At 70.9% G+C, this 54052-nt stretch carries 61 protein-coding genes and 1 riboswitch (2 of these 62 cut by a window edge); of the genes, 31 read left to right on the top strand and 30 right to left on the bottom strand.

All coding sequences use genetic code 11. From position 1 onward, the window contains the following. Positions 1-455, top strand: partial view of a catalase gene (locus ACFYV5_RS09260; protein WP_389166184.1) — the 3' portion only. It extends 997 nt beyond the left edge of the window; 455 of the gene's 1452 nt are visible here — the last part of the coding sequence; the start codon falls outside the window, past its left edge; its stop codon occupies positions 453-455. A 56-nt stretch (positions 456-511) separates the two neighbouring features. Here ACFYV5_RS09260 and ACFYV5_RS09255 read toward each other — a convergent pair whose 3' ends face one another. Both ACFYV5_RS09255 and hisN read right to left on the bottom strand, forming a co-directional pair. Beyond that, positions 512-913, bottom strand: a complete 402-nt coding sequence (locus ACFYV5_RS09255) for a CBS domain-containing protein (protein WP_355108252.1) — start codon at positions 911-913, stop codon at positions 512-514. Between the two features lie 195 nt (positions 914-1108). Next, positions 1109-1909 (bottom strand): histidinol-phosphatase, encoded by an 801-nt coding sequence (gene hisN, locus ACFYV5_RS09250; protein ID WP_355108250.1) that lies wholly within the window; start codon positions 1907-1909, stop codon positions 1109-1111. Positions 1910-2015: 106 nt separating this feature from the next. Between hisN and ACFYV5_RS09245 the strand changes: the two genes are divergently transcribed. Continuing rightward, complete coding sequence (locus ACFYV5_RS09245; RefSeq protein ID WP_389166179.1) at positions 2016-2681, top strand: TetR/AcrR family transcriptional regulator; 666 nt, start codon at positions 2016-2018, stop codon at positions 2679-2681. Here the strand turns inward: ACFYV5_RS09245 and ACFYV5_RS09240 are convergent. The 4 genes from ACFYV5_RS09240 to ACFYV5_RS09225 all read right to left on the bottom strand — a co-directional run bounded on the left by ACFYV5_RS09240 (position 2573) and on the right by ACFYV5_RS09225 (position 6049). Continuing rightward, the gene (locus ACFYV5_RS09240) at positions 2573-2896 is read right to left on the bottom strand and encodes a multidrug efflux SMR transporter (protein WP_355108246.1); all 324 of its coding nucleotides are present in this window, start codon (positions 2894-2896) and stop codon (positions 2573-2575) included. The genes ACFYV5_RS09245 and ACFYV5_RS09240 overlap by 109 nt on opposite strands. 92 nt (positions 2897-2988) lie before the next feature. Beyond that, a complete protein-coding gene (gene rsgA / locus ACFYV5_RS09235) occupies positions 2989-4002 on the bottom strand; it encodes a ribosome small subunit-dependent GTPase A (protein WP_355108244.1) in 1014 nt (337 codons plus the stop codon). Between the two features lie 3 nt (positions 4003-4005). Next, a complete protein-coding gene (gene aroA / locus ACFYV5_RS09230; protein ID WP_389166175.1) occupies positions 4006-5334 on the bottom strand; it encodes a 3-phosphoshikimate 1-carboxyvinyltransferase in 1329 nt (442 codons plus the stop codon). 28 nt (positions 5335-5362) lie between these two features. Beyond that, positions 5363-6049, bottom strand: coding sequence for a M50 family metallopeptidase (locus tag ACFYV5_RS09225; protein ID WP_355108240.1), 687 nt, complete (start codon positions 6047-6049; stop codon positions 5363-5365). A 51-nt stretch (positions 6050-6100) separates the two neighbouring features. Between ACFYV5_RS09225 and ACFYV5_RS09220 the strand changes: the two genes are divergently transcribed. The 8 genes from ACFYV5_RS09220 (at position 6101) to def (ending at position 13416) form a co-directional block, all read left to right on the top strand. Further along, entirely contained in the window at positions 6101-6916 is an 816-nt protein-coding gene (locus ACFYV5_RS09220; RefSeq protein WP_389166172.1) for an SOS response-associated peptidase, read from the top strand. 39 nt (positions 6917-6955) lie between these two features. After that, entirely contained in the window at positions 6956-7624 is a 669-nt protein-coding gene (locus ACFYV5_RS09215; RefSeq protein WP_389166170.1) for an alpha/beta family hydrolase, read from the top strand. 225 nt (positions 7625-7849) lie between these two features. Then, positions 7850-8506: a sigma-70 family RNA polymerase sigma factor gene (locus ACFYV5_RS09210; protein ID WP_030207302.1), complete on the top strand. Its 657-nt coding sequence runs from the start codon at positions 7850-7852 to the stop codon at positions 8504-8506. Continuing rightward, complete coding sequence (gene rsrA / locus ACFYV5_RS09205) at positions 8503-8811, top strand: mycothiol system anti-sigma-R factor (protein ID WP_355108235.1); 309 nt, start codon at positions 8503-8505, stop codon at positions 8809-8811. The genes ACFYV5_RS09210 and rsrA overlap by 4 nt, the downstream gene beginning before the upstream one ends. A 126-nt stretch (positions 8812-8937) precedes the next feature. Beyond that, positions 8938-10422 carry an HD domain-containing phosphohydrolase gene (locus ACFYV5_RS09200; RefSeq protein WP_389166167.1) on the top strand — a complete coding sequence of 495 codons (1485 nt, stop codon included), beginning with the start codon at positions 8938-8940 and terminating at the stop codon, positions 10420-10422. Next, complete coding sequence (locus ACFYV5_RS09195; RefSeq protein ID WP_389166164.1) at positions 10419-11666, top strand: HD-GYP domain-containing protein; 1248 nt, start codon at positions 10419-10421, stop codon at positions 11664-11666. The genes ACFYV5_RS09200 and ACFYV5_RS09195 overlap by 4 nt, the downstream gene beginning before the upstream one ends. Positions 11667-11745: 79 nt before the next feature. After that, positions 11746-12726 carry a hypothetical protein gene (locus tag ACFYV5_RS09190; RefSeq protein ID WP_215065589.1) on the top strand — a complete coding sequence of 327 codons (981 nt, stop codon included), beginning with the start codon at positions 11746-11748 and terminating at the stop codon, positions 12724-12726. 60 nt (positions 12727-12786) lie between these two features. Then, positions 12787-13416: a peptide deformylase gene (gene def, locus ACFYV5_RS09185; protein ID WP_355108232.1), complete on the top strand. Its 630-nt coding sequence runs from the start codon at positions 12787-12789 to the stop codon at positions 13414-13416. Here the strand turns inward: def and ACFYV5_RS09180 are convergent. The 7 genes from ACFYV5_RS09180 to ACFYV5_RS09150 form a co-directional block, all read right to left on the bottom strand. Continuing rightward, a complete protein-coding gene (locus tag ACFYV5_RS09180) occupies positions 13364-13771 on the bottom strand; it encodes a DUF2809 domain-containing protein (protein WP_389166160.1) in 408 nt (135 codons plus the stop codon). The genes def and ACFYV5_RS09180 overlap by 53 nt on opposite strands. Continuing rightward, positions 13772-14782 (bottom strand): ribonucleotide-diphosphate reductase subunit beta, encoded by a 1011-nt coding sequence (locus tag ACFYV5_RS09175; protein WP_355108228.1) that lies wholly within the window; start codon positions 14780-14782, stop codon positions 13772-13774. Beyond that, positions 14782-17151, bottom strand: coding sequence for a ribonucleoside-diphosphate reductase subunit alpha (locus ACFYV5_RS09170; protein WP_389166156.1), 2370 nt, complete (start codon positions 17149-17151; stop codon positions 14782-14784). The genes ACFYV5_RS09175 and ACFYV5_RS09170 overlap by 1 nt, the downstream gene beginning before the upstream one ends. A gap of 147 nt (positions 17152-17298) precedes the next feature. Beyond that, a riboswitch (cobalamin riboswitch) is annotated at positions 17299-17377 on the bottom strand. 78 nt (positions 17378-17455) lie between these two features. Continuing rightward, positions 17456-17959, bottom strand: coding sequence for a GNAT family N-acetyltransferase (locus tag ACFYV5_RS09165; protein WP_389166153.1), 504 nt, complete (start codon positions 17957-17959; stop codon positions 17456-17458). A gap of 85 nt (positions 17960-18044) precedes the next feature. Then, a complete protein-coding gene (gene mctP / locus ACFYV5_RS09160) occupies positions 18045-19670 on the bottom strand; it encodes a monocarboxylate uptake permease MctP (protein WP_389166150.1) in 1626 nt (541 codons plus the stop codon). Beyond that, positions 19667-19921 (bottom strand): DUF3311 domain-containing protein, encoded by a 255-nt coding sequence (locus tag ACFYV5_RS09155; protein ID WP_389166146.1) that lies wholly within the window; start codon positions 19919-19921, stop codon positions 19667-19669. The genes mctP and ACFYV5_RS09155 overlap by 4 nt, the downstream gene beginning before the upstream one ends. A gap of 113 nt (positions 19922-20034) precedes the next feature. After that, the gene (locus tag ACFYV5_RS09150; RefSeq protein WP_355108376.1) at positions 20035-20799 is read right to left on the bottom strand and encodes a GntR family transcriptional regulator; all 765 of its coding nucleotides are present in this window, start codon (positions 20797-20799) and stop codon (positions 20035-20037) included. 283 nt (positions 20800-21082) lie between these two features. Here ACFYV5_RS09150 and ACFYV5_RS09145 point away from each other — a divergent pair, with 283 nt between their 5' ends. From ACFYV5_RS09145 to ACFYV5_RS09130, 4 genes are all read left to right on the top strand, one after another. Continuing rightward, positions 21083-22360, top strand: a complete 1278-nt coding sequence (locus ACFYV5_RS09145) for an extracellular solute-binding protein (RefSeq protein WP_389166143.1) — start codon at positions 21083-21085, stop codon at positions 22358-22360. 88 nt (positions 22361-22448) lie between these two features. Then, on the top strand, positions 22449-23441 hold the full coding sequence (locus ACFYV5_RS09140) for a sugar ABC transporter permease (protein WP_355108216.1): 993 nt from the start codon (positions 22449-22451) through the stop codon (positions 23439-23441). Then, positions 23438-24325, top strand: a complete 888-nt coding sequence (locus tag ACFYV5_RS09135; protein WP_389166140.1) for a carbohydrate ABC transporter permease — start codon at positions 23438-23440, stop codon at positions 24323-24325. The genes ACFYV5_RS09140 and ACFYV5_RS09135 overlap by 4 nt, the downstream gene beginning before the upstream one ends. Before the next feature lie 9 nt (positions 24326-24334). Next, positions 24335-25852 (top strand): glycoside hydrolase family 3 protein, encoded by a 1518-nt coding sequence (locus ACFYV5_RS09130; protein ID WP_389166137.1) that lies wholly within the window; start codon positions 24335-24337, stop codon positions 25850-25852. Positions 25853-25935: 83 nt separating this feature from the next. Here the strand turns inward: ACFYV5_RS09130 and nagB are convergent, their stop codons facing one another. After that, complete coding sequence (gene nagB, locus ACFYV5_RS09125) at positions 25936-26721, bottom strand: glucosamine-6-phosphate deaminase (RefSeq protein WP_355108212.1); 786 nt, start codon at positions 26719-26721, stop codon at positions 25936-25938. A gap of 168 nt (positions 26722-26889) precedes the next feature. Next, positions 26890-27642 carry an SDR family oxidoreductase gene (locus ACFYV5_RS09120; RefSeq protein WP_389166134.1) on the bottom strand — a complete coding sequence of 251 codons (753 nt, stop codon included), beginning with the start codon at positions 27640-27642 and terminating at the stop codon, positions 26890-26892. Between the two features lie 83 nt (positions 27643-27725). Here ACFYV5_RS09120 and ACFYV5_RS09115 point away from each other — a divergent pair, with 83 nt between their 5' ends. Next, positions 27726-28343, top strand: a complete 618-nt coding sequence (locus tag ACFYV5_RS09115; protein WP_389166131.1) for a TetR/AcrR family transcriptional regulator — start codon at positions 27726-27728, stop codon at positions 28341-28343. A gap of 382 nt (positions 28344-28725) precedes the next feature. Beyond that, positions 28726-30192 (top strand): sensor histidine kinase, encoded by a 1467-nt coding sequence (locus tag ACFYV5_RS09110; RefSeq protein WP_389166385.1) that lies wholly within the window; start codon positions 28726-28728, stop codon positions 30190-30192. Between the two features lie 205 nt (positions 30193-30397). Here the strand turns inward: ACFYV5_RS09110 and ACFYV5_RS09105 are convergent, their stop codons facing one another. After that, positions 30398-30655 carry a WhiB family transcriptional regulator gene (locus ACFYV5_RS09105; RefSeq protein ID WP_003953983.1) on the bottom strand — a complete coding sequence of 86 codons (258 nt, stop codon included), beginning with the start codon at positions 30653-30655 and terminating at the stop codon, positions 30398-30400. Positions 30656-30973: 318 nt separating this feature from the next. Beyond that, positions 30974-31942 carry a diacylglycerol kinase family protein gene (locus tag ACFYV5_RS09100; protein ID WP_355108206.1) on the bottom strand — a complete coding sequence of 323 codons (969 nt, stop codon included), beginning with the start codon at positions 31940-31942 and terminating at the stop codon, positions 30974-30976. A 90-nt stretch (positions 31943-32032) separates the two neighbouring features. On the opposite strand from ACFYV5_RS09100, the gene ACFYV5_RS09095 reads away from it, so the two are divergent. Beyond that, complete coding sequence (locus ACFYV5_RS09095; protein WP_355108204.1) at positions 32033-32446, top strand: hypothetical protein; 414 nt, start codon at positions 32033-32035, stop codon at positions 32444-32446. A gap of 20 nt (positions 32447-32466) precedes the next feature. Here ACFYV5_RS09095 and ACFYV5_RS09090 read toward each other — a convergent pair whose 3' ends face one another. The 3 genes from ACFYV5_RS09090 to ACFYV5_RS09080 all read right to left on the bottom strand — a co-directional run bounded on the left by ACFYV5_RS09090 (position 32467) and on the right by ACFYV5_RS09080 (position 34301). Next, on the bottom strand, positions 32467-33372 hold the full coding sequence (locus ACFYV5_RS09090; protein ID WP_355108202.1) for an RNA polymerase sigma factor SigF: 906 nt from the start codon (positions 33370-33372) through the stop codon (positions 32467-32469). Then, a complete protein-coding gene (locus ACFYV5_RS09085; protein ID WP_352186995.1) occupies positions 33369-33782 on the bottom strand; it encodes an anti-sigma regulatory factor in 414 nt (137 codons plus the stop codon). The genes ACFYV5_RS09090 and ACFYV5_RS09085 overlap by 4 nt, the downstream gene beginning before the upstream one ends. 258 nt (positions 33783-34040) lie before the next feature. Next, positions 34041-34301: a UBP-type zinc finger domain-containing protein gene (locus tag ACFYV5_RS09080; RefSeq protein ID WP_355108200.1), complete on the bottom strand. Its 261-nt coding sequence runs from the start codon at positions 34299-34301 to the stop codon at positions 34041-34043. A gap of 47 nt (positions 34302-34348) precedes the next feature. On the opposite strand from ACFYV5_RS09080, the gene ACFYV5_RS09075 reads away from it, so the two are divergent. Then, positions 34349-35944 (top strand): Na+/H+ antiporter, encoded by a 1596-nt coding sequence (locus ACFYV5_RS09075; RefSeq protein WP_389166125.1) that lies wholly within the window; start codon positions 34349-34351, stop codon positions 35942-35944. 52 nt (positions 35945-35996) lie between these two features. Here the strand turns inward: ACFYV5_RS09075 and ACFYV5_RS09070 are convergent, their stop codons facing one another. Continuing rightward, entirely contained in the window at positions 35997-36896 is a 900-nt protein-coding gene (locus ACFYV5_RS09070) for a 1-aminocyclopropane-1-carboxylate deaminase/D-cysteine desulfhydrase (protein WP_389166122.1), read from the bottom strand. A 23-nt stretch (positions 36897-36919) separates the two neighbouring features. Then, positions 36920-37510: an N-acetylmuramoyl-L-alanine amidase gene (locus ACFYV5_RS09065; RefSeq protein ID WP_389166119.1), complete on the bottom strand. Its 591-nt coding sequence runs from the start codon at positions 37508-37510 to the stop codon at positions 36920-36922. Positions 37511-37774: 264 nt separating this feature from the next. On the opposite strand from ACFYV5_RS09065, the gene ACFYV5_RS09060 reads away from it, so the two are divergent. After that, complete coding sequence (locus tag ACFYV5_RS09060; protein ID WP_389166116.1) at positions 37775-39190, top strand: family 2B encapsulin nanocompartment shell protein; 1416 nt, start codon at positions 37775-37777, stop codon at positions 39188-39190. 113 nt (positions 39191-39303) lie between these two features. Continuing rightward, positions 39304-40353 carry a family 2 encapsulin nanocompartment cargo protein polyprenyl transferase gene (locus tag ACFYV5_RS09055; protein WP_389166113.1) on the top strand — a complete coding sequence of 350 codons (1050 nt, stop codon included), beginning with the start codon at positions 39304-39306 and terminating at the stop codon, positions 40351-40353. A 34-nt stretch (positions 40354-40387) separates the two neighbouring features. On the opposite strand, the gene ACFYV5_RS09050 is transcribed toward ACFYV5_RS09055, so the two are convergent. Continuing rightward, on the bottom strand, positions 40388-40963 hold the full coding sequence (locus ACFYV5_RS09050; RefSeq protein ID WP_389166110.1) for a TetR/AcrR family transcriptional regulator: 576 nt from the start codon (positions 40961-40963) through the stop codon (positions 40388-40390). A gap of 125 nt (positions 40964-41088) precedes the next feature. On the opposite strand from ACFYV5_RS09050, the gene ACFYV5_RS09045 reads away from it, so the two are divergent. Genes ACFYV5_RS09045 through ACFYV5_RS09035 form a run of 3 tightly spaced genes read left to right on the top strand, consistent with a single transcriptional unit; the run spans position 41089 to position 42495 of the window. Further along, a complete protein-coding gene (locus ACFYV5_RS09045; RefSeq protein WP_355108186.1) occupies positions 41089-41676 on the top strand; it encodes a dihydrofolate reductase family protein in 588 nt (195 codons plus the stop codon). Positions 41677-41703: 27 nt separating this feature from the next. Continuing rightward, positions 41704-42033, top strand: coding sequence for a hypothetical protein (locus ACFYV5_RS09040; RefSeq protein ID WP_389166107.1), 330 nt, complete (start codon positions 41704-41706; stop codon positions 42031-42033). Between the two features lie 42 nt (positions 42034-42075). After that, complete coding sequence (locus tag ACFYV5_RS09035; protein ID WP_355108182.1) at positions 42076-42495, top strand: DUF6304 family protein; 420 nt, start codon at positions 42076-42078, stop codon at positions 42493-42495. A gap of 45 nt (positions 42496-42540) precedes the next feature. Here the strand turns inward: ACFYV5_RS09035 and ACFYV5_RS09030 are convergent, their stop codons facing one another. Then, positions 42541-43017 (bottom strand): group II truncated hemoglobin, encoded by a 477-nt coding sequence (locus ACFYV5_RS09030; RefSeq protein WP_389166103.1) that lies wholly within the window; start codon positions 43015-43017, stop codon positions 42541-42543. Between the two features lie 129 nt (positions 43018-43146). Beyond that, positions 43147-43791, bottom strand: coding sequence for a snapalysin (snpA, locus tag ACFYV5_RS09025; protein ID WP_389166100.1), 645 nt, complete (start codon positions 43789-43791; stop codon positions 43147-43149). 186 nt (positions 43792-43977) lie between these two features. Here snpA and ACFYV5_RS09020 point away from each other — a divergent pair, with 186 nt between their 5' ends. From ACFYV5_RS09020 to ACFYV5_RS09010, 3 genes are read left to right on the top strand one after another with little or no spacing between them, the layout of a single operon-like run. Next, entirely contained in the window at positions 43978-44934 is a 957-nt protein-coding gene (locus tag ACFYV5_RS09020; protein WP_389166097.1) for a LysR family transcriptional regulator, read from the top strand. Continuing rightward, positions 44931-45431, top strand: coding sequence for a hypothetical protein (locus ACFYV5_RS09015; protein ID WP_389166094.1), 501 nt, complete (start codon positions 44931-44933; stop codon positions 45429-45431). Before ACFYV5_RS09020 ends, ACFYV5_RS09015 begins: the two co-directional genes overlap by 4 nt. Then, entirely contained in the window at positions 45428-46126 is a 699-nt protein-coding gene (locus ACFYV5_RS09010; RefSeq protein WP_389166091.1) for a GNAT family N-acetyltransferase, read from the top strand. Before ACFYV5_RS09015 ends, ACFYV5_RS09010 begins: the two co-directional genes overlap by 4 nt. Positions 46127-46229: 103 nt before the next feature. Here the strand turns inward: ACFYV5_RS09010 and sodN are convergent, their stop codons facing one another. Next, entirely contained in the window at positions 46230-46625 is a 396-nt protein-coding gene (gene sodN, locus ACFYV5_RS09005) for a superoxide dismutase, Ni (RefSeq protein WP_215065625.1), read from the bottom strand. A gap of 150 nt (positions 46626-46775) precedes the next feature. Between sodN and sodX the strand changes: the two genes are divergently transcribed. Then, positions 46776-47210, top strand: a complete 435-nt coding sequence (sodX, locus tag ACFYV5_RS09000; RefSeq protein ID WP_389166088.1) for a nickel-type superoxide dismutase maturation protease — start codon at positions 46776-46778, stop codon at positions 47208-47210. Here the strand turns inward: sodX and ACFYV5_RS08995 are convergent. Further along, positions 47114-47743: a CGNR zinc finger domain-containing protein gene (locus tag ACFYV5_RS08995; protein WP_389166085.1), complete on the bottom strand. Its 630-nt coding sequence runs from the start codon at positions 47741-47743 to the stop codon at positions 47114-47116. The two genes, sodX and ACFYV5_RS08995, sit on opposite strands and share 97 nt — an antisense overlap. Positions 47744-47836: 93 nt before the next feature. Between ACFYV5_RS08995 and ACFYV5_RS08990 the strand changes: the two genes are divergently transcribed. Further along, complete coding sequence (locus ACFYV5_RS08990; protein ID WP_389166082.1) at positions 47837-48601, top strand: class I SAM-dependent methyltransferase; 765 nt, start codon at positions 47837-47839, stop codon at positions 48599-48601. Between the two features lie 62 nt (positions 48602-48663). Here ACFYV5_RS08990 and ACFYV5_RS08985 read toward each other — a convergent pair whose 3' ends face one another. The 3 genes from ACFYV5_RS08985 to ACFYV5_RS08975 are packed head-to-tail and all read right to left on the bottom strand — an operon-like array spanning position 48664 to position 51370. After that, positions 48664-49425, bottom strand: a complete 762-nt coding sequence (locus tag ACFYV5_RS08985) for an amino acid ABC transporter ATP-binding protein (RefSeq protein ID WP_355108164.1) — start codon at positions 49423-49425, stop codon at positions 48664-48666. Next, positions 49422-50366, bottom strand: coding sequence for an amino acid ABC transporter permease (locus ACFYV5_RS08980; protein WP_355108162.1), 945 nt, complete (start codon positions 50364-50366; stop codon positions 49422-49424). The genes ACFYV5_RS08985 and ACFYV5_RS08980 overlap by 4 nt, the downstream gene beginning before the upstream one ends. 29 nt (positions 50367-50395) lie before the next feature. Beyond that, positions 50396-51370: an ABC transporter substrate-binding protein gene (locus ACFYV5_RS08975; protein WP_389166078.1), complete on the bottom strand. Its 975-nt coding sequence runs from the start codon at positions 51368-51370 to the stop codon at positions 50396-50398. A gap of 534 nt (positions 51371-51904) precedes the next feature. On the opposite strand from ACFYV5_RS08975, the gene ACFYV5_RS08970 reads away from it, so the two are divergent. From ACFYV5_RS08970 to ACFYV5_RS08960, 3 genes are all read left to right on the top strand, one after another. Next, positions 51905-53113, top strand: coding sequence for an NADP-dependent malic enzyme (locus ACFYV5_RS08970; RefSeq protein ID WP_355108158.1), 1209 nt, complete (start codon positions 51905-51907; stop codon positions 53111-53113). A gap of 192 nt (positions 53114-53305) precedes the next feature. After that, positions 53306-53866 (top strand): phosphoesterase, encoded by a 561-nt coding sequence (locus tag ACFYV5_RS08965; RefSeq protein ID WP_355108156.1) that lies wholly within the window; start codon positions 53306-53308, stop codon positions 53864-53866. After that, positions 53863-54052: the 5' end (the start) of an alkaline phosphatase D family protein gene (locus ACFYV5_RS08960; RefSeq protein WP_389166074.1), read on the top strand. 1367 nt of this gene lie beyond the right edge of the window; 190 of the gene's 1557 nt are visible here — the first part of the coding sequence; its start codon is at positions 53863-53865; its stop codon lies beyond the right edge, outside the window. The genes ACFYV5_RS08965 and ACFYV5_RS08960 overlap by 4 nt, the downstream gene beginning before the upstream one ends.

Raw genomic sequence — 54052 nt, 5'->3', positions numbered from 1 at the left:
GCCTCTTCGCGTACGGCGACGCTCACCGCTACCGCGTCGGCATCAACGCCGACCACCTGCCCGTGAACCGCCCGCACGCCACCGAGGCGCGCACGCACTCCCGTGACGGCTTCCTGTACGACGGCCGCCACAAGGGCGCGAAGAACTACGAGCCCAACAGCTTCGGCGGCCCGCACCAGACCGACCGCCCGCTGTGGCAGCCGATCCCGGTGACGGGTGTGACCGGCGACCACGCCGCTGCGATCCACGCGGAGGACGACGACTTCGTCCAGGCGGGCAACCTCTACCGTCTGATGTCCGAGGACGAGAAGGGGCGTCTCGTCGAGAACCTGGCGGGCTTCATCGCCAAGGTCTCGCGCGAGGACATCGTCGAGCGGGCGATCGCCAACTTCCGTCAGGCGGACGGTGACTTCGGCAAGCGGCTCGAGGCCGCGGTCCAGGCCCTGCGCGGCTGAGGACGCTTGTCGTCGAGAGAGGGCCGGACTCCCGTGGGGAGTCCGGCCCTTTCGCGTCACCCGGCCAGCGAGTGCGTGCGCCGGTGCTCCGGGGTCCAGCAGCGAATGATGTCGCGCACCGAGACGATGCCCACCGGCCCCGTCCCGTCGAGCACGACCAGATGACGGAACCCGCCGTGCGTCATGGCCGCCGCGGCCTCCTCCAGGGTCCACGTCGGCGCCGCGAAGACGACGTTGTTGGTGGTGTGGCCCCCGACGGTCTCCACGTCGGGGTTCTGGTCCGCGCCGATCGAGTTGAGGATGTCGCGCTCGGTGAGGATGCCGAGCCCGCTGGTGTCGTTGTCCAGGACTATGGCCGCGCCGACGCGGCGGGCCGACATCAGCCGGGCCGCCTGGCGGAGGGTGTGCGTGGGTCCGAGGGTCAGGGCCAGCGTGCTCATGGCGTCACGGACGAGCATGGATGGAGCCACCTCCTTGGCGAACAGGTTCCGCCTTCAACGAGAACCGATTCACAAGTTCACAAGTGGGGGGACTCTCAGAGTTGCACCGGAGGCGTCGGTCAACAAGGGGGCGCGCGAAGCATCCCCAGGGGGCGCGTCAGCTCTTCCGGTTCAGAACTCCCGGCTCAGAACAGCCGGTTCAGAACTCCTGGTTCAGCTCTTCTGGTTCAGATAGCTGAGCAGTTCGCCGTGGAGCAGGCCGTTCGACGCCGCCGCGTTGCCGCTGTGCGGACCGTGCCGGCCGTCGAGACCGGTGAACGTGCCGCCCGCCTCCTGGACGACGATCGCCGTGGCCGCCATGTCCCAGAGGGACAGCTCCGGTTCGGCGCAGACGTCCACCGCACCCTCGGCCACCATCATGTACGGCCAGAAGTCGCCGTACGCCCGCGTCCGCCAGCACGCGCGCGTGAGGTCGAGGAAGCCGTCGAGGCGGCCCTGCTCCTCCCAGCCGCTCAGCGAGGAGTACGCGAAGGAGGCGTCGGCGAGCTCCGAGACCTTCGAGACGTGGATCCGGGTCGCCGAGGTCAGGCTGCGGCCCGTGTACGCGCCCGCGCCCTTCGCGGCCCACCAGCGCCGGCCGAGCGCCGGCGCCGAGACCACGCCCACCACCGGCTGGAAACCGGTGTCCCCGGCCTCCATCAGCGCGATCAGGGTCGCCCAGACGGGAACCCCGCGCACGTAGTTCTTGGTGCCGTCGATCGGGTCGATCACCCAGCGACGCGGGCCCGTGCCCTCGACGCCGTACTCCTCGCCGAGGATCGCGTCGCGCGGCCGCGCCCGCTGGAGCTGGCCGCGGATCAGCTCCTCGGCGGCCTTGTCCGCCTCGCTGACGGGCGTCATGTCCGGCTTGGTCTCGACCTTCAGGTCGAGCGCCTTGAACCGGTCCATGGTCGCCGCGTCGGCGGCATCCGCGAGGACGTGGGCGAGACGCAGATCATCGTGGTAATCGGCCATGGTCGAAACTCTATCCCTCGAAGGGACGTGGGCCGACGAGAGCCCTTGACACTGCGTGGCCACCCGTCAACTCTGAGCGCAGAACCGTTCTGGCCGGGAGGCGACGATGCCGACTGCCCGTGAGGCCCTGTTGAACGCCGCGCTGGCGGCCCTCGGGGGGCTGCCCTGGTCGGCGGTGCGGATGGTCGACGTCGCCTCCGCCGCGGGCGTCTCCCGGCAGACCCTCTACAACGAGTTCGGCAGCAAGGAGGGGCTGGCCCGCGCGCTCGTACGACGTGAGGCCGACGCCTACCTCCAGGGCGTGGACCGGCTCCTCGCCCGGCCCCTGCCGCCCGCGCGGAACCTCGCCGCCGTCGCCGGATGGACCGTCGCCGAGGCCGCTGCCCGTCCGCTCCTGCGCGCCCTGCTCACCGGCTGCTGGAACGAGCGGCTGCCGACGCCCCGCCCGGCGCGCGCGGGCGCCCGCGCCTCCGCCGTACCCGCGCAGCGCCGCGCCGACGCCGGGGTGCCCTCGCCCGCGGATCTGCTCGGACTCGCGCGGGACCGGGCCGCGTCCGCGCTGGGGCCGGGCGACGACGAGACGCTGCGGTCCTGCGAGGTCGTCCTGCGCCTGGCGCTGTCGTACGTCGTCGCACCGAGGCCGCCGATCTTCCCGGCGGAGGGTCAGTGGGCCGAGCCGGAGAGCTGGAGCCCGACGACGCCGACGATCACCAGCGTGATCGAGACGATCTTCAGGGTCGACACGATGTCGCCGAGGAAGACCATCCCGTAGATCGCCGTCCCGGCCGCGCCGATGCCGGTCCACACCGCGTACGCGGGACCGACGTCCAACTTGCGCAGCGCCAGGGTCAGAAGGCCGAAGCTGCCGAGGGCGAAAACGGCGAAGGCGATCGTCGGCCAGAGCCGGGTGAAACCGTGCGAGAGCTTCAGGCAGACGGCGAATCCCGTCTCCAGGATCCCCGCCACCACCACCAGCAGCCACGCCATCGTCAGTGCCTCCCACGCCGTCGGTGACTGCTTCGTCGCACTTGGTGCGATTATGCACTTACCAAGAGCGGCCGACCGCAAACGTGCGCGATTCAGTCGCCCTCGCGTCGTTCCCGGGTGGAGAGAAGGCGGCGCAGCGAATGCAGCCGAGCCGGGTCGGCATGCCCGTCCGCCACCCACGCGTCCAGCGCGCAGTCCGGCTCGTCGTGGCTGCAGGACCGCGGACAGTTCTCGGTGCCGGGTACGAGATCGGGGAAGGCGAGGATGACCCGGGAGGGATCGACGTGGTGCAGCCCGAAGGAGCGCACGCCGGGGGTGTCGATCACCCAGCCGCCCTCCTTGTCGTTGAGCGGGAGGGCGAGCGCCGAGGTGGTGGTGTGCCGGCCGCGGCCCGTGACCGCGTTGACAAGGCCGGTGCTCCGCCGACGCTCCGGCGGCACCAGGGCGTTGACCAGGGTCGTCTTGCCGACACCGGAGTGCCCGACGAACGCCGTGGTCCGCCCCTTGAGGTGCTCGTGGACCCGCTCGGCGGCGACTCCGTCCACGAACTCGTCCCGCGTGGTGACCACGTGCGGCACGCCGAGCGCGCCGTACATCTCCAGGAGGTCGTCCGGCGGGGCCAGGTCCGACTTCGTCAGGACCAGGAGCGGGGTGAGCCCGCCGTCGTACGCGGCGACCAGACAGCGGTCGATCAGCCGCGGGCGGGGCTCCGGGTCGGCGAGCGCGGTGACGATCGCCAGCTGGTCGGCGTTGGCGACGACCACGCGCTCGAACGGATCGTCGTCGTCGGCCGTGCGACGCAGGACGGAGCTGCGTTCGCCGATCCGTACGATCCGGGCCAGTGTGTCCTTCTCGCCGGACAGGTCGCCGACGATCGAGACCCGGTCGCCGACGACGGCGGCCTTGCGGCCCAGCTCGCGCGCCTTCATCGCCATGACGATCCGGTCGTCCACCAGACAGGTGAGCCGTCCCCGGTCCACGGTGAGGACCATGCCCTCGACCGCGTCCTCGTGCTTCGGGCGGATGCTGGTGCGGGGACGGTTGCCCTTGCGGTTGGGCCGCTGGCGGATGTCGTCCTCGTCGGTGTGCTTCCCGTAACGCCGCATGCCTCAGACTCCGAGCATTTCGGTCCACATCCTGGGGAAGTCGGGCAAGGTCTTGGCGGTCGTCGCCACGTTCTCGATCTCCACGCCCTCGACCGCGAGGCCGATGATCGCGCCCGCCGTCGCCATGCGGTGGTCGTGGTACGTGTGGAACACCCCGCCGTGCAGCGGGCGCGGGCGGATGTGCAGACCGTCCTCGGTCTCCGTCACATCGCCGCCGAGCTCGTTGATCTCCTTGGTCAGGGCCGCCAGACGGTCCGTCTCGTGGAGCCGCAGATGCGCGACGCCGCGCAGTGTGGAGGGGGAGTCGGCGAGCGCCGCGACCGCCGCGATGCCGGGCGTCAGCTCGCCGACCTCGCTCAGGTCGACGTCGATGCCGTGGATCCGGCCGCTGCCGGTGAACGTGAGGCCCGCCTCGGTGAGCTCGCAGGAGCCACCCATCTCGGTGAAGATCTCCCGCAGCGCGTCACCGGGCTGGGTGGTCCTGGCCGGCCAGTCCGGAACCGTGACCCGGCCACCGGTGACCAGGGCCGCGGCCAGGAACGGCTGGGCGTTGGAGAGGTCGGGCTCGACGGTCAGGTCCCGGCCGAGCAGGGCGGAGGGGGAGACCCGCCAGACGTTCGGCTCGCCACCGGTCTCCGGCTCGTCGACCTGGGCGCCGACCAGACGCAGCATGTCGACGGTCATCCGGATGTGGGGCAGGGACGGCAGCTTGGCCCCGACATGACGTACCTCCACCCCCTGGTTGAAGCGGGGCGCGGAGAGCAGCAGCGCGCTGACGAACTGCGAGGACGAGGAGGCGTCGATCTCCACCGGGCCGCCGTCGAGCGCCCCGCCGCCGTGCACCGTCATCGGCAGCGCGCCGCGCCCGTCGTCGTCGATCCGGGCGCCGAGCACGCGCAGCGCGTCGATCACGCCGTTCAGCGGACGCTCGTGGGAACGGGCGTCACCGTCGAAGTGCACCGGGCCGTCGGCGAGGGCCGCCACCGGCGGCAGGAAGCGCATGACCGTACCCGCGTTGCCGACGTCCACGGTCGCCGGGCCGCGCAGCCCCGCCGGGATGATCCGCCAGGCCTCGCCCGTGCCGTCAGGACCTACGCCCTCCTCGATCTTCACGCCGAGCGTCCGCAGGGCATCGGCCATCAGGAGCGTGTCGCGGGAGCGCAGCGGGCGGCGCAGCCAGCCCGGCTCGGCGGCGAGCGCGGCGAGGACCAGGCCGCGGTTGGTGACCGACTTCGATCCCGGCACGGTGACGGTCGCGTCGACGGAACCGCTCGCGTACGGGGCGGGCCAGGGGTCGGTCTGCAGGTCGGCGTGCGAGGGGGTTTCGGTCATGCCCTCACTTTAGTGGGGACGGCTCCGACTACAGCCCCAGCAACCAGCGCCCTCCGCCGATCAGGGAGCAGATCGCGACGGCGTGGAAGAAGAAGAGCCAGATCGCCGGGTGGACGTGGGTGAGGCGCGCCAGCTGGTCGGCGTCCGAGTCCGGGGCCCCTCCGTGGCGCCTCTTGCCCTGCAGCTCGAAGACCGGCCGGACCCCGCCGGCGAGCAGGAACCAGACGACGGAGTACGCGAACGCCGACTGCACGTCCGGGCCGGTCAGCCAGGAGACCAGGAGGAACGCGGCGCCCGTGACGAGCACGGTGAAGATCCCGTACGCGTTGCGGACCATCGCGAGCATGGCCAGTAGGAGCGCGGTCGCCAGCCAGAGCAGGAGCGTGATCCGGTGGTCGGCGAGCAGCCAGGCGCCGCCGAGGCCGAGCAGCGGGGCTGCGGTGTAGCCGGCGGCGGCCGTGAGGATCATGCCGAGGCCGGTCGGGCGGCCGCGGGAGACGGTGAGCCCGCTGGTGTCCGAGTGGAGCCGGATGGACTGGAGCCGGCGGCCGGTGACGAGGGCGATCAGACCGTGGCCGCCCTCGTGGGCGATGGTGATGGCGTTGCGGGACAGCCGCCATATCGCGCGGGGCACGGTGACGGCGAGGGCGGCGAGGGCGGTCGCGATCACCAGCCACTCTTCGGGGGCCGGCTGCGTACCGAGGACTTCGGTCATTTCTGGGATCGGCTCCTCGGTGGGGTGGGGGATCGTGGCAGTGTGGCACGTATGTGCGGACGGTATGCAGCGAGTCGTCGGCCCGAGGACCTGGTGGGTGTCTTCGAGGTCGAGAAGTGGGAGCCCGAGGAGACCCTCGCTCCCGACTGGAACGTGGCCCCGACCAAGGAGGTCTACGCGGTCCTGGAACGCCCTCTGAAAGACGCGGATTCACCGCGTCCGGTTCGCCAGCTGCGGACACTGAAGTGGGGTCTGGTGCCGTCCTGGTCCAAGTCGCCGGAGGGCGCGGCCAGGATGATCAACGCGCGGGCGGAGACGGTCGCCGAGAAGCCGTCGTTCAAGCGGGCCTTCGCCACGCGGCGCTGCATCCTGCCGGCCGACGGCTATTACGAGTGGGTGACCGGGTCCGGGGAGCGTGACCTGGAGGTCGAGGGGAAGAAGAAGCGGCCGCGGAAGCAGCCCTACTTCGTGACTCCCGCGGACGGCTCGGTCTTCGCGATGGCCGGACTCTACGAGTTCTGGCGCGACCGCACGCTGCCGGACGACCACCCCTCGGCGTGGTGGGTGACGTGCTCCGTGATCACCACCGAGGCGGAGACGGGCCCGCTGGGCGTGGCCCCGGCGGAGGGCCCCGGCTCGCTCGCGGACATCCACCCCCGGATGCCGCTGATGCTGACCCCGGACCGCTGGGACGCGTGGCTGGACCCGCACCGCACGGACCTGGAGGAGCTCCAGGGGCTGCTCGCGGCGCCTCCGGGGGGCCTCATGCGGGCGTACCCGGTGGCCACCGCGGTCAGCAACGTCCGCAACAACGGCCCGGAGCTCCTGACGGAACTGGAGGGTCCGGAGGTCGGCACGCTGTTCTGAGCGCGGCCCCCAGAGGGTCCGGCGCGGCAGGATGGTCGCGTGACCACGAGCGAGAACGTATCGACCGAGGACGTATCGACCGAGAACGTATCGACCGACGCCGGGGACGCCCGGATCACCTGGCACCCCGGCAGGAAGCCCTGGGCGGTCCTGGCCCTCGGGCACGGGGCCGGCGGCGGGATCGAGGCGCGGGACCTCCAGGCCCTCGCCGGGGCGCTGCCCGCGCACGGCGTGAGCGTGGCGCTCGTCGAGCAGCCGTGGCGGGTCGCCGGGAAGAAGGTGGCGCCCGCGCCGAAGACCCTGGACACCGGGTGGCGCGGGCTCTGGCCCGCCCTCGCCGCCCCCGGCCTTCCCGTGATCGCCGGAGGGCGCAGCGCCGGCGCCCGGGTCGCCTGCCGGACCGGGAAGGAGCTCGGCGCCACCGCCGTGCTCGCCCTGAGCTTCCCGCTGCACCCGCCGGGTAAGCCCGAGAAGTCCCGGGCCGACGAGCTGCTCTCCACCGGCCTGCCCACCCTCGTCGTGCAGGGCGGGAGCGACCCCTTCGGGAAGCCCGAGGAGTTCCCCGAGGGCGACTTCCGACTCGCCGAGGTGCCGTACGGCGATCATGGCTTCGCCGTCCCCAAGCGGGCCCCCGTCACACCCGAGCGGACCCTCGGTCTCATCGTCGAGGACGTCACCTCGTGGGCCGCGTCACTGCGGGAATGCTGAGCACGCGACCACGGTTGTGCCCCATGTCGGTGTGAGAGCAAGGAAGAGGGAGTCCGTCGCATGGGTTCGACCATCTGCCCCGAGCGCGTGAAGGCCGCTGACCTCGACTGGACAGTGCTGCCCGCGCCCAGGACCGCCCCTATTCGGGCGGCGGGTGGAGGGGTTCCTCGTCTATCCTCCGAATCGAGCGGGTCCGCATTCGGGTTCGCCGCAGCGCTGGAGGAGGTGGGTCCGGTCACTGGGACCGACACAGGGACCGACGACGGCCCCGAGGAGACGACCGAGGAGCGCAACGCGCGCTTCGAGCGGGACGCCCTCGGATACCTCGACCAGATGTACTCCGCCGCCCTGCGCATGACGCGGAACCCCGCGGACGCCGAGGACCTGGTGCAGGAGACGTATGCCAAGGCGTACGGCTCGTTCCACCAGTTCCGCGAGGGTACGAATCTGAAGGCGTGGCTGTACCGCATCCTCACCAACACCTTCATCAACTCGTACCGCAAGAAGCAGCGCGAGCCCCAGCGCAGCGCTGCCGAGGAGATCGAGGACTGGCAGCTCGCCCGCGCCGAGTCGCACATGTCGACCGGTCTGCGGTCCGCCGAGTCGCAGGCCCTCGACCACCTGCCGGACTCCGACGTGAAGGAAGCGCTTCAGGCGATCCCCGAGGAATTCCGCATCGCCGTCTATCTCGCGGATGTCGAGGGCTTTGCGTACAAGGAGATCGCGGACATCATGGGGACACCCATCGGTACGGTGATGTCCCGACTGCACCGGGGCCGCCGCCAGTTGCGCGGCATGCTCGAGGACTACGCCCGCGACCGCGGGCTCGTTCCCGCGGGCGCCGGAGAGTCGTCGAACGATCTGAAAGGCTCGGGCTCATGAGCTGCGGAGAGCCGCACGAGACGGACTGCTCAGAGGTCCTGGATCATCTCTACGAGTTCCTCGACCATGAGATGCCCGACAGTGACTGCACCAAGTTCGAGGTCCACTTCGAGGAGTGCTCCCCGTGCCTGGAGAAGTACGGCCTGGAGCAGGCGGTGAAGAAGCTCGTCAAGCGCTGCTGCGGCAGTGACGACGTGCCCACCGATCTGCGGGCCAAGGTGATGGGCCGGATCGACCTCATCCGTTCGGGGCACCTGATGCCCGACCAGGACGTGACGGATGTGACGGCGACCGCCCAGGAGTGACCGCCGATCCTGTGTGAAGGGCCGCCGCGAGACCGTCGCGGCGGCCCTCATGCATACATCAGCTTGTATCACCCGATGGTGCGAATCGCTCGCCGACCGCCCGAACGCGCCGCCCGACTCGCTAGCGTGACAGCCGTGATGGGCGTGATGGCGATTCCGCGAGCGGCACGCGTGTACATCGGCTGCGTCCTCCTCGGCGCCGCCGGATGCGTCCTGCCCGCGCTGCGCCCCGGCGCGCAGACCCCCTGGGGAACCGTCGCCCTCCTCACCGCCCTCTACGCCCTGTGCGAGCTGCCCGGCCGCTGCCCGCTGCTCGGCCGGGCCCTGGGCGGCTCCGTGCCCATGGGCGCGGGCTCCTTCTTTCCCGTCCTGCTCGCCTCGGCGCTGCTCCTGCCGCCCTCCGCCGCCGCGCTCACGGTCCTGCCCGGAGTGCTGCTCGCCCGCGTCGAGCAACGGCCGGCGGGGGTACGCCGGGTATGGCGGGCCGGACAGCTCGCGCTCGCCGTCTGGGCCGCCGCGCTGGTCGCCACCGCCCTGAGCCGCGAGGGCGTCCTCGGGCGGGGCGCGGCCACCCCCGACTTCCCGTACGTCCTGCTGCCGGCCGGGGCCTCCGCGCTCACCTTCTGCCTGGTCCTGACCGCCCTGACCGGCGGGATCCGCGCGACGGCCGAGGGCCTCGCCCCGCGCACCGCCTGGCGCGGGCTGTTCGTCCGAGCCCTCGCCCCGCACGTCGTGCACGGGCTCGCCGGGCTGATGATGGCCGTGCTGTGGCGCAGCACGTACGGTCCCGTCGCCGCGCTCTTCGTCCTGCTGCCCATGTACATCTCGTGCTGGGTCTTCGCCCAGTACCACCGGGAACGCGCCGCCCACCAGGCGACGATCCGCGCCCTGGTCCAGGCCGTCGACATCAAGGACCGGTACACCCGGGGGCACAGCGAGCGTGTCGGGGCAGCCTCGGTGCTGATCGCCCGGGAACTCGGCATGGCGGAGGAACGTCTGGAGATCCTCCGCTTCGCCGGGATCCTGCACGACGTGGGCAAGCTCGGCGTACCGACCCGGGTCCTGAGGAAGGACGGGCCGCTGACACCGGAGGAGCGCCGGATCATCGAACTGCATCCCGAGTACGGACACGAGATGGTGCGGGGCATCGGCTTCCTGGGCGAGGCACGGGCGGCGATCCTGCACCACCACGAGAAGATGGACGGGAGCGGCTACCCGTACGGACTCAGGGGCGGTCAGATCCCGGAGTTCGCCCGGGTGGTCGCGGTCGCCGACGCCTTCGACGCGATGACCTCGACCCGGTCGTACAGCAGGGCGCGGCCGGTGGCGACGGCGGTGGCGGAGCTGGAGCGGTGCGCGGGCACGCACTTCGACCCGCTGATGGTGGGGGCGCTGGTACGGGCGCTCGACCGCCACGGCTGGCAGACGGCGGTCACGGCCGACGAGCCGCCGCTCCCGGGCGCCGGGCTCCCGACGCCGAGGCCGCCCGCTCCGCGCGACGCCGGCCCCGAGCCGCCGTCCGCCGGGCCCGGTGCCGCCCCCGAGCCGCCGTCCGTCCGGCCCGGTGCCGCCCCCGAGCCACCCCTCGCCCGCCCGCGGGGCAGCGCGTGAAGCCCGGGGGCGTGACCGTCGGTGCCGTCTACGGAGCCGCGCTCGTCCTCACCACCGGCGGCTTCGCCTCCACGCTCTGGTACGGGGTCGAGGAGCCCGGCATCGCCCTCGCGTTCGGCGTCCTCATCGCATGCGGCGAGCTCGCCCGCTGGGGCGCCCTGCCCGGCGAGAGGGAGCCCGCGCCGATCGCCGCCGCCGGAGCCCTCGCGTACGCCCTGCTCGGCGAGAACGCCGGCAGCACCACCACCCACGGCGTGCTCCAGATCATCGCCGTCGCCGTCGCGGGCGGGCTCGTGGGGATCGTCCCGCACATCGCCCGCGGCAGGGGCCCCGACCTGGACCACCTGGCGCGGCGCATCCTCACCGTCGGCTTCGCCGCCCTCTGCTTCCAGCCGCTCTACAACGCGGGCGATCTCACCCACTACCTCGGTCAGGGGCCGTCCTACGCCCTCTACCTGCTGCTTCTGCTCGTCCTCACCGCCCTGTGCGACGCGGTCGTCGCCGCCCTCGTGCTGCGCGCCCGCACCGGGTACCCGTACGGCCCTCTCCTGCGCGACGAGCTGCGCGCCCTGCTCGGCATCGGCTCCGCGGTCTGCGCCACCGGCGCCGTGATGGCCCTCGGCGTGGCCGTCGCCGGGCTCTGGGCGCTGCCCGTCTTCTGCGTACCGCTGCTGCTCACGCAGGTGGCGTTCCGCCGGTACGCGGCCGTGCGCACCACCAACCGGCAGACCATCGCCTCCCTCGCCCGCGCCACCGAGATCGCCGGCTGCACCCCGCCCGGCCACGCCCACCGCGTCGCCGCGCTCAGCGCCGCCGTCGGGCGCGAGCTGGGGCTCTCCGGGACCGAGCTGACCGTCCTGGAGTACGCGGCGCTCATGCACGACATCGGGCAGCTCTCCCTCGTCGACCCCGTCCCCGAAGGGGCCACGGCCCTCCTCCCGGCCGAGGAACAGCGCCGCATCGCGCTCCTCGGCGCCGCGGTCGTCCGCCAGACCGGCGTCCCCGCCGCCGTGGCCGTCGTGGTGGAACGGCAGGCCGATCCGTACCGTGACCAACCCCTGCCCGCCCGGATCGTCCGTACCGTCAACGCCTACGACGACCTGGCCGGAGACAGCGCGGCGGGCGGCCTGGGCGCCCTCGAACGCCTGCGCCTCGGGACCGCCCGCGACTACCATCCGGAGGTCGTCGAGTCCCTGGCCAGAGTCCTCGCGAGAGGCGGCGTCGCGTCGGCCCCCGCTGGGTAACCCATGGGTAATGAGCGCGCGTCCAACCGGGCATGGTTGGATGCGAACAAGAGGGTGAAGCGACCGGCAGGCGGGAATCGTGAGGATCTTCGGGAAGGTACGGCATCGGCCCTCCGCCTCGTGGCGGCAGGCCACCGACCGCGCGTTCACGCTGATCGGCGACGGCCGGTACGAGGACGCGGGCGCGCTGCTGACGCGCGCGGCGGACCTGGAGCCCTGGCTCTCGGAGTCCTGGTTCAACCTGGCGTTGCTGCACAAGTTCCGGCACGACTGGGAGCAGGCGCGAGCCGCCGGGCTGCGCGCCGTCGCGCTGCTCGACAAGGAGACCGGCGCCCCGGATTGGTGGAACGTCGGCATCGCCGCCACCGCACTCCAGGACTGGCCGCTGGCCCGCCGCGCCTGGCAGGCGTACGGGCTGAAGGTGCCCGGGGCCTCCGCCGGCACCGGTGAGCCCGCCGGCATGGAGCTCGGCAGCGCCGCCGTCAGGCTCTCGCCGGAGGGCGAGGCCGAGGTCGTATGGGGCCGCAGGCTCGACCCCGCCCGCATCGAGGTGCTCTCCATCCCGCTGCCGTCCTCCGGCCGGCGCTGGGGCGAGGTCGTCCTCCACGACGGCGTGCCCAACGGCGAGCGGACCACCACCGCAGGCCCCTCGTACCCCGTCTTCGACGAGATCGAGCTGTGGGCCCCGTCGCCCGTCCCCACCTGGGTGGTCCTCCTGGAGGCCGCCACCGAGGCGGACCGCGACGCCCTGGAGCAGCTCGCCGCCGACGCCGGATTCGCCGCCGAGGACTGGTCCTCGTCGGTCCGGCTGCTCTGCCGCGCCTGCTCCGAGTCGACCATGCCCAGCGCCGAGGGCGAGGGCGAGCACCTGGACCCCCACGACCACAGCGAACCGGGTCACCCCGGACCGCTCGGTCACCGCTCGCCCGGCGAGCTCTGGGTCCCCGAGCGGGAGTGCGGCATCGCCGCGCCCGTCGGCCTGGTCCGCGGGCTCCTCGACGGATGGGTCGCGGACAGCCCCGACAGCCGTGAGTGGCGGGATCTCGAAGAAGTCTGCTGACGGCTGCCCGTAGGCTGTACGGGATCGATTACCGGGGTTCTAGGAAGGCGTGCGGCGGACATGGCGCAGCAGGAGACGGACGAGCAGATCAACGACGGCTTCGTCGTGGACACGGAGGACTGTGAGGCGCGCGAGCTCGCCCACCGTGAGCGCGGCACCTCTCGCCCGATCACGGTCGTCGGCAACCCCGTGCTCCACAAGGAGTGCAAGGACGTCACCGAGTTCGACGACTCGCTCGCGGCGCTGATCGACGACATGTTCGCCAGCCAGAAGACGGCCGAGGGCGTGGGCCTGGCGGCCAACCAGATCGGGGTGGACCTCAAGGTCTTCGTCTACGACTGCCCGGACGACGACGGTGTGCGTCACACCGGCTACGTGGTCAACCCGGTCCTGGAGGAGCTCCCGGCCGAGCAGCGCGTCCTTGACGAGTCCAACGAGGGCTGCCTGTCCGTGCCGACCGCGTACGCCGAACTGGCCCGCCCCGACTACGCGGTGGTCCGCGGCCAGGACGCCCAGGGCAACCCGATCAAGGTCCGCGGCACCGGCTACTTCGCGCGCTGCCTCCAGCACGAGACGGACCACCTGTACGGCTACCTGTACATCGACCGGCTCTCCAAGCGCGACCGCAAGGACGCGCTCAGGCAGATGGCCGAGGGAACGCCGCGTTACGAGACCGTTCCCAACGACTGAGCACGGCCCAGCCCGCTCCCGCCCCGACCGCGTACCAGAACAGGTCCGGCGCGTTGAACGACGTACCGAGGACGAGGCGGGCGGGCGTACCGACCACCGCGCGCGTGGCCAGCTCCGCCGGTACGCCGGTGAGCTGGAAGAACTCCACCGCACAGCTGACCCCGAGCGCGACCCCGGCGGCCCACGCGGCCCGGACCCGGGGGGCGATCAGCACCACCAGTGCGAGGACCAGGACGGTGTAGAGCGCGTCCCCCGCGTACGTGGCGACATCGCCCGTCGCCGCGGACCGGATGCCCAGGCCCGCCGCGACGGTGAGCAGGGCGGCGGCGGCCGCCGCCCCTCTCGTACGGATCACTCAGAAGTCCTCGTCGAGGTCCACCGAGCCCTCGACCGCCACCTGGTAGGCGGACGGCCGGCGCTCGAAGAAGTTCGTCAGCTCCTGGACGCCCTGGAGCTCCATGAACGCGAACGGGTTCTCGGAGCCGTAGACCGGGGCGAAGCCCAGGCGCTGGAGGCGCTGGTCGGCGACGCACTGGAGGTACTCGCGCATCGACTCCGTGTTCATGCCGGGCAGGCCCTCGCCACAGAGGTCGCGGCCGAACTGCAGCTCCGCCTCGACGGCCTCCTTCAGCATGTCGGTGACCTGCTGCTGAAGCGCGTCGTCGAAGAGCTCCGGCTCCTCCTTGCGGACGGTGTCCACGACCTCGAAGGCGAAGTTCATGTGCATCGTCTCGTCGCGGAAGACCCAGTTGGTGCCGGTCGCCAGACCGTGCAGCAGACCGCGGGACCGGAACCAGTACACGTAGGCGAAGGCGCCGTAGAAGAACAGGCCCTCGATGCACGCGGCGAAGCAGATCAGGTTGAGCAGGAAGCGGCGGCGGTCGGCCTGGGTCTCCAGGCGGTCGATCTTCTCGACCGAGTCCATCCACCGGAAGCAGAACTGCGCCTTCTCGCGGATCGAGGGGATCTCCTCGACGGCGTCGAACGCGGCGGCGCGGTCGTCCGGGTCGGGGAGGTAGGTGTCGAGCAGCGTCAGATAGAACTGGACGTGCACGGCCTCCTCGAACAGCTGGCGCGAGAGGTAGAGCCGCGCCTCGGGGGAGTTGATGTGCTTGTACAGCGTCAGCACGAGGTTGTTCGACACGATCGAGTCGCCGGTCGCGAAGAACGCGACCAGCCGGCCGATCATGTGCTGCTCACCGGGGGTGAGCTTGGCGAGGTCGGCGACGTCGGAGTGGAGGTCGACCTCCTCCACCGTCCAGGTGTTCTTGATCGCGTCCCGGTAGCGCTCGTAGAAGTCCGGGTAGCGCATCGGACGCAGGGTCAGCTCGAAGCCCGGGTCGAGGAGATTCTTTTCAACGGACATTACTGGCAGGCCTCGCAGGACTCGGGGTTTTCCAGGGAGCAGGCGACCGCGTCTTCCGGGGTCGCCTGTACGGGAATCGGGGTGGCGGCCTGCGCGGCGCGGGCGATGCGGGTCGCCGGGCGGGAGCGCAGGTAGTACGTCGTCTTCAGGCCCTGCTTCCAGGCGTACGCGTACATCGACGACAGCTTGCCGATGGTCGGCGTCTCCAGGAACAGGTTCAGGGACTGCGACTGGTCCAGGAACGGGGTCCGGGCCGCCGCCATGTCGATCAGGCCGCGCTGCGGGATCTCCCACGCCGTCCGGTACAGCTCGCGGACCTCGGCCGGGATCCAGCTGAATCCCTGCACGGAGCCGCTCGCCTCGCGCAGCGCCTCACGGGTCTGCGCGTCCCACACGCCGAGCCTCTTCAGCTCGTCCACGAGGTACGCGTTGACCTGGAGGAACTCACCGCTGAGCGTCTCGCGCTTGAACAGGTTGGAGACCTGCGGCTCGATGCACTCGTACACGCCCGCGATCGAGGCGATGGTCGCCGTCGGCGCGATGGCCAGGAGCAGGCTGTTGCGCATGCCGACCGCGGCGATCCGCTCACGCAGGGCGGCCCAGCGCTCGGGCCAGTTGAGCTCGACGTCGTAGTGATCCGGGTGCAGAACACCGCGCGCCGTCCGGGTCTTCTCCCAGGCCGGGAGCGGGCCGCTGCGCTCGGCGAGGTCGGTGGACGCCTCGTACGCGGCGAGCATGATCCGCTCGGCGATACGCGTCGACAGGGCACGCGCCTCGGGGGAGTCGAAGGGCAGCTTCAGCTGGAAGAAGACGTCCTGGAGACCCATCGCGCCCAGGCCCACCGGGCGCCAGCGGGCGTTGGAGCGCCCGGCCTGCTCGGTCGGGTAGAAGTTGATGTCGACGACCCGGTCGAGGAACGTGACGGCCGTACGGACGGTCGCGTCGAGCCGCTCCCAGTCGATGTCCTGGGTCGTGGTGTCGACGAACGCGCCGAGGTTGACCGATCCCAGGTTGCAGACCGCCGTCTCGCCGTCGTCCGTGACCTCCAGGATCTCCGTGCAGAGGTTGGAGGAGTGGACCGTGTGCCCCGGCTCGGCGGTCTGGTTGGCCGTACGGTTCGAGGCGTCCTTGAACGTCATCCAGCCGTTGCCGGTCTGGGCCAGGGTCCGCATCATCCGGCCGTACAGGTCACGGGCCGGCATGGTCTTGCGGGCCAGGCCCTTCGCCTCGGCGGCGCGGTAGGCGGCGTCGAACTCCTCGCCCCACAGGTCGACCAGCTCGGGCACGTCGGCCGGGGAGAACAGCGACCACTCGCCGTCGGCGTTCACACGGCGCATGAACTCGTCCGGGATCCAGTGCGCGAGGTTCAGGTTGTGCGTACGCCGCTGGTCCTCACCGGTGTTGTCGCGGAGCTCCAGGAACTCCTCGATGTCCGCGTGCCAGGTCTCCAGGTAGACCGCGGCCGCGCCCTTGCGCCGGCCGCCCTGGTTCACCGCGGCGACGGAGGCGTCGAGGGTCTTCAGGAACGGCACGATGCCGTTGGAATGGCCGTTGGTGCCCCGGATCAGCGAACCGCGGGCGCGGATGCGGGAGTACGAGAGCCCGATGCCGCCGGCGTGCTTCGACAGGCGCGCGACCTGGTGGTAGCGGTCGTAGATCGAGTCCAGCTCGTCCAGCGGGGAGTCCAGCAGGTAGCAGGAGGACATCTGCGGGTGGCGGGTGCCGGAGTTGAAGAGCGTGGGGGAGGAGGGCAGGTAGTCGAGCCGGCTCATCAGGCCGTACAGCGCCGCGACCTCGTCCAGCGCGCGGACGCTCTCGTCCTCGGCGAGACCGCAGGCCACGCGCAGCATGAAGTGCTGCGGGGTCTCGATCACCTGGCGGGTGATCGGGTGGCGCAGCAGGTAGCGGGAGTAGAGGGTGCGCAGACCGAAGTAGCCGAAGCGGTCGTCCGCCGTGCGGTCGATCAGGGTGTCGAGCCGCTCGGCGTGCAGGGCGACGAACGCGGCCGTACGGTCGGCGATCAGGCCCTCGTGGTGTCCCACGGCGACCGAGGCGGAGAAGGTGACGGCGCCCTGGCCGGCCGCCTCGTCGGCGATGGTGATCGTCAGGAGCCGGGCGGCGAGCCGGGAGTACGCCGGGTCCTCGGCGATCAGACCGGCGGCCGCCTCCGTGGCCAGTTCGCGCAGTTCGGCCTCGTCCGAACCGGCGTTGCGGCCGCGCAGCGCGGCGGCGGCGACCTTGCCGGGGTCGGTGTCGGGGAGATCGGCGGTGAGGTCGGTCAGGGTCCGCAGAAGCACGGTCCCGGGTCCGTCGCTCTCGTTACCGTCGCTCTCGATCGCTGCGGCCGGATCGGCGGGCGCGATGGTCACGTGGGGGCTCTCCCTCGCTCGGCTCGGGGCCGGCGGGGAGGCGGGCGACGGGCACCCGTACGCAGGGGTGCGCCGCGCCACGGCCCACTCCGCGAGGCCCGGACGTCTGTGGCACCCGGAACGGTCGGACCGGGTGCGCTGTCCACAGGTCTTCGGACTCGGCCGGCGTACAAGCACGCCGAAACCACACCGTTGCGGGACAGTTCCGGATTTCCACCGGATTCCCCTGCGAGGACAGCGAGCATGAGCATACATGTGGGGGGCGCTCCCTGAAGCACCCCCAACATGTTGTGTCGTTGGCGCGTCAGAGCTCCAGGCTGTAGGCCAGCAGGGGGTCCATGTCGGGGATCGGCCGCCAGTCCCGCTCAGGGGCGCGGACGAAGCCCATCCGTTCGTATATCCGGTGCGCGGTGGCCATACCGGACTGGGTGGAGAGCACCATGCGCGGGCAGCCCTCGATCTCCCGCGCCCGCTCCACACAGGCCCGTACGAGCGCCTCGCCGACGCCCCGGCCCCGGGCGTCCTTCGCCACGGCGAGCATCCGGAACTCCGCCTCGCCGTCGCGGGCGATGTCCGCCCACTTCTCGCCCGCCCGGGCGAAGGTCACCCCGCCGAGCACCGTGCCGGCGTGGTCCACCGCCACCAGCACCTCCGCCTCCGCGACCCGCCGGGCCACGTCCCGCAGCAGGTGCAGGTAGTCGTCCTCCTCGCCGAAGTCGAGGTGTCCGTCGTCGAGATAGGCGCGTGCGGTGATGTCGCCGAGGGCCTCGTACTCCTCGGGCCGTACCGCCCTGATGGTGAGATCCATCCCGGCAGTCTGCCTCAGGGGCACGGCGAAGGGCCCGGGATTTTCCTGGCGGAAAACCCGGGCCCCTGCGGTGTGCTTCTCGGTGTCAGTGCGTGTCGGCGGCGAGCTTCGGCATCTCGGTCTGCACGCCCGGGTCGCCCGCGTCCGCCGTGTAGTCCGACGGCGAGGTCTCGTCCACGCCCTCAGGCGCCTTCAGGGCCTTCAGGACGAAGGTCAGGACGACCGTGACGACGACGTTGATGACGAAGGCGGTGAGGCCGATGTAGCCGATCTCCCCGATGCCCGGGATCTCGGCGGACGAGCCGCCGAAGTGCTTCTGGGTCGGGCTGGCCACGCCGTACGCCGCGGCCGTGCCGTACACCATGCCGACGGCCCAGCCGGCGAGCAGCGCCCAGCGGTGGAACCAGCGGGTGAACAGACCGCCGACGAGGGCCGGGAGGGTCTGCAGGATCCAGATGCCGCCGAGCAGCTGGAAGTTGATGGCGACCGTCTTGTCCATGGTGAGGACGAAGGCCAGCGCGCCGACCTTCACCAGGAGCGACACCAGCTTGGACACCTTGGTCTCCTGCTCCGGGGTGGCGTCCGGCTTCAGGAAGTCCTTGTAGATGTTCCGGGTGAAGAGGTTGGCGGCGGCGATCGACATGATCGCGGCGGGCACCAGCGCGCCGATGCCGATGGCGGCGAAGGCGACGCCCGCGAACCAGTCGGGGAACATGTTCTCGAACAGCTGCGGGATGGCGAGCTGACCGTTGGACACCTTCACACCGGCGGCGATCGCCATGAAGCCGAGCAGCGCGAGCAGGCCCAGCATCAGCGAGTACAGCGGCAGGATCGTGGTATTGCGCCGGATCACGTCACGGCTGCGCGAGGAGAGCGTCGCCGTGATCGAGTGCGGGTACATGAAGAGCGCGAGCGCCGAGCCGAGCGCGAGCGTCGCGTAGCCCCACTGGCCCATCTCGCCCGGCACCAGCGAGCCGCGCGGCTTGTCGGTCGCCGGGTTGACCGTCGCGTACGCCTCGCCGGCCTTGGCGAAGATCTCGTCGAAGCCGCCCAGCTTGATCGGGATGTAGATGATCGCCACCGCGATGACGATGTAGATCAGCGTGTCCTTGACGAAGGCGATGAGCGCCGGGGCGCGCAGACCCGAGGAGTAGGTGTACGCCGCGAGGACGCCGAAGGCGATGAGCAGCGGCAGGTCCTTGATGAACCAGTGCGTGTTCTCGCCGCCGCCCACGCCCATCACGTCCAGGACGGCCTGGATGCCGACCAGCTGGAGCGCGATGTACGGCATGGTGGCGAGGATGCCGGTGAGCGCGACCGCGAGCGAGAGGCCCTTGGAGCCGAAGCGGCCGCGGACGAAGTCGGAGGTGGTGACGTAACCGTGCTTGTGCGACACCGACCAGAGGCGGGGCAGGAAGGTGAAGATCAGCGGGTACACGAGGATCGTGTAGGGGACGGCGAAGAAGCCGGCCGCGCCCGCCGCGTAGATGGCCGCCGGGACGGCGACGAAGGTGTACGCGGTGTAGAGGTCGCCGCCGAGCAGGAACCAGGTCACCCAGGTGCCGAACGACCGGCCGCCCAGACCCCATTCGTCGAGGCTGTTCTCGTTCTCGGCCTTGCGCCAGCGCGAGGCGAGGAAGCCCATGACCGTGACGGCCAGGAAGAAGAAGATGAAGACGGCGAGTGCGACGCCGTTCACGCCGTCGTTCACTTCGACGCACCTCCCTTGCGGGAGCGCTGGTCACGCTGCCACAGCGCGTAGGCGACCATGGTGAGCACGGTCGAGATCACGACCCAGGCCATCTGGTACCAGTAGAAGAACGGGATGCCGATGAACGTCGGCTCGACCTTGGCGTACGAGCTCACCCAGAGCATCGCCACGAACGGCGCGATCAGGCAGAGCGCCACCACGACCCGCACGGGTGTGACGGTTGGTTGTCTTCCCTGCGTTTCTTCCGACATACGGCGGAACCGTCCCCTCGGTGATCACCTGTGTAATGCGCAGGAAATCTAGGGGACGGTTCCGCCGTATGGAACCCCTGTCCGGATAACGGACGTACGCTGTGGGGCCTTTGTCAGCCGTTGGGCCGCTTGAGGCGCGCAACGAACTTGTATCGGTCGCCGCGGTACACCGAGCGCACCCATTCGACCGGCTCGCCCTGCGCGTCCAGCGAGTGGCGGGAGAGCATCAGCATCGGCAGGCCCACGTCCGTACCGAGCAGGCCGGCCTCGCGCGGGGTGGCGAGGGAGGTCTCGATGGTCTCCTCGGCCTCGGCCAGGTGCACGTCGTACACCTCGGCGAGCGCCGTGTAGAGCGAGGTGTACTTCACCAGGGAACGGCGCAGTGCCGGGAAGCGCTTGGCCGAGAGGTGCGTGGTCTCGATCGCCATCGGCTCGCCGCTCGCGAGCCGCAGCCGCTCGATCCGCAGCACGCGGCCGCCGGCCGAGATGTCGAGCAGCCCGGCGAGCGTGTCATCGGCGGTGACGTATCCGATGTCCAGCAACTGCGAGGTGGGCTCCAGGCCCTGGGCCCGCATGTCCTCGGTGTACGAGGTGAGCTGGAGCGCCTGCGAGACCTTGGGCTTGGCCACGAACGTGCCCTTGCCCTGGATCCGCTCCAGCCGGCCCTCGACGACCAGCTCCTGCAGGGCCTGGCGCACCGTGGTGCGCGAGGTGTCGAACTCGGCGGCGAGGGTGCGCTCCGGCGGGACCGGTGTGCCGGGCGGCAGGGTCTCCGTCATGTCGAGCAAGTGCCGCTTCAGTCGGTAGTACTTGGGCACGCGCGCGGTGCGGGTGGTGACCCCGCCCTCTTTCTCCGTGCTGCCCGCGTCCGTGGCCATGGCCTGCCTTCCCGACTCCTGTGCTGCTGCCGTCACCGGCTCCTCCGTCTGTCGCGGCTCACATGGTGGCACGGACCGGTCACGGGTCGTCGCCCTCCCTCAGGTGTCGGTCCGATAACGGACGCGACTGCCCTTCTTATACACCCTTGACACCCCTAAAGGTCTAGGCCAAGCTCCGGGTACTGGTCTAAACCATTAAAGACCAGGTCCCAGCCCCACGAGCACTACTCGACGTATGTCTTCGCGCGGTGGGGGGGTTGCAGGCATCCCTGAGGAGGGTGGCGTGAAGCGCAAGCTCATCGCGGCGATCGGCGTCGCGGGCATCATGGTCGGCATCGCCGCGTGCGGTTCGGACAAGAGCGGGGACAACGCCGGCGGAGACGCCAAGGAGCTCACCGTCTGGCTGACGGTCGACGCCCAGAACAACTGGCCCGAGCTGGTCAAGGCCGCCGACGACGCGGTGACCAAGAAGCACCCGGGCGTCAAGATCAAGCACGAGTACTACGGCTGGCCGGACAAGAACACCAAGCTCGACGCGGTGCTCGCCACGGACAAGGCCCCGGACGTTGTCGAGATGGGCAACTCCGAGATGATCAGCTACATGGCGAAGGGTGCCTTCGCCGAGGTCGACGCCTCGAAGTTCGAGAACTCCGACCAGTGGCTCGACGCCCTCAAGGACTCGGTCACCTACAACGGCAAGACCTACGGCGTCCCCTACTACGCCGGTGGCCGCGTGGGCACCTGGCGCAAGGACATCGCCGCCGAGGCGGGCGTCAAGGCCGCCCCGAAGACCTGGGCCGAGCTGACCGCCGCGCTCGACGCGATCCAGAAGAAGAAGGGCGCCAAGTTCAGCGCCTGGTACCAGCCGTCGCCGGACTGGTACGCCGCGATGTCCTTCGTCTTCGACGCGGGCGGCTCCATCGCCAAGCAGGACGGCGAGACCTGGAAGGCGAACCTGTCCTCGCCGGAGTCCGTCAAGGGCCTGACCGAGTACAAGAACATCCTCGACAAGTACATGCACGGCGACAAGACCAAGGACGAGGCCGACCGTCCGGTCGTCTTCGGCCAGGGCAACGCCGCCGCGATGTTCGCCGCCGGCTGGGAGGGCGCCACCGCGGCCGACCCGAAGACCGACAAGGTCGGCGGGCTGAAGGACAAGCTCGAGAACTTCGTGATGCCCGGCCCGTCCGGCAAGAACCTGCCGGTCTTCCTGGGCGGCTCCGACCTGGCCATCCCGGTCAAGTCCAAGGCGCAGGGCCTCGCGGCCGACTGGATCGCCGCCTACACCGGCACCGAGGGCCAGAAGGGCCTCGTCGCCAAGGGCAACCTGCCCAACAACAAGGCAGCCCTCGCCCCGCTGAAGGCCGACCCGGCCACCACGGTCGCGGCCACGGCCGCCGAGTCCAGCTGGTTCGTCCCGACCGCTCCGGGCTGGGGCCAGGTCGAGAAGGCCCAGATCCTCAAGACGATGCTGATCGAGATCGCCAACGGCAAGAAGTCGGTCGAGGCCGCCGCCAAGGACGCGGACGCCGCGATGGACAAGGTCATCAACACCAAGTGACCTAGGAGCAGGGCCCCTTCAGCCTCGAAAAAGGGGCTCAGGGGGCCCTGCTTCCCGTATCACGAGAGGGATCGCTGAGGAGCACGGGATGAGTGCCGCAGACACAACCACCGCGAAGGTGCCGCCGGTGCGGCAATCGCCACCATCCGGCCCGCGGGCCGGTGCCCCGAAGCCGGGGAAGAAGCCCACCAACGGCGGAGGCGGGATCCCCTGGCTCCTGCTCGCGCCGTGCCTGCTCGTCCTGCTCCTGGTGCTCGGCTATCCGCTCGTGCGCCTGGTCACCCTCTCCTTCCAGCACTTCGGACAGCCGCAGCTCTGGGGCTTCCAGGAGGCGGAGTCGGCCGGCTTCGCCAACTTCACCAAGATCCTCTCCGACGGCGAGTTCTGGGCCGTGGTCCTGCGGACGGTGCTCTTCGCCGGCGGCGCGGTGATCCTCACCATGGTCCTCGGCATGATGATCGCGCTGCTGCTGCAGAAGGTCTCCGGCTGGGTCAAGGCCCTCATCAACATCGTCCTCGTGGCGAGCTGGGGCATGCCCATCATCGTCGCAACCGCCATCTTCAAATGGCTCTTCGACGCCGACTACGGCGTGCTCAACTGGCTGCTGAGCAGGCTGCCCGGGGTCGACATGATCGGCCACAACTGGTTCGCCAGCGGCCCGCAGGGCCTCGCCGTCATCATGCTGCTCGTCGTCTGGGGCGCCGTGCCCTTCGTCGTCATCACCCTGAGCGCCGGCCTCACCCAGGTCCCCAAGGAGCTCGAAGAGGCCGCCCGCCTCGACGGCGCCGGAGCCTGGGGCGTCTTCCGCTTCGTCACCCTGCCCATCCTCAAGCCGATCATCGTCATGCTGACGACGCTCTCGGTCATCTGGGACATGGGCGTCTTCCCGCAGGTCTACGTGATGCGCAACGGCCACCCCGAGGCGGAGTTCCAGCTCCTCACCACGTACTCGTTCGACAAGGCGTTCGTCGTCAACGACTACGGCACCGGCTCCGCGATCGCGCTCGTCACGGTCGTCCTGCTGCTCGGAGTGGTCGCCGTGTACATGCGTCAGATGCTCAAGATCGGAGAGGTGGAGTGACCACGACCACCGCGGCCCCGGCCCCCGCCCCGGCCCCCACCGTCACCCGGCCCCCCGTCACCCGCCGCCGCTCGACCAAGCTCGGCTGGAACCTGATCGGGCTCCTCGTCTTCGTCGTCGTCGGCTTCCCCGTCTACTGGATGGTGAACACGGCCTTCAAGCCGGCCAAGGACGCCATCGACCCGAACCCGCACTTCTTCCCCTCCACCTTCACGCTGGAGAACTTCAAGCGTGCGCTGGATATCGCGGACTTCTGGGGACCGGTCACGCGCAGCCTGATCGTCTCGTCGGTGGTCGTCGTCATCGGCATCGTGGTCGGCATGCTGGCGGCGCTCGCCATCTCGCGCTTCGCCTTCCGCGGCCGCAAGGTCGTGATCGTCGGCATCCTCGCCGTCCAGATGGTCCCGCTCGTCGCGATGATCATCCCGGTCTTCCTGATGCTCAACGACCTGGGCCAGTACGACAGGATCAGCGGCCTGATCATCACCTACCTGACCTTCATCCTCCCCTTCACGGTGTGGACGCTGCGCGGTTTCATCGTCAACATCCCCAAGGAGCTGGAGGAGGCCGCGCAGGTCGACGGCTGCACCCGCACCGGCGCGTTCGTCCGGGTCGTCTTCCCGCTGCTCGCCCCGGGCATGGTCGCCACCTCCGTCTACGGCTTCATCCAGGCGTGGAACGAGTACCTGTACGCGCTGATGCTGATGAGCCAGCAGAACCAGACGGCCACCGTCTGGCTCGGCAACTTCATCACGAAGAACGGCACGGAGTACGCCCCGATGATGGCGGGCTCCACCATGATGGCCGTCCCCATCGTGATCCTCTTCCTCCTCGTCCAGCGCAAGATGGCCGCCGGCCTGACGGCCGGCGCGGTGAAGGGATAACGCCGCCCCATGACCACACTCGTCAGCGCCTCGGACACCCTGACCCGTGACGCGCTCACCGTCCTCCAGCCCGGCTTCGTCGGCACGACCGCACCCGACTGGCTGCTCCGCAGGATCGGCGAGGGACTCTCCTCCGTCGGTCTGTTCGGCCGGAACATCGCCTCTCCCGAGCAGCTCGCCGCGCTCACCGCGCGGCTGCGGGCCGAGCGGGACGACGTCCTCGTCGCCATCGACGAGGAAGGCGGCGACGTCACCCGCCTGGAGGTCCGGCACGGCTCCTCCTTCCCCGGCAACTACGCGCTCGGCTCCGTCGACGACGTGGACCTCACCCGGGCCGTCGCCGAGGAGCTCGGCCGCCGGCTCGCCGCGTGCGGGGTCGACCTCAACTGGGCACCCTCCGCCGACGTGAACTCCAACCCCGACAACCCCGTCATCGGCGTCCGGTCCTTCGGCCCCGGCACCGACCTGGTCGCCCGGCACACCGTGGCGTACGTCGAGGGTCTCCAGGCCGTCGGCGTCGCCGCCTGCACCAAGCACTTCCCCGGGCACGGCGACACCAACGTGGACTCCCACCACGCGCTGCCCCGGATCGATGTGGATCTGGACACACTGCACGCGCGTGAGCTGGTGCCTTTCCGCGCCGCGATCGCCGCGGGTTCCAAAGCGGTGATGAGCGCGCATATCCTGCTCCCCGCGCTCGACCCGGACCGTCCGGCGACCCTGAGCCCGCGGATCCTGACCGGTCTGCTGCGCCAGGAGCTGGGCTTCGACGGGCTGATCGTCACCGATGGCATGGAGATGCAGGCCATCGCGTCGACGTACGGCATCGAACGCGGATCCGTCCTCGCGATCGCCGCGGGCGCCGACGCCATCTGCGTCGGCGGCGGGCTGGCCGACGAGGACACCGTACTGCGCCTGCGCGACGCGCTGGTCGACGCGGTACGGACCGGTGAACTGCCCGAGGAGCGGCTGGCCGACGCCGCGGCGCGCGTACGCGCCCTGGCGTCCTGGACCCAGGCGCACCGGGCCAGGGGGGCTGGATCGGGGCCGGGCGCGGCAGTGCAGGAGGGGACCGCGCCCGGCACCGAGATCGGACTCGTCGCGGCGCGCCGGGCCCTGACGCTGACGACGGGGGAGCGGCCCCACACGCCGATGACCGGCGCTCCCTACGTCGCCGCCTTCACGCCCGTCGCCAACATCGCGGTCGGTGACGAGACGCCGTGGGGTGTCGCGGCGGAGCTGGAGCGGCTGCTGCCGGGCACCGAGACGGGCGCGTACGACGAGCCCGCTGTGGACGCCGTCCTCGCCGCCGCGGGGGAGCGGCGGATCGTCGCGGTGGTCCGGGACGCCCACCGTCACCCGTGGATGACCGAGGCCCTGGACGCCCTCCTCGCGGCCCGCCCGGACACGGTCGTGGTGGAGATGGGCCTGAACCGGGCGGAGCCCCGTGGCGCCCTGCACATCGCCACCCACGGCGCCGCCAGGGTCTGCGGCCGTGCGGCGGCGGAGGCCATCGCCGGAATCTGAGACCGCTGTACGAGAGGGGCCCGGCACCTGAACCAGGTGCCGGGCCCCCTCGCCGTACGGGAGCGCGCGGGAGCGCGTGCCCGCTAGATCCCCTGCCAGGTGGGCTTGTTGGCGAAGGTGTGGCGGAAGTAGTCCGCGAGCTTCAGCTTGGACGCGGCGGCCTCGTCCACGACGACCGTGGCGTGCGGGTGCAGCTGCAGCGCCGAGGCCGGCACGAGGGCCGCGACCGGGCCCTCGACGGTCTGGGCCACGGCGTCGGCCTTGCCCTCGCCGGTGGCCAGGAGGACCAGGTGACGGGCCTCCAGGATGGTGCCGATGCCCTGGGTGATGACATGGTGCGGCACCTGCTCGATGTCGTCGTCGAAGAAGCGCGCGTTGTCGACCCGGGTCTGCTCGGTCAGCGTCTTGATCCGGGTCCGGGAGGCGAGCGAGGAGCACGGCTCGTTGAAGCCGATGTGCCCGTCGGTCCCGATGCCGAGGATCTGCAGGTCCACGCCGCCCGCGTCCCGCAGTGCCTGGTCGTACGCCTCGCACGCCGCCTGGACGTCCTCGGCCGCACCGTCGGGCCCCATGAAGGCCTCCTGGGAGAGACCGAGCGGCTCCACGACCTGACGCAGCACGGTGGAGCGGTACGACTCCGGGTGCCCGGTGGGCAGTCCGACGTACTCGTCCAGCTGAGCGATCCGGGCGCGCGAGGCGTCCACGGAACCGGCCTTGACCTGGGCGATCAGGGCCTCGTAGATGGGCAGCGGAGTCGAACCCGTGGCCACGCCGAGCAGCGCGTCGGGCTTGCGGCGCAGGAGGCCGGCGATGCCGTCCGCGATGAGCGCTCCGCCTGCCGCGGCGTCCGGGACGATGACAACTTCCACGCTGTGCCTGCCGATCTGGTGAGGGGCTGGTGAGGGCTGGTGGTATAGACCAATCAAAGCCCAATCTAGCAGAGCGGAGCGCGTCTGCTCAGGCCCTTCCAGCCGGCGGACGGAACCCTCCCATCGTCGAACGGGAAGGCCCCCACAGCCACCGGAGACAGTGCCGCGTCAGGCGAGCGAACCTCCCGTGGCATCGATCCACTGGCCCGTCACCCAGCGCCCGTCGTGCGAGGCCAGGAAGGCCACCACATCGGCTATGTCCGCGGGCGTCCCGACCTTCCCGAGCGCGGACAGCGCCGCCGCTCCCGCCCACGCCTCGTCGTTCCCCCGCAGCCAGTCCGCGTTGATGTCCGTGTCCACGACTCCCGGCGCCACCGCGTTGACCGTGATGCCCCGCTCGCCCAACACCTTCGACAGATAGCGCGTGAACACGTCCAGCGCGCCCTTCGACATCGCGTACGCCATCGTGTCCGGCATCATCGCCGCCCGGCTCAGGCCGGTGGAGATGTTGATGATCCGGCCGCCGTCGCGCAGCCGCTCGGCGCCCAGCCGTGCCAGGAAGAACGGGGCCTTGGTGTTGACCGCGAAGATCCGGTCGTACTCCGCCTCGTCGATCGTCGCGAACGGCCGCGAGGCCCCGATCCCCGCGTTGTTGACGAGGATGTCGAGCCCGTCCGCGCGCGCGTCGAACCGCTCCCACAGCGCCGCCGCGTCCCCCGGCACCCCCAGCTCCTGGCCGATCGCGAACGCCTCGCCGCCCGCCGCCTCGATCGCCGCGACCGTCTCCTTCGCCGCCGTCTCGTTGGTCCCGTAATGCACCGCGACCCGCGCCCCGTCCCGGCCGAGCCGCTCCGCGACGCCCCTCCCGATGCCCCGGCTGCCGCCCGTGACCAGTGCCGTCTTCCCCTTGAGCGCACTCATCCGACGCCCCCCTGACTTCCGTAGTGGTCGTTACAGAAAGAACCGTACCACCGTTTCGTAGTGACCGCTATAGAATGTGCGCCATGACGACGAAGCCGCGTGGCCGCCCCCGCTCCTTCGACCGCCTCACGGCGCTGGAGCAGGCCACGATGGCGTTCTGGGAGCACGGGTACGAGACGACCTCCGTGTCCGACCTGACGCGCGCCATGGGTATCAGCGCGCCCAGCCTCTACGCCGCCTTCGGTGACAAGAAGGCACTGTTCGAGGAGGTCGTCGAGGCGTACGCCGTCTCGTACGGGGCGTACGGCGGCCGGGCCTTCGCGCAGGAGCCGACGGCGCGCGGCGCGCTCGGCCGGATGCTCAGGGAAGCGGCGGAGGTCTTCACCGATCCGTCCCATCCCCGCGGCTGCCTGATGATCTCCGCGGCGACCAACTGCTCGACCCCGGAGGTCGAGGAGGCCCTGCGCGCGCGGCGCAACGACAATCTGGCGTCCTTCGAGGCCCGGATCCAGCGCGACGTCGACGCGGGGGAGCTGCCGGCGGGCACCGACGCAGGTGCACTGGCCCGGCTGTACGGAGCGGTGCTCCAGGGCATGTCCCAGCAGGCACGCGACGGGGCGACCCGGACGGAGCTGGAGGCGGTGGCGGAGGCGGCGATGTCGGCCTGGCCGTCGTCCGGGCCGGCGGTCGGCCGGAGCTGAACACCGGAAGAAGGTCGGCCGGAGCTGAACACCGGAAGAACCCGCGGGCCCAGAAAAACCCGCGGGCCGCGGCGCCCGACGGGACCCTCAACCCGTCCGGCACCGCAGCCCGGAGTTGCCCGGCCGGGGGTGTGCGGTCCCTCGGCCGTAATGGGAGGTCTCGGCGCAGTCAGGGCAGAGAGCGCCGGGTACCTCGTCCACCCTCCTGTGCGGGGAGGGCGGAGGTCATGATGGGATGCTGCTCGGCCATTGTGGACTAGACCATTCGGTAAGTCCATCCATAGGACCGGCGTGCTTCCCGGTCCATCCTCCAACACGAACGCCCTGAGATCCAGGTTCAGCGCCCTCCGATTCCGCGGGTACGCTCGCACCTGTGCCCTCCATGAACGACCTCGTACGCCAGCACACCGCTCTGAGTGAGTCCGACCTCGAGTGGCTGCACCTGCTGGTCTCGGAGTGGCAGCTGCTCTCCGACCTCTCCTTCGCCGACCTCGTCCTCTGGGTCCCCACCCTCGATGGCACCCGTTACGTCTCCGTCGCCCAGATGCGGCCCAACACCGGCCCGACCTCCTACCAGGACGACATGGTCGGCCACCTCGTCCCGCGCGGCCGCCGCCCGCTCCTCGACGCCGCCCTCGACGAGGGCCGGATCGTGCGCGAGGGCGACCCCGAGTGGCGCGAGGAGGTCCCGGTGCGGGTCGAGTCGATCCCCGTACGCCGCGAGGGCCGCGTCCTCGGCGTCATCGCCCGCAACACCAATCTCCTCACCGTGCGGACCCCGTCCCGCCTGGAGCTCACCTACCTCCAGTCCGCCTCCGACCTGGCCCAGATGATCGCCGCCGGAACCTTCCCCTTCCCCGGGGAAGCGGTCGACATGGACGCCTCGCCGCGCGCCGGAGACGGCCTGATCCGCCTGGACGCCGACGGCATCGTCCAGTACGCCTCGCCCAACGCCCTCTCCGCGTACCACCGGCTCGGCCTCGCGGCCGACCTCGTCGGTCAGCACCTCGGCCAGATCACCGCCGAACTCGCCCCCTCCCGCGGCCCCGTGGACGAGGCCCTGGTCAAACTGGCCTCCGGCTACGCCCCCCGCGAGGCCGAGGTCGAGGGCAACGGCGGCGTCATCCAGCTGCGGGCCATCCCGCTCAAGCCCAAGGGCACCCGCATCGGTTCGCTCGTCCTGCTCCGCGACGTCACCGAACTGCGTCGCCGCGAGCGCGAGTTGATCACCAAGGACGCGACCATCCGGGAGATTCACCACCGGGTGAAGAACAACCTCCAGACCGTGGCCGCGCTCCTGCGCCTCCAGGCCCGCCGGATGGACTCCGAGCAGGGGCGCGAGGCCCTCAACGAGGCGGTACGCAGGGTCGGTTCCATCGCCATCGTGCACGAGACGCTCTCCCAGAACCTGGACGAGCGCGTGGAGTTCGACGAGATCGCCGACCGTGTGATCGCGATGGTCGCCGAGATCTCCCCGGGCAAGGTGACCTGCCGGCGCAACGGCCGCTTCGGCATCCTCGACGCCGAGGTCGCCACCCCGCTCTCCATGGTCCTCACCGAAGTCCTGCAGAACGCCCTGGAGCACGCCTTCGCGCCGGGGGAACAGGGCACGGTCGAGGTCACGGCCGTCCGCGGTGAACCCCGCGCCGACGCCCGGCTGCTGATCACGGTCCGGGACGACGGCCGCGGTCTGCCGGAGGGCTTCGACCCGCAGCGCGCGGGCAACCTCGGTCTGCAGATCGTGCGGACGCTGGTCGAAGGGGAGCTGGGCGGCACCTTCGACATGCAGCCGGGCGCGGAGCGCGGGACCAAGGTCGTCCTCGACATCCCCGTACAGCCGCAGAAGTAGTCGCGCGCGCGGCGACAGTCGCGCGGATCACAGTCTCGGGGCCCACGATCTCGGGCCGACAGCCGCGGATCACAGCAGCGAGCCCCGGACCGAGGAGATCGGTCCGGGGCTCGAATGCTGTGGGTTTACTGCTGCGCGCTGCGGCTCGGGGGCGGTGATTGCGTACGCTATGTACGCGCCGCTTGCCTCAGGCTTGTCAGGGTGTTCAGGCGCTCGCGTTGCGCGCCCGGTTGCGAGCGGCGCGGCGCTTCATCGCACGGCGCTCGTCCTCGCTGAGGCCACCCCAGACGCCGGAGTCCTGGCCGGACTCGAGCGCCCACTGCAGGCACTGCTCCATGACGGGGCAGCGGCGGCAGACGGCCTTGGCTTCCTCGATCTGCAGCAGCGCAGGACCGGTGTTGCCGATGGGGAAGAACAGCTCGGGGTCTTCCTCACGACAAACGGCGTTGTGACGCCAGTCCATGGCTGCTACCTCTCTAGGGTGTTACAAGCTGGTTGCTTGTGAATGTGAACGCTTTCACGAATCCCCCCGTAAGTGAAGGGCCGACTGCCAGATGAACTGGTGTGGTCCTTGGACTGAGGAGGGGTTCTGGCTCTCAGTGGAGGCCGGTGTTGCGGGCCGTCCCGATCGCCAAGAAGAGACTCGCAAACCTCGGCAGCGGATACAACCCCTTCCGGAAAGTTTTTTTTGATTCCTCGGTGTCGACTAGGTCACAGCCGTACTTCTAAGGGGTGGAGCCCAGCCTAAACGTTCGAGTGAAAGGACTTTCGGCCCTTCCACTCACACAATCACACGCAGTGCACGGCGAACGCCTGTGAACGTCACGCTCGTACGCAGTCCGAGGTGGTCTCCGTCCATCTGCAGGGGGAGGGGAACCTTCGAATGCAAGGTGAAGTCGGTCAGGTCGTGCAGAGACAGGGCGTGCTTGCCGTGCGGGCCGCGCTCGGGTGACGAAGTGAGCAGCTGGGTGGCGTACCGGGCCACCGCGGGGGTCGAGAGCCGGCTCAGACCGAGGACGTCCAGAGCCGTTTCGAAGGATGCCTCCGGGGACGCGTACACCGGACGATTGCCCAGGTAGGTCCAGGGGGAGGTGTTGCAGATTATGGACAGGACCAGGTCCTCGACCGGGTCCTCACCGGGGCGCTCCAGGGTGATCGTGCCGTGCCGCCGGTTCGGCTCCCCCAGGAACTGGCGGACCACCTGGCGCAGGTACAGGGCGTGGGTCGATCTCTTGCCGCGTTCCCGCTGCTGTTCGACTCGTCCGATGACGCTGGCGTCGAAACCGAACCCGGCACAGAAGGTGAACCAGCGGGCGGGCACCGCCTCGTCCTCGGTCCCCGGGGTCCCGGACGCGAGCCCGAGGCTCACTGTGCGTGCCCGGCGCTCACGGAGCGCGTCGAGCAGGGCGCCGGTCGCCTCGACCGCGTCGTTGGGCAGCCCGAGCGCGCGGGCGAAGACATTCGTGGAGCCGCCGGGGACCACCGCGAGACCGGGCAGCCGGTCCGGATCCGGGCCGTCGTGCAGCAAGCCGTTGACGACCTCGTTCACCGTGCCGTCGCCGCCCAGGGCGACGACCAGGTCGATGTCCGCGGAGTCCGCGGCCCGGCGGCCGAGATCGCGGGCGTGACCGCGGTACTCGGTGGTCACGGCCTCCAGCTTCATCTCGCTCGCCAGCGCGTGGATGAGGACGTCACGCGTGCGGGCACTGGTGGTGGTGGCTGCCGGATTGACCACGAGAAGTGCGCGCATGGCCGCCAGCGTACCTACCCGGCGGTACCGATCCCAGTCGCGGCCACCTGACGGACAGCCCCGCACGCGGCCCCGGCTACCCTGCCAGGTATGAGCAGTACGGAGCAGACTTCCCGCCCCGGCCGGCTGACCGCCGCCGCGGCGGTCGCCGGGATCGAGGCCCTCGCGCTGGTGATCGGGGGCGTGTACGTGCTGGTGACCGGTTTCACCGGTGACCCCGACAGCCTGACCCAGGCGATCACGGGCGGCGCGACGCTGATCGCGCTCGGGCTGTTCCCCGGGGCCGCGGCGCGCGGTCTGCTGCTGCGCCGGGGATGGAGCCGCGGACCGGCGATCATCACCCAGATCCTGGCCCTGCCGGTGGCCTGGCAGCTCCTCCAGGCGAACAGCGCCATGATCCCGGCCGGCATCGCCCTCGCGGTCCTCGCCGTGTCCGGCCTGGTCCTCCTGGTGAACCCGGCGACGACCGAGGCCCTGGGCATCGGCCGTCGCGGCGAGGCGTGACGCGTCGGTCCTCGTAGCGGCTACTCCTCGACGAGGAGCTTCTCCCGGAGCTGTGCCAGCGTGCGGGCCAGCAGTCGGGAGACGTGCATCTGCGAGATGCCGACCTCCTGCGCGATCTGCGACTGCGTCATGTTCCCGAAGAAGCGCAGCAGCAGGATCCGCTTCTCCCGGGGCGGCAGGTCCTCCAGAAGCGGCTTGAGCGACTCGCGGTACTCGACACCCTCCAGGGCCTCGTCCTCCGCACCCAGGGTGTCCGCGACCGCCGGGGACTCGTCGTCCGTGTCCGGGACGTCCAGCGAGAGCGTCGAGTAGGCGTTCGCCGACTCCAGGCCCTCCAGGACCTCCTCCTCCGAGATCCCCAGACGCTCCGCGAGCTCGTGCACCGTCGGTGAGCGGCCGTGCAGCTGGGAGAGCTCCGCCGTCGCCGTCGTCAGCGAGAGCCGCAGCTCCTGCAGCCGGCGCGGCACCCGGACCGCCCAGCCCTTGTCACGGAAGTGACGCTTGATCTCGCCGACGACCGTCGGGGTCGCGTACGTCGAGAACTCGACGCCCCGCTCCGGGTCGAACCGGTCCACCGACTTGATCAGTCCGATCGTCGCGACCTGCGTCAGGTCGTCGAGCGGCTCGCCCCGGTTGCGGAACCGCCGGGCCAGGTGCTCGACCAGCGGCAGGTGCATCCGTACCAGCCGATTGCGCAGTTCCGACTTCTCGGGAGAGCCCTCCGGGAGCTTGCGCAACTCGATGAAGAGCGCGCGTGCCCCGCTCCGGTCGTGCGGATCCGGAGCCTCCTGCGGCTCGGAAACCTGGTTGTGCTGCTCGTGCTCGCTCATGTGGACCGCCTGCTCCGTAGCGACCTCGACCTCGACCTCCGGATGCGGCCGCGCCTGCTGCTCAGGGAAGCCGGCCGTCGCGTCCCCGCTCCTCACGCCGGGCCTGGCCCCGCGCCGCGCTGTTTGTACAGGCTGATGGAGACCGTCCGGTCGTCCGCCACGGAGGACTCGACCTTCCCGGCCAGCGCGGAGAGCACGGTCCACGCGAAGGTGTCCCGCTCCGGCGCCCGCCCGTCCGTCGTCGGGGCCGACACCGTCACGTCGAGCGAGTCGTCGACCAGGCGGAAGACACAGCTCAGGACGGATCCGGGCACGGCCTGCTGGAGCAGGATGGCGCACGCCTCGTCGACCGCGATCCGCAAGTCCTCGATCTCGTCGAGGGTGAAGTCCAAGCGCGCCGCGAGGCCGGCCGTGGCCGTACGCAGCACGGACAGGTAGGCACCCGCAGCGGGCAGCCGGACTTCCACGAAGTCCTGGGACCCGGGCTCGCCTGCGATCTGGGACACCCTCACCTCCAAGGTGGCACAAGCTCATTCGGGGCCCGAGGGGAGAAAGCCCCCCGAACCGGGCGGTACGCAGTCGGCTGCGCGATCCGCCGTGACGCTATCGCGATCCATGCCGCCGTGTCGCCGTGGGTCCCTGGAAGGACCTCGCCCCGGTCTGTCGCTCATGGTAAAGCCACGAGTACGGACAGTGGCTAGGGGTCTGCGGGGCCCAATTGCGAAGCGACCGGCAGCGGATCGCCGGGGTGTCGTACCCAGCCCTCAGACGATCGAACCGTCCACGAAGCACCAGCGCCAGCGTTCGTTCGGCTCGAAGGTCCGCATCACGGGGTGCCCGCTGGTCGAGAAGTGCCCGGTGGCGTGCCGGCCCGGCGAGGAGTCGCAGCACCCCACGTGTCCGCAGCTGAGGCAGATGCGCAGCTGGACGGGGTGGGTGCCGTCGGCCAGGCACGCGGGACAGGTGTCGGTCAGCGGCGCCGGTTCGGGGCGCGGCATTTCGGCAACGTGCGGACACTCGCTCATGATGGCCAGGTTACGTGGTGGAACGAAGCGGGGACGGGGACCGAAGAATGGACGCACTGCAGTTGGTGGCCCTGGTCGCGGCCAGCGCCGCGGTGGCGGGCGCGGCCCGCAGGACACCGGTGCCGGCGCCGCTGCTCCTGGTGGCGGTCGGGCTCGCCGCCTCGTACGTACCGGGCGTCCCGGACTACACCCTCGACCCGCACATCGTGCTGCCGCTCATCCTTCCCCCGCTCCTCTACACGGCGGCGGTGGACTCCTCGTACCTCGATCTGCGCGCCAACATTCGGCCCGTCGCCCTGCTCTCCGTCGGGTACGTCCTCTTCGCGACCGTGGCGGTCGGCTGGCTCGCCTATGTGCTCGTCCCCGACCTTCCGCTGACCGCCGCGCTCGTCCTCGGCGCGGTGGTCGCGCCGCCGGACGCGGTCGCGGCGACGGCCATCGCCCGCAAGCTCGGACTGCCGAACCGGATCACCACCATCCTCCAGGGCGAGTCCCTGGTGAACGACGCCACCGCCATCACCGCCTTCAAGGTGGCGCTGGCCGCGGCGGTCGGCGAGGGCATCGGCTGGGCGGGCGGCGTCGGCGAGTTCGCGCTCGCGGCCGTCGGCGGGATCGGCGTCGGCCTCGTCCTCATGGTTCCTCTCCACTGGCTGCGCCTCAGGCTCGGCGAGGCCCTGCTGCAGAACACCCTCTCGCTGCTGATCCCGTTCGCCGCCTACGCGGCGGCGGAGGAGGTCGGCGCCTCGGGAGTCCTCGCCGTGGTCGTCGTCGGCCTCTTCCTCGGACACCGCAACTGGCAGGTGGACTTCTCCACCCGCCTCCAGGAGGAGGCCGTGTGGAAGATGGTCGCCTTCGTCCTGGAGTCCGCCGTCTTCGCCCTGATCGGGCTGCAACTGCCGTACGTCGTCCAGGGCCTCGGCCGGTACGGGGTCGGGGAGGCGATCTGGTACGCCGTAGGCGTGTTCGTCGCCGTCGTCGTCGTCCGCTTCGTCTGGGTCTACCCGGCCACCTTCCTGCCCCGGTGGCTGTCCGAACGCATCAGGGAGCGCGAGCCGGGCGTGGACTGGAAGGCACCGCTGATCGTCGGCTGGGCCGGGATGCGGGGCGTGGTCTCCCTCGCCATCGCCTTCTCCATCCCGGTGATGGCGGACGGTGTGGAGTTCCCCGCGCGGAACCTCGTCCTCTTCCTCACCTTCACCACGGTGATCGGGACGCTGGTCGTCCAGGGCCTCACCCTGCCGCCGCTCATCCGGCTCCTGAAGCTGCCGGGCCGGGACACGTACCAGGAGACCCTGGCGGAGGCACAGGCCCAGAGCGAGGCGTCCCGTGCCGCGGAGGAGCGCCTCGACGCCCTGCTGGGCGACGGGCGCAACGCCCTGCCCCAGCCGCTGGCCGACCGCCTCCGCGCGGTGCTGGAACGCCGCCGCAACGCGGTGTGGGAACGGCTCGGCGCGGTCAACGAGGCGACGGGCGAGACGGCGGACGACACCTACCGCCGGCTCGCGCGGGAGATGATCGAAGCCGAGCGGGAGGTCTTCGTGCGGCTCCGCGACGAGCGCCGCATCGACGACGAGATGATGCGCGTCCTGCTGCGCCGGCTGGACCTGGAGGAGGCGGCGGCCTACCGCGAGGAGAGCGCCTGAGGTCCGGAGGGCGCGTCAGGGGGCTCGTGCCGTCGGGAGGGGGCTCCTGTCGTCAGGAAGGGGCCCCCGTCACCACCGCCGCGACCGTCGTGCCCGGGGCGAACGCGCCCTCCTCGGCCAAGGCGACAAGTCCGTGGAGCAGTTTGGCGACATACAGACGCTCGATGGCGAGTCCATGCCGCGCCTCGAAGTCCTGGGCGAACGCGTCGAGGGCGGGGGTCGACCGGGCGTAACCGCCGCCGTGGAAGCGCTCGTCGAGGCTCCACTCGCCGCGGGGGCCGCCGAAGGCCGCGCGTTGCAGCGTACGTATCTCCTCGCCCAGGAAGCCGCCCTTGAGGACCGGGACGCCGAGCGCCCTCTGTCCGGGGCCCAGACCGGCTGCCAGGCCCGCGAGCGTGCCTCCCGTGCCGCAGGCGACGGCGACCACGTCGGCGGCTCCGCGCAGCTCGCGCCCGAGCGCCACGCACCCCTGGACGGCGAGGGAGTTGCTGCCGCCTTCGGGGACCACGTACGTCCCCGGAGGGGACTGGTCGAGGAGGTCGGCCAGCACGGCCGGGTCCGTCTTCGCCCGGTACGTCGACCGGTCCACGAACACCAGCCGCATCCCGTCCGCCGCGCACCGCGCCAGCGAGGGGTTCAGCGGCCGGCCGGCCAGCTCGTCCCCCCGTACGACCCCGATCGTGTCGAAGCCCAGGAGACGGCCGGCGGCCGCGGTCGCGCGCAGGTGGTTGGAGTACGCGCCGCCGAAGGTGAGCACCGGGCGGCCGTCGGCCTTCCGTAGATTGAGCGCCAGCTTGCGCCACTTGTTGCCCGGCAGGTCCGGGTGGATCAGGTCGTCGCGCTTGAGCAGCAGGCGCAGACCGTGGCGGGTGAACCGCTCGTCCTCGACCGGCTCCAGGGGGGACGGGAGCCGGGGCCGCAGCCGGGACAGGGCGAGGTCGAACGCGTTCACCCGGCCATTGTCCCCCTCGCCGGCTATCTCAGGCGTTCCGCGATCCGCTCCCTCATGGAGGCCATCGTGAAGCCTCGCGGGTCCACCTTGCCCGGTTGCCACTCCAGGTGGCCGATCACCGAGCGCTGGGTCCAGCCGTGCACCCGGCACACCGCCGCCGCGGCCTTCTCGATGGCCTCCAGCTGGGCCTTCGGCCATGGGTCCTTCCCGTCGCCGAGGTTCTCGCACTCGAAGCCGTAGAAGTGGCGGTTGCCGTCCGTCGTGGCCTCGTTGTCCGGCGGGAGGTGCTGCTCGGCGATGATCGCCCGCAGGACCTCGTCGTCGCCGGGTCCGGCGTGGTTGGCGCGGCCGTAGCCGACCAGGTGGACCCTGCCGTCCTTGGCGATCACGCCGTGACAGAGCGGGCCGGGCAGGGAGGCGTGGCCGTCGCGGCAGATGCGGACGGTGTTCGCGGTGCCCCGGGTGACCGTGTGGTGGATCATCACGCCGTGGACGGGGCCCCAGGGGCCCTTGTGGTTGCGGTTGTGCGTGCGCCAGTCTCCGACTTCTACGACCGTCAGGCCCTCGTCGCGCAGTGCGTCGAGGAACCTGCCGGCGGACATGGGTGGGGCCATGGCCGACTCCTTCGGATAAGCGGAACGGGACGGTGCTGAAGTACCGGAGTACCGGAGTGCTCGACTCCGGGCCATCCGTTCGGGCTGTGTGCGAGCCGATCCGGACAGGGGGCCATGTGGTGGATGTGACGGGGCTGTTCGAGTGGAAACCGTGTGACATGCCCAGCCGGAGGTGATCCACTCCCACTCATTTGTGTAATGGCGCCTGCACGCTCCGTGCTGAAAGGCTTCCTCTCGCAGGTCAGTCTTACGAGAGGGAGTTCCATGTCCGTTGGTTCGGTTGGCGACGAGGTCCGCGCGGATCAGGCGAGCCCGCAGCAGAGTCTCGGTACCGCCGCCGCACGGAACCTGGCGACCACCACCAAGTCGGCCCCGCAGATGCAGGAGATCACCTCACGGTGGCTGCTGCGGACGCTGCCGTGGGTGCAGGTCCAGGGTGGTACGTACCGGGTGAACCGGAGGCTCAGCTACTCCGTGGGTGACGGTCGTGTCACCTTCGTGCAGACCGGCGAGCGCGTCGCGGTGATCCCCGCCGAACTCGGTGAACTCCCGGCGCTGCGTGGCTACGACGACGAGGAGGCCCTCGCCGAACTCGCGACGCGGTGCCGCCAGCGGGAGTACGCGGCGGGGGAGGTGATCGCCACCGCGGGCGAGCCCACCGACCGCGTCCACCTCCTCGCGCACGGCAAGGTCGAGCAGATCGGCGAGGGGCCGTACGGCGACGAGGCGATCCTCGGAGTCCTCGCCGACGGCGCGTACTTCGGTGACAGCGCGCTGACCCACCCCGACAGCACCTGGGAGTGGACCGCCCGCGCGGCCACCACCTGTACGGTCCTCGAGCTCACCCGCGACGACGTGCGCAACCTCGCCGAGCGGGCCACCTCGCTCGCCGCCCACCTCGCGGGCGTGGCCGCGCTGCCCCATCAGCGCACCAACACGTACGGGGAGGCGGAGATCGACCTCTCGGCCGGCCACGTCGGCGAGGCGGTCGTCCCGCACACGTACGTGGACTACGACGCCTCCCCGCGCGAGTACGAACTGTCCGTCGCGCAGACCGTGCTGAAGGTCCACAGCCGCGTCGCCGATCTCTACAACCAGCCGATGAACCAGACCGAGCAGCAGTTGCGGCTCACGGTCGAGGCGCTCCGCGAGCGCCAGGAGCACGAGCTCATCAACAACCGGGAGTTCGGCCTCCTCACCAACTGCGACTACGAGCAGCGCATCCAGCCCCATGACGGCGTGCCCAGCCCGGACGACATGGACGAGCTCCTCTCGCGCCGCCGGGGCTCCAAGATGTTCCTCGCCCACCCGCGCGCCATCGCCGCCTTCGGGCGCGAGTGCAACCGGCGCGGCCTCGTCCCCGAGTCCATCGAGATCAACGGCAACAGGATCCCGACCTGGCGCGGGGTGCCGATCTACCCGTGCAACAAGATCCCGGTCTCGGACGCCCGGACCACGTCGATCATCTGCATGCGTACGGGCGAGGCCGACCAGGGGGTGATCGGCCTGCACCAGACCGGCATCCCGGACGAGATCGAGCCGAGCCTGTCCGTCCGCTTCATGGGCATCGACGAGCAGGCGATCATCTCCTACCTGGTCACGGCCTACTACTCGGCGGCGGTGCTGGTGCCCGACGCGCTGGGAGTCCTGGAGAACGTGGAGGTCAGCCGCTGGCGCTGAGGCGCCGGCACGTTGATCAGGGGATCAGGGGATCAGGGGATCCGGGGCGGGGGCCCGTGCCGACAGGGCCCCGCCCCGGGAGCGAACCCAGCCACACACAGGAAGGAACCGACGTGACCGTAACGCGGGCGGACGGCGTGGCCGAGGCCCAGGGTGCCGTGGCACTCCTCGACCAGACACGGACCGTCGTCCATCCCCAACTGCGCTCGACCGTGGAGTCGTTGCCGGGCTCCATACGGAGAGTGGCGATGTACCACTTCGGCTGGGAGCAGGCGGACGGCTCCCCGGCCGCCGGGCAGCCGGGGAAGGCGATCCGGCCGGCGCTGGTGCTCGCGGCGGCGCGGGCGCTCGGCGGCGATCCGGCGCCGGCGGTGCGGGCGGCCGCCGCGGTCGAACTCGCCCACAACTTCACCCTGCTCCACGACGACATCATGGACGAGGACCCGACCCGAAGACACCGGCCCACGGCCTGGACGGTGTTCGGCATCCCGGACGCGCTGATGGCCGGCGACGCGATGCTCGCGCTGGCCCTGCGGCTGCCGGCCGAGGACGGACACCCCGCCTCGGCCGCCGCCTCGGCCCGGCTCGCCGCGTGTGTCATCGAGCTGTGCGCCGGCCAGCAGGCCGACTGCGCCTTCGAGCGGCGCGGACCGCACGAGGTGTCGCTGGACGAGTGCCTGGCGATGGCCACCGCCAAGACGGGCGCCCTGCTCGGCTGTGCCTGCGCCCTGGGCGCTCTGTACGCGGGCGCGGGTGAGGAGGAGGTCGCGGCGATGGACGCGTTCGGCCGGGAGGCCGGGCTCGCGTTCCAGTTGATCGACGACCTGATCGGCATCTGGGGCGACCCGGAGCGCACGGGCAAGCCGGCCGGTGCGGATCTGGTCGCGCACAAGAAGTCGCTGCCGGTGGTGGCGGCGCTCGTCTCGGGGACCGCGGCGGGGGAGGAGCTGGCCGAGCTGTACGCCCGTACGGCACTGGACGCCCCGGCCGTACGGGCGGCGGCGGACGCGGTCGAGCGGGCGGGCGGCCGGGACTGGGCGCAGGCCCAGGCGGCCGACCGGATGGCCCGGGCCGTCCAGCAGCTCTCCCGGGCGGTTCCGGACCTCGCGGCGGCGGGGGACCTGCTGACCCTCGCGGAGTTCGTCACCCGCCGCACCCGCTGAGGCGCAGGCTCCCGCACCTGGCGCCGACCGAGGCTCAGGCCTCCGGCACGATCCTGCTCACCACGGTCTCGATGAGCTCGTCCAGGTCCCGGTCGTCGTGCAGGCCGGGGACCGTGAAGTGGTCGAACAGCAGGCCGGTGAGGGAGAAGTAGAGCAGCCGGACCGTGTCCGCGTCGCCCGGCATCCCGGACTCGACGTGCAGGCGGACGTTGTGGTCGAGATCGGCGCGCAGCACCTTGGTGAGCTGGGTGCGCAGCTCCGGGCGGCGCGTGGCCTCCAGGCGGAGCTCGAAGAGGCCGAGGTAGCAGGTGCGCTCGGCCGCCATCCGCCGGGCGAGCCGGCGCATCAGCTCCACGACCAGCTGCCGGCTGGGCTCGGGCCGCATGGCCGTGTCCAGGGAGCCCGGCTCCGGGGTCAGCCGTACGAAGATCCGGTCCCCGACCTGGGAGAGCAGCTGGTCCCGGTCGGTGAAGTAGTTGGACGAGGTGCCCGTGGGGACGCCCGCCCGGGCGTCGACCGCCCGGAAGGTCAGCCCCCGGGCACCTTCCTCCGCGAGCACCTCGATCGCCGCGTCGAGCAGGGCCGTACGCCGCTCGGGATTTCTCGCCATCGGGGTTCCTTCCGTTCTCTTCGCGCTCTCGTGGAAAAAGAGGCTTGCGTAACCACTACAGGTGAAGCACTATAACCGTCGTGGTTGCGACCGCAGCCCCCATCCCAGAGACAAAGAGGACCGGTTTGCGCAAGCTCACCTACTTCATCGCCTGCACCATCGACGGCTTCATCGGTGACCCGAAGGGCGATGCCACCTCCACGTACGCCTATGTGGCCGGGGAGTACCTGGAGTACCTGAAGGCCGAGTACCCCGAGACCATCGCCGCCCCCGGGTGGCCCGTGCTCGGCATCGAGCCCGGCACGGAGAGCCGGCACTTCGACACCGTGATCCAGGGCCTGAACTCGTACAAGATCGGTCTGGACGTCGGCGTCACCAGCCCCTACGCCCACCTGCGGGAACTCGTCGCCACCCGCTCCCTGACCGAGTCGCCCGACCCCAACGTCGAGCTGATCGCCGACGACCTCGTCGGCCGGGTCCGCGAGCTGAAGGCCGAGGACGGCTCGCTCGGCATCTGGCTCTGCGGCGGTTCCACGATCGCCGGCGAGCTCATCGACGAGATCGACGAGCTGATCATCAAGACGTACCCGCAGGTCTACGGCTCCGGCATGCCGATGTTCGGCGCCGGTTTCGAGCCTCGCGACTTCGAGCTGGGCGCGGTGCGCACCTTCGACAACGGCGTGCTCGTTCGTACGTACACCAGGAAGCGGTGACAAGGGCGGCGCCCTACCCTGGGAGGTATGGGCAGCCAAACCCCGCGTACGGTACGGGACCCGCAGGCCACGCCCCGATGTCAGGCCTGCGGACAGCCCCTCGGCATCGTCGCGAAGCGGCACAAGGTCCTGGGGGCCTGGGTGCCGGAGTGGGAAGTGCAGCCGTGCCGCAACGCGCGGTGCGAGCTGTACGTCAGCCCCGAGCGCGTCGACCAGGGCGGTGGCGACCAGGCCGGTGAGGACCCCGGCGGCCCCGGCGAGGCCCGGGACGTCGCCTCCGAGGGTGGTGCGGAAGCCGCTACCCCGCACGTGACCGGCAAGAACGGCGAGACCGGGAGAAGTCCGGCCCCAGGGTGACCGGACGCGCGAAGGGGCGGGCCAGACCGCTACAGTCCGCGCATGTCATCGGAGTCGTCAGAAGTCTGGACCGGCTGGTACCGGGACCGCAGCGGCGCGGAAGCGATCGTGATCACGGCGGGCGGGGGCCGGGTGTCCACCCGCATCAGGGGAATCGAGTACGCGGGCGCGAGCTTCGCCGCCCTGCGCGCGACGGATCAGGACGGCGCGGCCCTCACCGGGTGTGTCCTGGAGTGGGACCTGCCGCTCCCCGTGGTCGTGGACGGTGCCACGCAGCAGGCCACCCTCAGCTGCCTGCTGACGCTCGGCGAGCGGGTGGACCTCAGCCTGACGCTGCACTACGGCGGCGCCGCCTTCGAATCGGGCATCGCCGGGGGCGACTTCGAGGAGGCCCTCGAGCGTGTGAGGCGTCAGCTGCCGGCCGGGGCCGCGTTCGGACGCAGGCTGATGCAGGCCGCCTGACGCCGCGCCCGGGGGACACGCCCCGGGACTGGGGGCACCACCGGGTCAGGCGAGGCCGTTCCACCCCCAGCGCGGGGTGGGGCCGGGTTCGCCGAGATCCGTCCCCGGCTCCGAGGCCGAGACGTCCTTGGCGATCCGGGTTCCCCAGTCGAAGTACTCCACCACCCGGCGGCGCAGCAGCTCGTCGTCCGCGAGCTCCTTCTCCACCGCCGTGGTCATCAGCTCCATCCAGCGCGACCGCTGCTCCTCGGTGATGGAGAGCCCGAGATGGGCGCGGAGCAGTGCCTGATGACCGCCCAGCTCCGCCGTGAAATCGGCGGGCCCGGAGAACACCTCGGCCAGCCAGACGGCGACGTGCTCGACATGGGCGGGGGTGAAGTCGGCGAAGACGGGCGCGAGGACGGGGTCGGCGAGGACCGCCTCGTAGAAGGTGCCGGAGAGCCGGCGCAGCGCGTCGGCGCCGCCCACGGCCTCGTACAGGGTGCTCGTGCGATCGGCGCGCTCGTCGTGCTCGGCGGTCATGGGACGCCTCCGGGATCCGGGATGTGGCCTCCCAGCATTCACGCAACTCCGCCCGGAACCAAGGGTGTTCGCTCTGGGCGCCCAGGGCGGGGCGGGGCGGCCGCCGTGGCCGCCCCGCCCCGCGGGGGCTCAGAACGTCTTGACGGCCGAGGCGAGGCCGTAGCGCCACAGCTGGTCGACGCGGGCCCGCTCCTGGGCGTTGGGCTGGGCGTTCTGGCAGGAGGTGCCCGGGCCGCCGCCGGACATCAGCTCGCTGCACGGGCCCGAGTAGTGGTCGGGGAGGCCGAGCACGTGCCCGGTCTCGTGGGCGGTGACGCGGGTGGAGTTGTACTGCTGGTTCTGCCGGTAGTCGAGGAAGATGTAGCCGTTGCCGTGGCCGTCGGTGCTGGCGTACGAGCCGCGCGAGTCATTGCCCTCGTAGTAGCGGAAGTCCGGGTTGCTGCCCTCCACCAGCCGTACGTTGACCACCGAGCTGTTCCATATCTGGGTGCTCCGGGCGATCTGGGTGCGGAAGCTCGGGGCGTTGGCGGCGCTGTAGACGACGGTGACGGCGGCCGCGCCGGGGGTGGCGGCCCGCTTCTTCGCCACGGACTTCATCACGGCTTCGTGGAACGCCTTCGTCGCCTTGGCGTCCTCGGCGGACCCGGCGTAGGCGGCGGAGACGGTGGGGGCGGTGGGGGCGGCCGCGGCGGTGGGTGCGGCGCCGAGCGCGGCGGCGAGGCCGAGGCCGAGGGTCGCGGCGAGCGAGGCGGTGAGGACCTTGGGGTGTCGCATGGGGGGCTCCTCCTGGTCGGTTGGGGAGAGTGTCGGGGGAGCCGGGGCCGGTGCGGATGATGGCAGCAGGCGATAGCGCGAACGCATCACCAACCGATCAGCGCGTCCGAACTGCCTTTGAGGTCCAGGGAATTGGTGCGACGAAGGTGTCTGGTGCGTCTGGGGGTGCCGCCCTACCCTCGGGGCATGGAGCTGGAGGTGAGACATCTGCGCGTGCTCTGCGCCATCGCGGAGACGGGCAGCCTGCACAAGGCGGCGCGCCAACTGGGCATGAGCCAGCCCTCGTTGACGACCCAGTTGCGCCGTATCGAGAACGCCCTGGGCGCGGAGCTCTTCGCGCGCGGCCGCACGGGCTGCCGGCCCACCCCGCTCGGCCGGTCCGTGCTCAGCAGGGCCCGGCCGCTCGTCGACCAGATGGCCACGCTGATCAGCGAGGCCAGGGCCGCGGCGGCCCGCACCGACGGGCCGAGGCTGCGGGTCGGCTCGACCGCGAGCAGGGCTCTGCCGGGCTGGCTGCGCCGACTGCGCCAAGGGCTTCCGGGCACGGACATCGCGCTCCACATGGACGTCTCCGCCGGCGCGCTGCTGCGGTCGGTCGCGGCGGGCCACCTGGACGTGGCCTTCGTCCACGAGGTCGAGGGATGCCCGCTGCGCGTACCGGACGGCCTCCAGCGGCGGGTCCTGGTCGAACGGGAGCCGCAGTTCGTCTCGCTGGCCCGGGACCATCCGGCCGCCGGCCGGCTCGTGGTGGATCTGACCGACCTCGCCGAGGACCGCTGGATGGTCGACCCGACGGTGGACGGCGAGTGGGACGGGCTGCGACGCGTCCTGAGCGAGGCCGGCATCGACCCGCCGCTGCTGCACGGCGACTACCACACGGCGGCCTCCCTGATCGCCCTCGGCGAGGCCGTGGCGCCCTGCCAGCCGACATCGTTGCCGCGCGAGGACATGGCGATCAGACCGTTGCGGGGCGACCCTCTCGCCGTACGTCTGCTGCTGTACGCCCGCGAGGGGGCGCCGCTCGACCCGCTGTACGCCGATCTCGCGGCGGCCTACCGGGAGGCGGCGCTGTGGGCGGCGCCGTACCGGCAGTGGCTCCGCCGGCACGGGATGTCGGTGGGGGCGGGCATGATGACGGCATGACAGGTCTTGTGGACGAGGCGGCGCTGACGGCGTTGGCGGAGGGGCACCACGCCCGGACCGCCCGGGCGTGGGGGACACGGGAGGCCGGCGGTCAGCTCGTCAAGGTGTACGTGATCGAGGCGCCGGGCCGCACGGTCGACGAGGCCGGGCTCGCGCCCGCGCTGCGGATCGCGGGGGACCAGCTGGCGCTGGGCCGGCACGCCGGGGCGCTGGGGCTCGCGGTGCTGATCGTGCACGCGGGCGGCGACGGGGACTACGTCCTCGTCCACAGCTGGATCGAGGGCCATATGTCCGAACTGGCGATCTGGACGGGCCCGGCCGGTCGCCCGGAGGAGCTGCGCCCGGGGCGCCAGGGCCTCGCCCCCTGCGTCTGGGAGGCCGCGGTCCTCGCGCACGAGCGGGAGGCGTTCGTGCGACGGGTTCTGGACGGGGCGGGAACGGCCGCGGAGCGCGTCGGCGCGTGGGCGGAGGACGTCATCGAGGGGGACCTCCGATGAGCGCGGCACAGGACGACACACGGGGCGGCACCTCGGGCGGTGCGGCGAGCAGCGCACCGGGTGGCGCGGCGAGCAGCGCATCAGGCGGCGCGGCGGGCCGCACACCGGGCGGCGCATCGGGGGGTGCGCCGAGCGCGGGGCCGGGCAGCGCACCGGGCGCGGCACCGGGCACGGCATCGGGCGCGGGCCCGGACGGCGCCACGAGTGCGGCCTCGCGCACGGCGGCGAGTGCCGCGCGTGTGCGGCACGCTCTGCCGGAGGATCTCGACCGGGTGGCCGAACTGGCCGCCGAGCACGCCGCGTACGAGAAGGCCGCACCCCCGGCCCCGGGCCTCGCAGGCCGCCTCCGCGCCCTCCTCTTCGGCCCCGAACGGTCCCGGCTGCGCTGCCTGGTGGCCGAGCTCCCCGACGGCCGCCTCGTCGGTTACGCCACGTGTGCCCCGGAGATGTCCACCTGGGACGGCGCCGAATACCTCCACATGGACTGCCTCTACCTCTCCGCGACGGAACGCGGCCTGGGCCTCGGCCCCCTGTTCATTGACGCCCTGCGCACGGAGGCCCGCGCGCTCGGCCTCACCGAGATCCAGTGGCAGACCCCGCCCTGGAACGAGGGCGCGATCCGCTTCTACGACCGCCTGGGCGCCGCCTCGAAGCAGAAGCTCCGCTACTCCCTCCCGGTGGAGCCCGCCCGATGACCGCGCCCACGATCTGGCGCGTGCGTGCGGCCCCACGTACGCCGAAGGGGCCCGACCGGGATCGCCGGTCGGGCCCCTTCGGGGTGTGCTCGCGCGAGGAAGGTCAGGCCTTCTTCGTCTCCCAGAAGATCCGGTCGATCTCGGCGATGAGCTCCAGCGCCTTCTCGCCCGTCTTCGGGTCCGTCGACGCCTTGGCGGCCGACAGGGCCTTCAGGGTGTCGTTGATGAGCTGGTGCAGCTCCGGGTACTTCTCGAAGTGCGGGGGCTTGAAGTAGTCGCTCCACAGCACCGAGACGTGGTGCTTGGCGAGCTCCGCGCGCTGCTCCTTGATGACCGTGGCACGCGCGCGGAAGTGTGCGTCCTCGTTGGCCTGGTACTTCTCCTGGACGGCCTTGACCGACTCGGCCTCGATCCGGGCCTGGGCCGGGTCGTAGACACCGCAGGGGAGGTCGCAGTGGGCGCTGACCTTCACCTTGGGGGCAAACAGGCGGGAAAGCATTCAGCTGTCCTTCCTCGTGATCGTCTTCTCAGGTGGGAGATTACTCCCCGAGAAGGCTGTTTTCGCGAGCGCCCCCTGGGGCTTAGGACAAAAGTCCAGGGTGACCATGGGACTCGTGGACGAGTGGACGAGCGGACCGGGAGGTGCCGGATGAGGGACGTGGGGCGGGAGCCGGGGCGCGGGGCGGGGCCCCTGTTCGGGATCGCCGAGGTGACAGGGGTGTCCATGGTGCCCACGCTGCTCCACGGCGACCGGCTGCTCGTGCACTACGGCGGACGGCTCCGGCCCGGCAGTGTGGCCGTGCTGCGTCACCCGCTCCAGCAGGACCTGCTCATCGTCAAGCGCCTGATCGAGCGACAGGGCACCGGCTGGTGGGTGCTCGGGGACAACCCGGACACCGAGGGCGACAGCCGCGTCTTCGGCGCCGTACCGGCGGAGCTGGTGCTGGGGCGGGTACGGGCGAGGTACCGGCCGGTCACGCCCGGGCGTCAGCGGTCGGCCGGTGTGGTGCTCTCCTGGCTGTTCTCCGCGCTGAGGCCGGTCGGGTCCGACCGTTCGGCCTCCAGGCGCTTGCGGGCCCGGTAGGCGGCCACGTTGGCGCGGGTCGCGCAGCGGTCCGAGCAGTAGCGGCGGGAGCGGTTGGTCGAGGTGTCGAGGTAGGCGTTGCGGCAGGGGGACGCCTGGCACAGGCCGAGGCGGTCGGCGCCGAACTCCGTGAGGTGGAAGGCGAGGCCCATCGCCGCGATCGCCGCGAACCCCGCGGTCGCGTTCGAGGGGTGGTCGGCGAGATGCATGTGCCAGCGTGGGCGGCCCTCGTCGTCCAGGTGGTCGTGGCCCGAGATCTGCGGGGAGACCGGGAACTCCAGCAGCAGCGAGTTCAGCAGGTCCACGGCGTGTGTGTGGTCGCCCTCGTCCGCCGCGGTGAAGACCGCCCGCAGCCGACTGCGTACCGAGCGGAAGCGCGTCACGTCGGCGTCCGTCGCCCGCCGGGCCATCTGGGAGGCCGTGCCGAAGAGCTCGCGGACGGCCTCGACCGAGGTGAGGGCGTCCTTGTTGCGGGTCGGCTCCTCGGTGTTGACCAGACGCACGGCGTAATCCGAGTAATAGGCCAGTTCCACTTGTAGTCCTTACTCCGGCGGTCTAGGGTCGGGGCGGGAGGGGGTAACAGCTGTGTCCCCTTCGAGGGTATTACGAAGAGGTGGGGAGCGGAGATGACGGACGCGGCGACGACCGGAACCGACTGGGCGGCCTGGCAGGAGAGCTGGGACCGTCAGCAGGAGTGGTACATGCCGGACCGCGAGGAGCGGTTCCGCGTGATGCTCGACATGGTCGAGGCCGTGGTGGGGCCGGAGCCCCGCGTCCTGGACCTGGCGTGCGGTACAGGGAGTATCACAAGCAGGGTGCTCCGCCGGTTCCCCGGGGCGACCAGCCTCGGCGTCGACCTCGACCCGGCCCTGCTCGCCATCGCCGAGGGGTACTTCGCCGGCGACGAGCGCGTCACCTTCGTGACCGCCGACCTGAAGGACCCGGAGTGGGCCGGCCGGCTCCCGTACGACACGTACGACGCCGTGCTCACCGCCACCGCCCTGCACTGGCTCCACGTCGAACCGCTCACCGCGCTGTACGGGCAGCTGGCCGGCCTCGTCCGGGACGGCGGCGTCTTCCTGAACGCCGACCACATGATCGACGAGACCACCCCCCGGATCAACGCCGCCGAGCGGGCTCACCGCCACGCCGCCATGGACCGCGCGAAGGCCGAGGGCGCCCTCGACTGGGCGGAGTGGTGGGCGGTGGCCGCCCAGGACCCCGTCCTCGCCGAGCCCACAGCCCGCCGCTTCGAGATCTACGGCGAGCACGCCGACGGCGACATGCCCTCCTCCCGCCGTCACGCCGAGATCCTCCGCGCGGCCGGCTTCGCGGAGGCGCGGCCGGTCTGGGCCTCGCCGTCGGACACGATGGTGCTCGCGGTGAAGTAGCCGGGTCACGCGAAGGGCGGTACGGGAATCCCGTACCGCCCTTCGCGTCGTACCGCCTGCCGCTACAGCACCTTGGACAGGAACGCCTTCGTCCGGTCGTGCTGCGGGTTGCCCAGGACATCGCGGGGGTTGCCGGACTCGACCACCACACCGCCGTCCATGAACACGAGGTTGTCGCCCACCTCGCGGGCGAAGCCCATCTCGTGGGTGACGACGACCATCGTCATGCCCGACTCGGCGAGGTCGCGCATGACGTCGAGGACGTCACCGACCAGCTCCGGGTCGAGCGCCGAGGTCGGCTCGTCGAAGAGCATCAGCTTCGGCTCCATCGCCAGCGCACGGGCGATGGCGACCCGCTGCTGCTGACCGCCGGAGAGCTGCGAGGGGTAGTTCCCGGCCTTGTCGGCCAGGCCGACCCGGTCCAGGAGCCGCTCGGCCCGCTCGCGGGCCACGGCGCGGGACTCGCCCTTCACCTGGATCGGCGCCTCCATGACATTGGCCAGGGCCGTCATGTGCGGGAACAGGTTGAAGCGCTGGAAGACCATGCCGATGTCCCGGCGCTGGGCCGCGACCTCGCTGTCCTTCAGCTCGTAGAGCTTGTCGCCCTTCTGGCGGTAGCCCACCAGCTCGCCGTCGACGTACAGCCGGCCGGAGTTGATCTTCTCCAGGTGGTTGATGCATCGCAGGAAGGTGGACTTGCCGGAACCGGACGGGCCGATCAGGCAGAACACCTCGCCGTTGTTCACCTCGAGGTCGATGCCCTTGAGGATGTGCGCGGCGCCGTAGGACTTGTGGACGCCCTCGGCCTTCACCATGAGGGTCATGCGGCACCTCCGCGCTGGTCGGACCTCAGGGACAGCAGGTTCGCCTTGACCTTCTGCCACGGAGTGGGCGGCAGGGAGCGCAGCGATCCCTTCGCGTAGTGCCGCTCCAGGTAGAACTGGCCCACGCTGAACACCGAGGTCAGGATCAGGTACCAGATCGACGCGAGGAAGAACATCTCCATCACCGCGAACGAGACCGAGGCGATGTCCTGCGCGGCGCGCAGCAGATCCGGGTACTGCACGGCCACGACCAGGGACGAGGTCTTCAGCATGTTGATGAACTCGTTGCCCGTCGGCGGGATGATCACCCGCATGGACTGCGGGAGCACCACGCGCCGCATGGTCTTGGACTGGCTCATGCCCAGGGCGTGCGAGGCCTCCGTCTGGCCCTCGTCGACCGACTGGATGCCGGCCCGGACGATCTCCGCCATGTACGCGCCCTCGTTCAGGCCGAGACCCAGCAGGGCGGCCAGGAAGGGGGTCATGACATCGGTCATCTCGTCCTTGTAGAACCCGATGTTGAAGATCGGGAAGATCAGGGCGAGGTTGAACCAGATCAGCAGCTGCACATAGACCGGCGTGCCGCGGAAGATCCAGATGTAGAGCCAGGCGACCGAGCTGGTCACCGGGTTCTTCGACAGCCGCATGACGGCGAAGAGCACACCCAGCACCAGGCCCAGCGCCATCGAGGCGACGCTGATCAGGATCGTGTTGCCCAGGCCGGACAGGATGGTGGGGTCGAACAGCTTCTCCGGCACGGTCGCCCAGCGCACGTTGCCCTGGGAGAAGGCGTACACGACGAGCACCAGGAGCGCGACCACGACGACGCCGGCGACCCAGCGTCCGTAGTGGCGGACCGGAATGGCCTTGATGGCCTCCGGAGGGAGGTCCGACGGGGCGGGCGACGCCCCGTCGGGAACCTTGTCGAGCTTGTCAGTCACAGCGACTGCCCTTCAGTGGTACGTGGGGGTCAGGAGCCGCCGTTGATCTTGGCCGCGGGGATGGCGCCGTCACCGGCGTTCCACTTGTCGAGGGCGGCCTTGTACGTGCCGTCCTTGATGATCGCGTCCAGTGCTTCCTTGAGGACGTCGCGCAGCTGGGTGTCCTTCTTGTCGACGGCGATGCCGAAGAAGCCGGCGTCCGTCTTGTTGGCGACGGCCTCGAAGTCGTTGCCGCCGCCCGCGGTCTTCGCGATGTACGCGGCGACCGGCGAGTCGTTCAGGTCGGCGACGGCGCCGCCCGCCTTGACGCGGGTCTGGGCCTCGGCGTCGGTCGGGAAGGACTCGAAGGTGAGGGCGGGCTTGCCGTCCTTCTTGCACTTCTCGGCCTGGTCCTTGGCTGCCTGCTCGTACGTCGTGCCCCGCTGGACGGCGAGCTTCTTGCCGCACAGGTCGTCGAGGGACTTGATGTTCTCCGGGTTGCCCTTCTTCACCAGGATGCCGGTGGAGGCGGTGAAGTAGTCGACGAAGTCGACACCGGTACCGGTCTTCTGGCCCTTGTCGTCCAGGCCCTCCTGGCGCGCCTTGGTGTCGGTCATCGAGGACATCACGATGTCCGTGCGACCGGTCGGCAGGGAGGTGAGCAGGGTGTCGAAGGTGCCGCTGGTGAACTCGAAGTTCACGCCGAGCTGCTTGGAGAGGGCCGCGGCGATGTCGGGGTCGACACCGACGATCTTGTCGCCCTGCTTGAACTCCATCGGGGCGTACGTGGCGTCCGTCCCGACCTTGATGACGCCGGCCTTCTGGATGTCGGCGGGCAGCTTGGAGAAGAGCGGGGCGTTGGAGGCGACGCCGGTCTTGCCGCCCTCAGGGGTCGAGCCGCCCCCGGTCTGGTCACCGCACGCGGTCAGCAGCATGGAGCCGGCGACCGCGATGGCGGCGACCGCGGCAAGACGGGAGGTGCGGGTCTTGGCGGCGGTCGTACAGCGCGTGGAGCGTGCGGTCATGGTCGGGTTCCTCCGGCGTTGGGGAGTTGCCATAGGCCGCGCACGCACCTTCGGGTGTCGCGACCTCGTGTGATTACGGGCATCTTGCCATTCGGACCGTCCGAATCGGACGGCCTCGCATGTCAAAATCGGATAACGGGTGACCCCCGAATCCCGACAGGCCGGTACATCAAGGCCGGATCTTCTCCGGAGATACCCCTTCCCTACCGGAAAATCTCCGGTTGATCTCGCCATTCGGACGACACGAACGCCTCGATCCGGTGTACGGGAGAGAGTGTCCGGACATGCGGTGACCTGCCTGCTCTGCGCAAGGTGCCATTGCGGCCGTATGAGTCGCATCACCGCGCCGAATTGGACTCGTCTACGGTGACGTACGTCCGGTAAGAAGGATCCTTACACCCCTCATCCGGGGCTCAGGGCGCGTTGTGCGGCGCGCCCGCGCGGTTGCCAGACACGGCGACCGCGGGACCCGCCCACCCCTCCTCAACCAGGAGCGGCCACCCTCAAATGAAGAAGACTTAAGGGGTCAACCCAATGGCAGCGGAGATCGTCAATCCTCGCAGCGAGAGCGGCACGGAAGAGGCTCAGGAGCCCTTCGATCCGGCCTTCGCGCTGCACCGCGGCGGCAAGATGGCCATTTCGGCCACGGTGCCGCTGCGCGACAAGGACGACCTGTCCCTCGCGTACACGCCCGGCGTCGCCAAGGTGTGCACCGCGATTGCCGAGCAGCCTGAACTGGTCCACGACTACACCTGGAAGTCCCAGGTCGTCGCGGTCGTGACCGACGGTACGGCGGTGCTCGGACTCGGCGACATCGGCCCGGAGGCCTCGCTTCCGGTCATGGAGGGGAAAGCCATCCTCTTCAAGCAGTTCGGCGGCGTGGACGCGGTGCCGATCGCGCTCGCCACCACCGACACCGACGAGATCGTGGAGACCGTCGTCCGGCTCGCCCCCTCCTTCGGAGGAGTGAACCTGGAGGACATCTCGGCGCCGCGGTGCTTCGAGATCGAGCGCAAGCTCCAGGAGCGCCTCGACATCCCCGTCTTCCATGACGACCAGCACGGCACCGCGATCGTCACCCTCGCCGCGCTCCGCAACGCGGCGAAGCTGACCGGCCGGACCCTCGGCGACCTGCGCGCCGTCATCTCGGGCGCCGGCGCGGCCGGTGTGGCCATCGCCAAGTTCCTCCTCGAGGCGGGGCTCGGCGACGTGGCCGTCGCGGACCGCAAGGGCATCGTCAGCCGCGACCGCGAGGACCTCACCGACGTCAAGCGCGAGATCGCCGAGCTCACCAACAAGGCCGGCCTCTCCGGCTCCCTGGAGACCGCCCTGGCCGGTGCGGACGTCTTCATCGGCGTCTCCGGCGGTACGGTCCCGGAGGCCGCGGTCGCGTCCATGGCGCCGAACGCGTTCGTGTTCGCCATGGCCAACCCGAACCCCGAGGTCCACCCCGACGTCGCGCACAAGTACGCGTCCGTCGTGGCGACCGGCCGTTCGGACTACCCGAACCAGATCAACAACGTCCTCGCCTTCCCCGGCATCTTCGCGGGCGCCCTCCAGGTCCGGGCCTCCCGGATCACCGAGGGCATGAAGATCGCCGCGGCGAACGCCATCGCGGACGTGGTGGGCGACCAGCTCGCCGCCGACTGCGTGATCCCGTCGCCGTTCGACGAGCGGGTCGCCCCGGCCGTCGCCGCCGCGGTCGCCGCGGCCGCCCGCGCCGAGGGCGTGGCGCGCCGCTGACGCCTCCGGCGCCGAGGCACGCGGCGCCACCCGTAGTCCGGCGCCACCCGTACGGGCCGCCCGGTTCCCTTCCAGGGGCACCGGGCGGCCCGTCGGCGTGATCGGGGGCATTGTTCCGTCGTGCGTCTTCCCAGGTTCACCCCCGGCTGCTGTGATGCACCGCGCCGGACACCTCAAACAGGGGAGACGCGAGTGAATCTGGTCGTCAACGGTGACGCCGAGAGTGGACCCGGGGGGAGCTCCCAGCCCGTCGGCTCCCTCGTCGGGTGGAAGATCGCGGAGGGCGCGCCCGCGTTGATCGCGTACAGCCTCGGCGGTGGATACCCCGGTCCGAAGGACCCCGGGCCCGCGCTGCGGGGGAGCAGGTTCTTCTCCGGGGGCAACAGCCCGAAGACCGTGCTCGTCCAGGACGTCGTCCTGCCGACGGACGGCATCGACACGGGGAACGTGCGCTACGAGATCGCCGGCTGGCTCGGCGGATACGCCACGCAGGAGGACGGCGCCCGGCTCTCCGTCGAGTTCCGGGACGCCAAGGGCACCCCGCTCGCGCTCAGCGTCCTCGGGCCGGTCACCGCCGGCGAGCGCGGCAGCAGGACCGGGCTCTTCGAACGGCGCGAGTCGGCCGCCGTACCTCCGGGGGCCCGCGTCGCACGGGTGCGGCTGGTGTTCACCCGTACCGGAAGCGGAACCTCGAACGACGGTTACGCCGACGGAATATCGCTCACGCTGACGACGCAGGGGGCAGCCACGTGACGCTCGACCGACGGGACCTGATCAAGGCCGCCGCTGCCGCGGGAGCACTCGGCACCGTGTGGCCGCTCAGCGTCGGGCTCTCGCCCGCGCAGGCCCAGGACGCCGCTCAGCAGCTCGGCGCCGAGTACGACCCCGCCCCCTTCACGCTCGGCGTCGCCTCCGGCGATCCGCAGGCCGGAAGCGTCC

The sequence above is a fragment of the Streptomyces sp. NPDC003035 genome, from assembly GCF_042888285.1.
In the GTDB taxonomy this organism is placed as follows: domain Bacteria; phylum Actinomycetota; class Actinomycetes; order Streptomycetales; family Streptomycetaceae; genus Streptomyces.
This window is presented reverse-complemented; position numbering and strand designations above follow the sequence as displayed.

What these genes read in the sequence shown, in the direction of transcription:
- ACFYV5_RS09130 (WP_389166137.1), top strand. Translation starts at nt 24,335, where the DNA reads ATGACCACACTCGTCAGCGCCTCGGACACCCTGACCCGTGACGCGCTC.
- def (WP_355108232.1), top strand. Translation starts at nt 12,787, where the DNA reads ATGGCGCAGCAGGAGACGGACGAGCAGATCAACGACGGCTTCGTCGTG.
- ACFYV5_RS09245 (WP_389166179.1), top strand. Translation starts at nt 2,016, where the DNA reads ATGCCGACTGCCCGTGAGGCCCTGTTGAACGCCGCGCTGGCGGCCCTC.
- ACFYV5_RS09015 (WP_389166094.1), top strand. Translation starts at nt 44,931, where the DNA reads ATGACAGGTCTTGTGGACGAGGCGGCGCTGACGGCGTTGGCGGAGGGG.
- ACFYV5_RS09120 (WP_389166134.1), bottom strand. Translation starts at nt 27,642, where the DNA reads ATGAGTGCGCTCAAGGGGAAGACGGCACTGGTCACGGGCGGCAGCCGG.
- ACFYV5_RS09240 (WP_355108246.1), bottom strand. Translation starts at nt 2,896, where the DNA reads ATGGCGTGGCTGCTGGTGGTGGTGGCGGGGATCCTGGAGACGGGATTC.
- ACFYV5_RS08975 (WP_389166078.1), bottom strand. Translation starts at nt 51,370, where the DNA reads ATGACCGCACGCTCCACGCGCTGTACGACCGCCGCCAAGACCCGCACC.
- ACFYV5_RS08970 (WP_355108158.1), top strand. Translation starts at nt 51,905, where the DNA reads ATGGCAGCGGAGATCGTCAATCCTCGCAGCGAGAGCGGCACGGAAGAG.
- ACFYV5_RS09095 (WP_355108204.1), top strand. Translation starts at nt 32,033, where the DNA reads ATGAGCAGTACGGAGCAGACTTCCCGCCCCGGCCGGCTGACCGCCGCC.
- ACFYV5_RS08990 (WP_389166082.1), top strand. Translation starts at nt 47,837, where the DNA reads ATGACGGACGCGGCGACGACCGGAACCGACTGGGCGGCCTGGCAGGAG.
- ACFYV5_RS09080 (WP_355108200.1), bottom strand. Translation starts at nt 34,301, where the DNA reads ATGAGCGAGTGTCCGCACGTTGCCGAAATGCCGCGCCCCGAACCGGCG.
- hisN (WP_355108250.1), bottom strand. Translation starts at nt 1,909, where the DNA reads ATGGCCGATTACCACGATGATCTGCGTCTCGCCCACGTCCTCGCGGAT.
- ACFYV5_RS08985 (WP_355108164.1), bottom strand. Translation starts at nt 49,425, where the DNA reads ATGACCCTCATGGTGAAGGCCGAGGGCGTCCACAAGTCCTACGGCGCC.
- ACFYV5_RS09155 (WP_389166146.1), bottom strand. Translation starts at nt 19,921, where the DNA reads ATGTCGGAAGAAACGCAGGGAAGACAACCAACCGTCACACCCGTGCGG.
- rsgA (WP_355108244.1), bottom strand. Translation starts at nt 4,002, where the DNA reads ATGCGGCGTTACGGGAAGCACACCGACGAGGACGACATCCGCCAGCGG.
- ACFYV5_RS09050 (WP_389166110.1), bottom strand. Translation starts at nt 40,963, where the DNA reads ATGGCGAGAAATCCCGAGCGGCGTACGGCCCTGCTCGACGCGGCGATC.
- ACFYV5_RS09115 (WP_389166131.1), top strand. Translation starts at nt 27,726, where the DNA reads ATGACGACGAAGCCGCGTGGCCGCCCCCGCTCCTTCGACCGCCTCACG.
- ACFYV5_RS09220 (WP_389166172.1), top strand. Translation starts at nt 6,101, where the DNA reads ATGTGCGGACGGTATGCAGCGAGTCGTCGGCCCGAGGACCTGGTGGGT.
- ACFYV5_RS09060 (WP_389166116.1), top strand. Translation starts at nt 37,775, where the DNA reads ATGTCCGTTGGTTCGGTTGGCGACGAGGTCCGCGCGGATCAGGCGAGC.
- ACFYV5_RS09040 (WP_389166107.1), top strand. Translation starts at nt 41,704, where the DNA reads ATGGGCAGCCAAACCCCGCGTACGGTACGGGACCCGCAGGCCACGCCC.
- ACFYV5_RS09020 (WP_389166097.1), top strand. Translation starts at nt 43,978, where the DNA reads ATGGAGCTGGAGGTGAGACATCTGCGCGTGCTCTGCGCCATCGCGGAG.
- ACFYV5_RS09010 (WP_389166091.1), top strand. Translation starts at nt 45,428, where the DNA reads ATGAGCGCGGCACAGGACGACACACGGGGCGGCACCTCGGGCGGTGCG.
- ACFYV5_RS09100 (WP_355108206.1), bottom strand. Translation starts at nt 31,942, where the DNA reads ATGCGCGCACTTCTCGTGGTCAATCCGGCAGCCACCACCACCAGTGCC.
- ACFYV5_RS09075 (WP_389166125.1), top strand. Translation starts at nt 34,349, where the DNA reads ATGGACGCACTGCAGTTGGTGGCCCTGGTCGCGGCCAGCGCCGCGGTG.
- sodN (WP_215065625.1), bottom strand. Translation starts at nt 46,625, where the DNA reads ATGCTTTCCCGCCTGTTTGCCCCCAAGGTGAAGGTCAGCGCCCACTGC.
- ACFYV5_RS09165 (WP_389166153.1), bottom strand. Translation starts at nt 17,959, where the DNA reads ATGGATCTCACCATCAGGGCGGTACGGCCCGAGGAGTACGAGGCCCTC.
- ACFYV5_RS09150 (WP_355108376.1), bottom strand. Translation starts at nt 20,799, where the DNA reads ATGGCCACGGACGCGGGCAGCACGGAGAAAGAGGGCGGGGTCACCACC.
- sodX (WP_389166088.1), top strand. Translation starts at nt 46,776, where the DNA reads ATGAGGGACGTGGGGCGGGAGCCGGGGCGCGGGGCGGGGCCCCTGTTC.
- ACFYV5_RS09140 (WP_355108216.1), top strand. Translation starts at nt 22,449, where the DNA reads ATGAGTGCCGCAGACACAACCACCGCGAAGGTGCCGCCGGTGCGGCAA.
- ACFYV5_RS09175 (WP_355108228.1), bottom strand. Translation starts at nt 14,782, where the DNA reads ATGTCCGTTGAAAAGAATCTCCTCGACCCGGGCTTCGAGCTGACCCTG.
- aroA (WP_389166175.1), bottom strand. Translation starts at nt 5,334, where the DNA reads ATGACCGAAACCCCCTCGCACGCCGACCTGCAGACCGACCCCTGGCCC.
- ACFYV5_RS09035 (WP_355108182.1), top strand. Translation starts at nt 42,076, where the DNA reads ATGTCATCGGAGTCGTCAGAAGTCTGGACCGGCTGGTACCGGGACCGC.
- ACFYV5_RS09030 (WP_389166103.1), bottom strand. Translation starts at nt 43,017, where the DNA reads ATGACCGCCGAGCACGACGAGCGCGCCGATCGCACGAGCACCCTGTAC.
- ACFYV5_RS09110 (WP_389166385.1), top strand. Translation starts at nt 28,726, where the DNA reads ATGAACGACCTCGTACGCCAGCACACCGCTCTGAGTGAGTCCGACCTC.
- snpA (WP_389166100.1), bottom strand. Translation starts at nt 43,791, where the DNA reads ATGCGACACCCCAAGGTCCTCACCGCCTCGCTCGCCGCGACCCTCGGC.
- ACFYV5_RS09255 (WP_355108252.1), bottom strand. Translation starts at nt 913, where the DNA reads ATGCTCGTCCGTGACGCCATGAGCACGCTGGCCCTGACCCTCGGACCC.
- ACFYV5_RS09225 (WP_355108240.1), bottom strand. Translation starts at nt 6,049, where the DNA reads ATGACCGAAGTCCTCGGTACGCAGCCGGCCCCCGAAGAGTGGCTGGTG.
- rsrA (WP_355108235.1), top strand. Translation starts at nt 8,503, where the DNA reads ATGAGCTGCGGAGAGCCGCACGAGACGGACTGCTCAGAGGTCCTGGAT.
- ACFYV5_RS09105 (WP_003953983.1), bottom strand. Translation starts at nt 30,655, where the DNA reads ATGGACTGGCGTCACAACGCCGTTTGTCGTGAGGAAGACCCCGAGCTG.
- ACFYV5_RS09065 (WP_389166119.1), bottom strand. Translation starts at nt 37,510, where the DNA reads ATGGCCCCACCCATGTCCGCCGGCAGGTTCCTCGACGCACTGCGCGAC.